This window comes from Stenotrophomonas sp. HMSC10F07 (assembly GCF_001807895.1).
Taxonomy (GTDB): domain Bacteria; phylum Pseudomonadota; class Gammaproteobacteria; order Xanthomonadales; family Xanthomonadaceae; genus Stenotrophomonas; species Stenotrophomonas sepilia.
The window spans coordinates 7,284-61,028 of sequence record NZ_KV791446.1; the positions used below are offsets into that span (position 1 = coordinate 7,284).

Genomic DNA, 53,745 nt, shown 5'->3' on the forward strand with positions numbered 1-53,745 from the left:
CCGTTGCCTCTGCGGGTGCCGGGTGCAACCCGGCCGCACCCCCTTACCCCCGCAACAGCACGAACGGCAGCAACACCAGTGCCGCCGCACCGGCCATCGCCAGCAGCACCAGCACCACATAGGCCGGCCGGCGCCGGAACAGGCTGCCGAATGTCTCCGCCGTCCCCTCGCGCAATGCCTGCTCGCGTTCAGCCCGCACGCGCACGCCGCGCGCCGCCTGGTACTCCGCCATCAACACCTTCGCACGCGGATGATCATCGTCGTCGCGCAGCCACAGGCCACCGTTGGAAATGCCCCACGGACTGGGTTCAGTGCGATACCAGGCGATGCCGTGCTGGTCGAGCAGCGTGCAGACATCGGCATATTCGTCGTCACCGACATTGCGCAGATTGAGCAGGAGTTTTGCCATGGCCCCATGATACCCGGCGCCGATGCGCTACCCTTGCCGCCCTCGCCCCGCGCCCTTCTGGAGACGCCCGATGCGCCGCCTGCTGCTTCCCCTGCTGCTGTCCCTCGCCGCCGCTGGCTGCTCGAACGAACCCTCCGGCCCGCCGCCCGGCGGCACGCTGACCACCTTCGAGCGGATCGATACCGTGCCCGGCACCGGCGCCGAAGCCATCGCCGGCAACAAGGTCACGGTGCACTACACCGGCTGGATCTACGACAACCGTACCGAAACCAAGCACGGCAAGACCTTTGACAGCTCCTTCAAGCACGGCGAGCCGTTCACCTTCGCGCTCGGCGCCGGCCAGGTCATCCGCGGCTGGGATGAGGGCGTGGCCGGCATGAAGGTCGGTGGCAAGCGTACGCTGATGATTCCGCCGGACTACGGTTACGGGGACCGCAAGGTCGGCCCGATTCCGGCGGGCTCGTCGCTGGTGTTCGACGTCGAGCTGCTCGATGTCAAACCGTAATGCCGCCATGCCCCATCGGGTGGTCGTCATTGGCGGCGGCCCGGCGGGCCTGTTCGCCGCCGAACGCCTGCGTGCCGCTGGGCTGGAGGTCGACCTGTACGAGGCCAAGGGGTCGCCTGGCCGCAAGTTCCTGATCGCCGGCAAGGGCGGCCTCAACCTCACCCATTCCGATCCGCGGCCGTTGTTCGACAGCCGCTACCGCGAGCAGGCCGCTGTGGTCGGCAGCTGGCTGGACGGCTTCGACGCACAGGCACTGCGTGACTGGGCCAACGGCCTGGGCGTGGAAACCTATGTGGGCAGCTCCGGCCGCGTGTTCCCGGTCGACCGCAAGGCGGCGCCGCTGCTGCGCGGCTGGGTGCGCCGGTTGAAGGAACAGGGCGTGCGCCTGCACGCCAACCACCGTTGGATAGGGTGGAGCGACGACGGCGCCCTGCGCTTTGCCACCGATGCGGGCGAAGTCGATGTCCGCGCCAATGCCACCGTGCTGGCGATGGGCGGGGGCAGCTGGCCGCAGCTGGGCAGTGATGGCGCCTGGGTCGTGCCACTGCAGGCGCGTGGCGTGGACATCGCGCCGCTGCAGTCAGCCAACTGTGGCTTCGACGTGGACTGGACGCCGTTCTTTGCCCAGCGCAATGCCGGCGCACCATTGAAGCCGGTGATCGCGCACTGGATCGACCTGGCTGGACAACCGCGGTCGCTGCAGGGCGAGTGCGTGGCCAGCGAATATGGCATTGAAGGCAGTCTGGTCTACGCGTTGGCCGCCGACCTGCGCGAGACCATCAACCGCGATGGTCACGCAATGCTGTGGCTGGACCTGGTGCCCGGTCGCGACGAGGCGCGCCTGCTGGCCGACCTGTCACGTCCCCGCAAGGGCCGAAGCTTCGGCGAGCACCTGCGCCGCCAGGCAGGTCTGGATGCGGTGAAGGCCGCACTCGTGTTCGAGATTCTTGGCAGGGAGGCCGGCAACGACCTGGCGGCTGTGGCTGCCACGCTCAAGCGCCTGCCGCTGCGCCTGCTGCGCCCAAGGCCGATGGCCGAGGTGATCAGCACCGCCGGTGGCGTGCGCCTGGATGCGCTGGATGACGGCCTGATGCTGCGGGCCGTTCCCGGCGTGTTCTGCGCCGGTGAAATGCTGGACTGGGAAGCCCCCACCGGCGGCTACCTGCTGACCGCGTGCTACGCCAGTGGCCGGCGTGCCGCCGAGGGCGTGATCGGTTGGTTGGCGGAGCGGTGACGCCTGCGGGGTAGCGTCGAGCCCATGCTCGACGCCACATCACCACGGCCTGCGCATGCTCACCGAGGCCAACGCCACACCGCTGGGATGCGCATAGGCTTCCTCACGCACGCTGACAAAGCCCTGCCGTTGATAGAACGGCACGGCATTGAGCGACGCCGACAGCACCACCTCGCGCTCACGATCGGCCATTGCCAACAGGCGCTGCATCAGCGCCTGGCCGATCCCCTCGCCGCCACGATCGGGATTGACAAACAACGCGTCGACTTCATTGGCATCGACATCAAAGACGCCGAAGCCGAGCAGGCCACCCTGCCCGTCCTCGGCCACCACGCATCCGCCCTGCGACAACAGCCGCGCGTACTGCGACGGTGGCGGCGAGGCCGACCACGGTGCAATGACCTCGGGAGGGTAATGGCTGCTGCAGGTTTCGCGCACACAGCGCGTGCGCAGCGCCCACAGCGTGGCGACATCGTCGATGCTACCGGTCCTGAACTGCATGGCGCCTCCTTGTAGCGCCGAGCCCATGCTCGGCTGCCTTTCTGTAGAGTCAAGCCATGCTTGACTGCTTTTCAATCAGTCATCGCGAGGTCGGAACGAAGAACAGCCGAGCATGGGCTCGGCTCTACAACATCACGCTACCGCGACTTGCTGGCGCGCAGAGCCTGGATCTTCGGCGGCGGCTGGAACGAGTCGCTGCGCGCATCGGCCCAGAATGCATGGAACACCGCATGGTCGGGCACCGTGTGCAGCAGCTCGCCCGGTTCCAGGTAACGGTAAAGCGACGCCAGCGAACGGATTTCCACCGGCGACACGCGACGCAGGATGTGCTCCGGCCCCAGCTCGGCCGGATCGTTCAGGCCCGCCGCGCACAACAGTTCCTTCAAGGCATGCAGCGTGTGCTCGTGATAGCTGTACACACGGGTGGCCTTGTCCGGTGCATCCAGATGCTTCCAGCGCGCGGGGTCCTGGGTCGCGATGCCGGTCGGGCACTTGTCGGTGTGGCAGCTCAACGACTGGATGCAGCCCAGCGCGAACATGAAGCCTCGGCCGGCATTGCACCAGTCGGCACCCAGCGCGACGGTGCGCGCGATGTCGAACGCACTGGTGATCTTGCCAGCGGCACCGATGCGGATGCGCTCGCGCAGGTCCAGGCCGACCAGGGTGTTGTGCACCAGCAGCAGTGCTTCATGCATCGGCACGCCGACATGGTCGACGAATTCAGCCGGTGCCGCGCCGGTGCCTCCCTCGGCGCCATCGACCACGATGAAGTCCGGCAGCAGCCCGGTTTCCTGCATCGCCTTGGCGATGCCGAACCATTCCCAGGGGTGGCCGATGGCCAGCTTGAAACCGACCGGCTTGCCACCGGACAACTCGCGCAGCCGGGCCACGAACTGCAACAGTTCGACCGGCGTCGAGAATGCCGAGTGACGCGACGGCGATACACAGTCCACCCCCATCGGAACACCACGGGTCACCGATATTTCGGCGGTCACCTTTGGTGCCGGCAGCACGCCGCCGTGGCCCGGCTTGGCACCCTGCGACAGCTTGATCTCGATCATCTTGACCTGGTCATGGGTAGCGTTGGCGACGAAGCGCTCTTCGCTGAAACCACCCTTCTCGTCACGGCAGCCGAAGTAGCCCGAGCCGATTTCCCAGACCAGATCGCCGCCCATCTCGCGGTGGTAGGGCGAAATCGAACCTTCGCCGGTGTCGTGGTAGAAGCCGCCGCGCCGCGCACCTTCGTTCAATGCGCGGATCGCGTTGGCCGAGAGCGAACCGAAGCTCATCGCCGAGATGTTGAACACGCTGGCCGAATAAGGCTTGGCGCAGTTCGGCCCAATCAGCACGCGGAAATCATGCTTGGCAATGGAGGTGGGAGCCAGCGAATGGTTGATCCACTCGTAATCCACCGCATAGGTACTGCGCAGGGTACCGAAGGGCACCGTGTCCATTTCGTTCTTTGCGCGCTGGTAGATCAGCGCACGCTGCTGGCGCGAGAACGGCACGTCCTCCAGGTCGCTCTGCACGAAGTACTGGCGGATTTCCGGGCCGATTGATTCCAGGCCATAGCGGAAATGCGCCATCACCGGATAGTTGCGGCGCAGCGTGCTGCGCTTCTGCAGCAGATCCCAGGTCCCCAGCGCCACCATCGCGGCAGTCAGGCCGACGCCCCAGTACCAGGCCGGCCAGATCGTGGCCAACCACAGGCAGATGGGAAACATCAGGATGGCGAGCAGGTAGACGATATACCGGTGCATGGCGTTCCTTGGTTGCAACTGCCTGCGAGTCTACCGCGCCGGCCGTCACCGGCGTTTACAGGCGACCGTCAACCACATTGCGCGGCCAGGCCGATTTCACGTCGTAGACGATGCCGCCCGGTGCCAGCAGCGCCTGGATTGCGGCGTCATCCATGGCTTTGAATCTGGCATGGGCCACTGCCAGGACGACGGCGTCGTAACTCCCCGCCACCGGCTCGGCCAGCCAGTGCACGCCCGCGTCGGCCAATGCCGCCGGGCCGACCCACGGGTCGCTGACCTCCACCTGTGCGCCGGCATCACGCAGGCGCTGCGCCAGTTCCAGCGCGCGGCTGTTGCGCAGGTCCGGGCAATCCTCCTTGAAGGTCACGCCCAGCACCAGGATACGCGACTGCGCAGGTACGCGGCCACGTTCGGCCAGCATTGCCAGCACACGCGACGCCACATGCTCACCGACGCGGTTGTTGACCTGCCGCGCGGTGTGGATCAGGTCCGGGTGGTAGCCCACGCTCTCGGACTTGTGCAGCAGGTAGTACGGGTCCACGCCGATGCAGTGGCCGCCGACCAGGCCCGGCCGGAATGGCAGGAAGTTCCACTTGCTGCCGGCGGCGTCGAGCACATCCTGGGTGTCGATGCCGAGCCGGTCGAAGATCAGCGCCAGCTCATTGACCAGCGCGATGTTGACGTCACGCTGGATGTTCTCCACCACCTTGGCCGCTTCGGCCACACGCATCGACGGCGCCGGGAAGGTGCCGGCGGCGATGATGCGCTGGTACAGGCCATCAATCACCGCAGCCACTTCCGGTGTCGACCCCGAGGTGATCTTGCGGATATCGGCCAGGCGCCGCTGGCGGTCGCCGGGGCTGACCCGCTCCGGGCTGTAACCACAGTAGAAGTCTTCGTTGAAGCGCAGCCCGGAAAGCTGCTCCAGCAACGGCACGCAGACCTCTTCGGTGGTGCCGGGGTACACCGTGGATTCGTAGATCACCAGGTCACCCGCACGCAGGTGGCTGGCGATCAGCCGCGTTGCCGAACGCAGCGGCTCCAGATCGGGCTGCTCATAGGCGTCGATCGGGGTCGGCACGGTAACGATGTAGACATTGCAGGCATCGAGCAATGCCGGATCGCTGCCGTACTGCAACTGCTGTGCACTGGCCAGCTCATCGGCCTCCATTTCCAGCGTATGGTCCTGGCCGTCGCGGAGCTCGGCGATGCGATCAGCATCGATGTCGAAGCCCAGCGTGGGCCAGTGCCGGCCGAAGGCCACCGCCAGCGGCAGGCCCACGTAGCCCAGCCCGATCACCGCGAAGCGCGGCGACGCTGCTGCCGCAAGCGGCGCGCTCAACGCCGCATCCCATGCAACGGCTGAAATCGCATGCATACTGCCATGGGCATGGCCGACCTACTCATTCGCTTTGCCACTCCGGGAAGATCCATGCCAGAAAGGCTACAGCCTAACGGCCCGGGTGCCCGGCCGCCAAGGTGGGGTCAGGAGCCCAGTGCGACCGCGGCCGGCTCCAGTTCACCATCGGCGCCGGTCCAGGCCTGCAGCAGGCGCTCGAAGCCACCGCAGCCAAGCACGAAGCCCGGCCATGAGGCGTCGACGATCTGTACCAGCAGTTCTGCCTCAATGCGCCGGGTCCCCATCGACCAGCGCGGGAATGCCCGCTGCGCCACCGGCGCGCGGCACAGCACCTTCAGTTGTCCATGGCTGCGCGCATTGGCGATGCGCTGGTACACCGAATCGATGCCATCCTCCGGGCCTTCCAGGTACTGCAGGAAACGGCTGCCATCGAACATCAGCACACCCGTGACACCGGCTACTCGGTTGAATGCGGTGGCATCGGCCAGCAGGCGGTCAAGATCGGTTGTCTGCAGGTCGGCGCGGGCCTCGCTGGCATAGGCAATCGCGTGCAGCGACATCGGGTGGCTCCCCCCTGGGAACGATGCTTTGGACTATGACATGAATGGGAGCGACAGTTAAGCACACCGCCGCTCCACTGCAATCCGGTCGGGATTCCGCAGCTGGGCTACAATCGGCGCCGCGCTGCAGGCCCGGATGGCGAAACTGGTAGACGCATCGGACTTAAAATCCGCCGGGGGCAACCCCATGCCGGTTCGATTCCGGCTCCGGGCACCATCGCACTTTTCACGACGAACGTCAGATCGCACGCGAGTAGCGCGGCTGCTCGCAGGCCGCACGCAGGTACGGGTCGAAGCACATCGCCAGCAGTCGCAGCAACGGCCGTCCAGGCTCGCTGGCGCGCACTACACCGTCACGGTACTCGGCCAGACCGTCCTCCTGCAGCCGCTGCACCGAACGCAGGTCTTCGGCGAAGTACTGCTCGAAATCCACGCCATGGCGCTGGCCCAGCACCGCACCGTCCACTTCGCCCTGGCACATCAGCTGCTGGATCAGTTCTGCGCGCAGCTGGTCGTCGGCACTGAGCGCCACGCCGCGCCACACCGGCAACTGCCCCTGGTCCACGGCATCCTCCCATGACGGCAGGTCGCGCGGATTCTGGCTGTAGGTGGCACCGATGTGGCTGATCGCACTCACGCCCAGGCCGAGCAGATCGGTATCGGCGTGGGTGGTATAGCCCATGAAATTGCGATGCAGCTGGCCGGCGCGCTGCGCGCGTGACAGATCTTCTTCCGGCAGTGCGAAGTGATCCATGCCGATGTACTGGTAGCCCGCAGTGGAGAGCCTCTCCACCGCCAGGCCCAGCAGCGCCAGCTTGTCTTCCGGCGAAGGCAAGCGGCGTTCGTCGATCTGCTTCTGTGCGCGGAACAGATGCGGCAGGTGTGCGTAGCCGTACACCGCCAGGCGATCCGGGCGCAATGCCAGCACCCGTTCCAGGGTGCGGCCAAACCCTTCCAGGCTCTGTCCCGGCAGCCCATAGATCAGGTCGACGTTGACCGAACGCATGCCGCTGTCGCGGCAGGCCTGCAGGATGTCCAGCGTCTGCTGCACGCCCTGCACGCGGTTGATCGCTTCCTGTACCTGTGGGTCGAAATCCTGCACGCCCAGGCTGGCGCGGTTGAAGCCCAGCCGCGCCAGCATGGCGACATCGCGGGTATCGATGAAGCGCGGATCGAGTTCGATCGAGAAATCGCGCTGCGGTGAATCGCTGAAATCGAAGCGCCGGCGCAGCCCTTCCACCAGCGTGGTCATCGCCTCGGCCTCGAGGAAATTCGGCGTGCCCCCGCCCAGGTGCAGCTGGATGACCTCACGGCCGTCCTCGAACTGCGGCGCCAGCAGGTCGGCCTCGGCCAGCACGCGCGCGACGTAGCTGTGGCCACGGCCGCGGTCGCGGGTGATCACCCGGTTGCAGCCGCAGTAGAAGCAGGGACTGGAGCAGAACGGTACATGCACGTACAGCGACAGCGCGCGGGCCAGCTGGTTGCTGTCGGCGATTGCCTGGCGCAGTGCCGGCGCATCGAAGCCATCGTGGAAGTGAGGCGCGGTCGGATACGAGGTGTAGCGCGGCCCCGGCCGGTCATGCCGGCGCAGCAGGTCGGGGTCGAAGGTCCAGGCAAGACCGCCGGCGGCGGGTGAGAACGTGTCCATGCCGCCAGCATCGCGCCGGGCGGACGCCACCGCCTTGACCCAGATCAATCGCGGGTGGGGATTTCCAGCACCGGCAGGCCGACCTGCGGCCAGCGCAGCATCTGGTAGCGCTTCCAGAAGGTGTCACCGATGCGCGCGGCCACGTCGTTGGCCAGCGCCTGCATGGGCGGGTTGCCGCACTCGGCGCTGGTGATCCGGAACAGCACCAGCCAGCGGTCGAACAGGTCCTTGTCCAGCTCGATGGCCATGTGCTTGGACATCGGCGAGCCCTTGAAGCGGCGCGTGCCGCGCAGCATTGCCGACCAGAAATCGACCAGCTGCGCCAGATGTTCCGGCCAGTCGTGGACGTGTGCTTCGAACACAGGCCCCAACCGCTCTTCCTCGCGCACGCGTGCATAGAAGTCGTGGACCAGGCGGGTCACTTCCTGCTCAGTGCACAACCCGGGCGAGGAGACGGGCAGGACAGGCGGCGGTATTGCGTTCATCGGGGCACCCAAAGCTTGCCGGCAGTGTGCCGTAGCCGGCCGGCACCGCCGTTGATCCAGATCAATGTCGGCGCAGTCCGCTGCACCTAGTCTGGCATTCCCGCAGGAAGCATGCCCTGCGGATGCTGCGCCAGCCTCGGCGGAGTATACGCGCCGCCCTCATTCCGACCCGGGACAGCATGAACAGACCCTCTCCCAGCCGCCGCCAGCAGCTGATCCAGCACTGGGGCGCCATCCTCTGGCCCAGCTTCATCGCTGCAGGCCTGGCCAGCGTGGTGTTCTTCGCCTTTGTCGACCCGCTGCGTCTGCAGGCGATCAGCTTTCCGGGTACGGCGATCAGCCGCGAACTGGGCTATACGGCAGGATTCTTCATGTTCTGGTCGGTGACCGCACTGTCCAGCGCGGTCACCTGGTACCTGCAGCGACCGATGCCAAGCGACGACGACGACGAGCTGCCGCTGGGATGAGTACGGCCTGCACCGGAATCCCACGCCGCTGGCATTGGCGCGCCGCGCTCAGCATGCTCTTGCTGGCCATGTTCTATGCCCTGCCATGGCTGCGCTGGAATGGGCGGCAGGCCCTGCTGCTGGACATCAACGCACGGCGCTTTGACCTGTTTGGCTGGACATTGTGGCCCGGCGATGTTGGCGTGCTGATAGGGTTGCTGGCGGTGCTGGCGGTGGGCCTCGCGCTGCTCACCCACCTCGCCGGCCGCATCTGGTGCGGCCACGCCTGCCCACAGACGCTATGGCGCCGCGCCTTCGACTGGATTGCGCGCGCCATGGCCCGGGCCTTGCCAGCGCCCGCCGTGCGCCCTGCCACCCAGGTGGCATGGGGGCTGCTGTCGCTGTGGACCGGCATCACGTTCGTCGGTCTGTTCAGCCCGATCGAAGAACTGGTGGTCGCCGCGCCGCATGCCGGCTGGAGCGGCTGGGAAACGTTCTGGGTGCTGTTCTATGCCGCCGCCACCTGGGGCAATGCCGGCTTCCTGCGCGAGCAGGTGTGCCGTTCGCTGTGCCCTTTCGCGCGCCTGCAGCCGCTGCTGACCGATCCGCATACACCCCGCATGTTGTACGACGCGCGCCGCGGCGAACCGCGCGGCATGCGTCCGTCGGGGCTGGGGGGCGTGCTCGGACGCGGCCGTGGCCTGCTCGACCCGACCACCGCACAGGACTACGTGTTCCGCGCTGCACATCCGCTGCTGGCCGGACCGATGCCCACCTTCAGCGCCGACCGCCTGGGCGACTGCACCGATTGCGCTGCCTGTGTCAGCGCCTGCCCGATGCAACTGGATATCCGCCAGGGACCTCAGGCCGATTGCCTGGCCTGCGGCGCCTGCCTGGAGGCCTGCTCGCGGCAGCAGCACCAGGCCGGTTTCGGCCCGGGGCTGGTGCGCTACTGCAGTCCCCAGGCCATGGCCGGGCAACCGCGGCAATGGTGGCGACCGCGGACCCTGGCACTGCTGTCGATGCTGCTGGCGCTGTTGGCCTGCGGCGCCTGGCGCCTGCTTTGAATCAACGGATCAACGCGGCCCGTTGGCGTGCGGCGGCACCAGCTGCGCACGTCGCACGATGCCCAGCTGCTCGATGATCAGCGCCATTTCATTGGTGACTTCGGTACGCTCGGTCCCCTGCGGGACCAGGCGGTCCAGCACCTGCTGGTAGGTATCCCAGAACGCCGGACCGCATCCGTGTTTGTGATAACTGGCTTCCAGTTCGCGGCGTACCCGTTCAGCCAAGCCATGCATGCCGTATTCCATACGACCTCCGTTGGACTTGTTCTGCATCGTTGACGGTCTACCGACTCACTTGCGAGCTACTGAAAGACTCCCGGGCTTCACGTCCGGTTGATCCCAATTAGTCATAGATTTCACGACAGGTCAATTACATACCGCGACTTTCGTGATCGAAATTATTAATCGTTCACGAAACCACATACGGGGAGACGGGGTGCCCGGATGGGTCGGACCCGACACACTGCCCCGATTCCCCCGGTTCCGCCCTGGTAGGCGCCATTGATGGGCCAGCCCCGTTTCATCGAAGTTTCCAATATTGCTAAGCATACTTAGCAAATGCCGCTTAGGGTGCTATATGCGACAAAAGGCGGCGCAGTTGAGGCTTACTCGCCCTGCGTATCCTCAGTCGCGGGGAACAGGTTGGGATAGCGCTGATGCAGGATGTATTGGCGTAGCGCAGGAATCGGGAAGTTCTTGGGCCATTGCGACACAGCAGATCGGCTTATGCCAAAAAAGCGCGCCAGTTCGGCATCGGTCCGGAAACCCAGCCGGGCGCGTACCTGCCCCTTGCTCCAGAATTCGGTCACGGTCGGTCCTTCTGTTAACCAGACTTATTCTTGGAACAAGGGAACTTTGCGATCCACGCGTTAAGCTGGCTTGCATAGATGAATACTCTCGGCCAACGACTCGCCATTGCCATGAAGAAAGCCGGGCACCCTCGCCCGGCCGATCTGGCCCGCGCCGCCGATTCGACGACGGCAACCATCAGCAACTGGCTCAACGACCATGTCAGCCCCGCCCATGTGAAGGCCGAACAGCTGTTCCGCATCGCCGATGCGGCCAAACTGGACGCGCGTGAACTGCTGTACGGTGTGAGCGGGCTTGGCGTCGGTGAGCGGGGCAATACCTATATCCCCAGCCAGGCCCACCTGGATGTCTGGCAGGACGCCTATGAACTGGTCAGCCACCTGGTGGAGGAGAAAGGGCTGGAGATCGACCACCGCCGCCACGCGGCCCTGGACCTGCTGGCCTTCGAACTGCTGATGGACGGCTTCAGCCGCAGCAAGGTCATCCGGGTGCTGACGACCTCGATGACGTGAATGCACTACCACTGGTAGCATGGTCGCGGATGGGGATGGGGCTCCCCCGATAACCGCCTGAAAGGGCTGATGGCTCCTGCCAGGACGAACCGGCGTTCGTCGATGGCGGGCCGTGCCTGTCGTCGGCGTTCGCCATCGAATCAGCGAACCCGCAACCGAGGCATGTGATGCACGCATTGAACAATTATCTGCTGGTCTTCGTCGGCGGCGGGCTCGGCGCCTGCCTTCGCCATGCCTGCAACCTGATCGGTACGCGGGTAGCGGTCGGCAGCCCGTGGCCGTGGTCGACCTTCCTGATCAACATCAGCGGTGCACTGCTGATGGGCGCGCTGGTCGAAGCCTTCGCCCTGCGCAATGGCGCGTCGCCGCAGCTGCGCCTTCTGCTGGCCACCGGCGTCCTCGGCGGCTACACCACGTTCTCCACCTACGCGCTTGAAATCGGTCTGCTGCTGCAGCGCGGCCAGCATGGCCTGGCAGCGTTGTACGCCGGCGGTTCGGTGGCACTGGGCCTGGTTGGCCTGTTCGGTGGCATGAAACTGGCCCGGCTGGTGCTGGGCTGAGGCTCAGCCCGCGCCGGCGCGGGCCTGTCCGCGCCACTCCCGCGGCGACTGCCCGGTATGTGCCTTGAATGCGCGCGACAGCGCGGCTTCGCTACCATAGCCAACGTCATCAGCGATCCGCTTCAACGGGCGCCCCTGACGCAGTGCCTGCTGCGCCAGGCCCACCCGCCAGCCCTGCAGGTACTGGCCCGGGGTGGTGCCCATCGCCTCACGGAAACTGGCAGCAAATACGCTGCGTGACATGCCGGCCACCTCGGCCAGGTCTTCCAGGGTCCAGGACTGTGCGGGCGCTTCATGCATCGCCACCAGCGCCAGCCGCAGCCGCGGATGCCCCAGCCCGGCAAACAGGCCACCACGCATCTCCCCCCCTTCCATCAGCTGCCGCAGCACCTGGATCATCACCACCTCGAACAGCCGGTTGACCATCGCCGCACGCCCGCAGCGCTGCTCGAAGGCTTCTTCGAACAGCAGCTCCAGCGCTGCGTTGCCGCCGTACAGATCGGCCAGCGGCAGGCAGATGAAATCGGGCAACGCCGCGCTGATCGGGTTGAGCCGCCCGCCCTCGAAATGCAGATTGGCGCAGGCCATGTCGGCGCCGTGCTGCGGATCGGTGCTGAACCGATGCGGCATCGGCCGTGGGTACAGCAGCAGGCTCGGCACCTCGACCTGGACGGTCTGCTGGCCATGGCTGACCTGAAGCGGGCCACGTCGCACCAGGTGCAGCTGCCCGGCGTCATCCTCGCCCGCCAGCGAGTTGATGCCGCACAGCGCGCCGGCATGGAACACCGAGGCAGTGACCGCAAAGCGGTCAAGCAGAATGGCGAGCCGGTCGACCATAACGGGACCTTGGGTAAAGTAGAAGGAGATCAAGGCGACACATCGTATCGGAATCCTCCCGTAGCGGACGTGATCGACTCGGGGAGCGGGCGCCCCCAGCCCGCCCTTCCTGCGGCAGTGCAGCGCGCGCAGGCTGCTGGCGGCGTCTAAGCTGACGCGATTCCCGGATGGAATGCCCGTGATGTGTCGATGGCTACGATGTGCCCTCAACGTCACCCTCGCCCTGCTATTCCCCACGACACAGGTGATGGCCGCACCCGCTGCATCACCGCGCACGTTCAGCGGCGAACTGCAGGGCGCCCCGTGGCGGCTGGATGTGCCGGCTGACTGGAACGGTGACCTGGTGATGCTGGCGCATGGCTACGAGCCGGTAGGCATGCCACGTGCTACGCCAATGGCTGCCAATGACGGCACCGCGCCACTGCTGGCTGCAGGCTACGCCGTTGCGCAGAGCGCCTATGCCAGCCAGGGCTGGGCGGTGGCCGATGCGATTACCGACATGGAACGCCTGCGCCGGCATGCAGCGGGTGAACTCCGGCATGTGCGCCACACCTGGCTACTGGGATTCTCGATGGGCGGAGCCGTGACCCTCGCCAGCCTCGAGCGGTTCCCGCAACACTACGCCGGTGGTGTGTCGCTATGCGGCGCCAATCTCAGTGGCGAACAGATCGCGAGTGATCTGCTGACCACGCTGGTCGCTTTCGATTACTTCTTTGCCAAGGCCGAAGGCCTGCCGGCTGCGGGACTGGTCTCACGCGAAGCGGCTGCGCTGCCACAGGGCGAACTGTACCAAGGCATCTCCAATGCGCTGCAACGCAGCCCGTCGCATGCCGCGTTGCTGGCACAGCGGCTGCAGGTGTCCGCTGATGCACTGGCCGGCACGATCAGCCTGCATGCACTGGTCCTGCACGAACTGGCCACGCGCAGTGGCGGCATGCCGGTGGGCAACAGAGGTGTGGCTTACAGCGGCTTCGGTGACGACATGGCGTTCAATGCCGGCGTACAACGTGTCGATGCCGTGCCTGCCGCGCAGGCCGCTGTCCGCAGGGAGCTGGCATTGAGCGGTGCGTTGAGGCGACCGCTGGTGATCCAGTTCAACAACAACGACCCGACGATCGTGCCGCGCATGCAGACAGTGTATCCGCAGACGGCCGCACGGGCCGGCGCCCGTCCGCTGCCACAGGTGCTGCCACGCGTTGGCGAAGGCCATTGTGGCTTCTCCGGCGCGCAGATCATTGAGGCGTTGAAGGCCGCGCAGCGTTGAGCAATCGCGGCCCGCGCGCAGCTCAGCCGCCCAGCGTGCCCATCGTGAAGGTGTAGCCCGAGCTCATCAGGAATTCGCGCATGCGCATTTCCGCGCGCCGTGGTGAGGCCAGGTTGGCCGGCGCGTACAGGGCATACACCAGGCCCGACCCTTCAATATGCTCGCGGCGCACCCCGCAGCGGGCGGTTTCCGAGGCGATGACCCATCCGTCCTTCAGCCGATCCGGGCCAATGGATTGCCCGTTCTTCAAGCGGAAGGTCAACCAGCGCACATCTGCCGTGACTTTGCTCATTTCCGTTTCGCTCCGTGGCTGGAACGACGCGTGATGTCCTTGCTCGCCATTGCGGCTCCCTGAGACGTGGAACTCGACCATAGCGCCTTTCCATGTCGTGGCCCGCTGAGACTGGTGACCGGGGCGTGGCGGACTGCTGCAGGTGAAGCAGCGCGGCGTCGGAAATGGCGGCGGCAGGGAGCATCCTGCCGGCGCAGTTCACAGGCAGGGAACCCGACTCACGTAGCGCGGTCGCTGCCCTGGTTCAAGGCGTGCAGCGCATCGGCCAGCGCCTGGATTTCGGCACGCAGGGCCAGCCGCTGCAACCACCGCCCGGGGATTCCGCGCGCACCATGGAATGCGCCCGCCAGCTGCCCCGCGATGGCGGCCGTGGTGTCGGCGTCCTCGCCAAGATTGGCCGCCTCGAGCACGACGGCTTCAAAGGTGTCGTGGCGATCAAAGCACCAGAGTGCAGCTTCCAGGCTGTCGGCAACATAGCCATTGCCACGCATCTGCTCACGCGTGGCACCGCGGTAGCCGCCCGCCGCGATCTGCCGCAGCCGCGCGCTCTCGACAGGGACATTGCTGAGATCCAGCACCGCGTCACGGGTGCCACCTGCCAACGCCCGCTCCAGCGCGACCGCCAGCAAGCGGCACGCCTCCAGGCACTCCTGTGCAGCGTGCGTCGTTCGCGAACTCAGCTCGGCCATTGCCTGCAGGTCGGGAGTCCCGGCGTAGCGCAATGCCACCGGCGCCAAACGCATGATCGAGCCATTGCCAGCGCTGCGTGGGTCGTTACTACCCGCCAGCGGTTGGCCGTCCTGCAGGAACCGGTCGATGGCAGCCCGCGTTGCCATGCCGATATCGAAGCACTCGCCGGTCGCACTCCAGTACCCATGCCGGTACCAGTTGGCGTAGCGGTTCATCTGATCGTGCACATCGAAGGTGTCACAACGCACCAGGCTCTCGGCCAGGCACATCGCCATGGAGGTATCGTCGGTCCATTGCCCCGGCTGCAGCTGGAACGGCCCACCACCCACCATGTCGGTGATCGGGGTGAAGCTGCCACGAGGCTTGAACTCCAGCGTGGTACCGACGGCATCGCCGCACGCGAGGCCGAGCAAGGCGCCGCGGAAGTGATCAATCTGGTTCATCACACGAGTGTAGCGCCACCGCATCTGACATGACTGACTGCCGGGCGGTGATCGCGCGAGCGGGAATTGATCGCAGCCAAACAAAAAAGCCCTGACCGGAGTCAGGGCTTTTCAATTGGAGGCCTCAAGCGGAATCGAACCGCTGTAAACGGATTTGCAATCCGGTGCATAGCCACTCTGCCATGAGGCCAACGTACTGCGCGCCAGGAACCTAGCCCTGACAAGACAAAACCCCAAGATGGGGCCTGTCGGAACATGGAGCGGGAAACGAGACTCGAACTCGCGACCTCAACCTTGGCAAGGTTGCGCTCTACCAACTGAGCTATTCCCGCGTAAGCCGACATGCTACCGGAAATCCGGAAAACACACCAGCGATTTCACTTTTCTGACTGCGCGCAAAGCCTTGTGGCCCAACGCGCCCCGCCTTGCCGTGGCGGGAGAAAAACAAGGCCCCTACCGGGGCCCTGTAGAATCTGGAGCGGGAAACGAGACTCGAACTCGCGACCTCAACCTTGGCAAGGTTGCGCTCTACCAACTGAGCTATTCCCGCAGATTCCATTCGACCTGCGTCGAAGGAGCGCTATTGTGTCCAAATTCCTTCACGCCGTCAACAGTCTTCACGTCATGCGGTCACTGGCGTCCGCACTGGGTTACGCTGCCCCGCCCAAGCACGGACACCGCCGATGCCGAGACGCTACGTCCGCCTGTTCTGGTTGCTGGTCGCGCTGACCTGGTTGGCGCTGATCGCCGCACTTGTCAATGCTGGCTTCACTCCGGACTACTGGCTGCTGCACCGACTGGAAGGCGCCCAGCTGCCCTATCCGACCAGCACCGTCATCGTGTTCGCGTTGCTGGGCACGGTTGAGCTGGTGGTGGCCGCGTTGATCGTGCGGCCTTGGAAACTGAAACGCCTGTGGCTGCGTCTGCTGATCGCCTTTGCCTTGCTGCTGGTGTGGTCGGTACCGTGGATGCTGTCGGCGATGCACCAGCCGCCGGTACAAGGCATGCACCTGCTGTGGTTGCTGCTGCTGGACGTGGGATTGCTGCTGGCGCTGTGCGTGGTGTCGGCGGTGAGCGCGTGGCGGGCGCTCTGGCGGCGCGGGTCACCACAGACTCCCCCGCCGCAGCGCTAGAGGCTTACTTCCGGAACTCCACCCGCACGTGCTGGCCGAAGCGCGCCTTGGCTTGCCCGTCGAACTCCAACACGCACTCCACCACCTTGGCCATGCCACGTCCTGCATCTTCAGGCAGGCGTGCCTGCGCAAACACCGGACTGATGCGCACCACGCGTGCGGGCGGCAGCGTGCCCATGTTCTCCGCACCATCACTGTCCGGCACAACGGTAGCCTTCATGCCCACCTGCACGGCATCGGCGTAGGCGGCGCTCAGTTCGGCACGCACCTGCAGCGGGCGCGCCGGCAACAACGAGATCGCCGGCTTGCCCGCCTGCACGAAGGCACCGACGCCCGGCACCTGGCCGACCACGGTGCCGGCTTCCGGCGCGCTCAACGACATCTGCTGCAGTTTCAGCTTCGCGTGCTCCAGCTTGTGCTGCGCCATGTCGACCTGCGCACCGGCCACCTCGACATCGGCACGCACACCGGCCAGCTGCTGTTTGGCCGCATCGGCCTGCTGGTTCGAGGACACACCTTCGCTGGCGCCCGTGGACAGGCGGGTGGCGTTGCGTTCCAGTTCGCGCAGCTGCGCCTGGCTGCCCTTCAGGCGGTCATTGGCCAAGGCCAGATCGGCGGTGGCCATTGCCACTTCCTGCTGCAACAGGGCGCCATCCAGCGACAGCAGCAACTGCCCCTTCTTCACCGTGGCACCTTCCTTCACCGGCGCTGCAGTGATCGAGCCATCCACCGGCGGTGCCAGTGCGATCAGGCCACCTTCGACGTCAATGATGCCCCGCGCCACGGCGACCTTGCCGGCGGCGGCAGTACCCTCCCTGCCTGAGGGGGCCGATGCAGCGGTGGGCGCTTCCCTGGAACAGGCGCCGAGCAGCAGTGCCGCGGACAGGGCCAGGCTGAGGGGAAGCAGATGCGACGTCTTGGTCATGGGGCGGACTCTACGGTTTCGTTCTGGCGGCGGTCATCACGGACCATGCCGTCTTCCATCGCGATCACCCGATCGGCATGCCGGATCAGGCGCGGATCGTGGCTCACGCACAGCACGGTGGCGCCATGCGCACGTGCGTAGCGATGCAGGATGTCGATCACGCGCTGGCCGTTCTCGGCATCCAGCGCGCTGGTGGGTTCGTCTGCGAAGATCAGGGTCGGCGACTTGGCAAACGCGCGGGCAACCGCCACGCGCTGTTTCTCGCCACCGGACAGCTGCGCCGGGCGCATGTGGCTTCGATGGCCGAGGCCGACTTCTTCCAGCGCCTTGCGGGCCAGCGGCTCGCTTTCGCGATTGCGCATGCCGCGGTAGCCCAGTGGCAGCTGCACCTGCTCCAGCGCGGTCAGTGCCGGGAACAGGTTGAAGCCCTGGAACACGAAGCCGACATGGTGCAGGCGGAAACGCTCCACTTCACTGCGGGTCATGTGGCCCACGTCCTGGCCCAGCGCGTGCACGCGACCGCCATCGGGCGCGGACAGGCCGGACAGCAGCGACAGCAGCGTGCTCTTGCCGCAGCCGGACGGGCCGGATACCAGGGTCAGCTCGCCGGGATAGATGTCCAGCGACAGGCCACGCAGCACCGGCACCTGCACATCACCGGACATGAAGCCTTTCTCCAATGCGTCGGCCTGCAGGGTCGGGGCGACGGCGCGTGCGGAAGTCATCGGCCGGTCCTCAACGCAGCAGCAACGATGGATCGGAGCGGACGACACTGCGCACCGCCATGATGCTGGAGAGCATGGCCATCACCGCCACCAGCGCCACGCAGCCGAGGATCACCATCGGCGTCAGCTGCACCGGTACGCGCTGGGTCTGCGCGATCAGCAGCACCAGGGTGCTGAACGCCGCCGCCAGCAGCATGCCCACGCCACCGATCAGCAATGCCTGCTCGAACACCACCCGTGCCAGCGCATAGCGGCCTGCACCGAGTGCATTGAGCGTGGCGTACTCGCGTACCGAGCCGGCCACCACCGAGGCGAACGACTGATTGGTGATCACCGCACCGACGAAGCAGACGATGACGGCCATGAACAACACGGCGATACCTGCGCCGGTATCGAACAGCCAATACTGCTGCGAACGGCTGGCGAACGCCGGCGCGGTCCAGAACTCGACCGGTGTGGCCTGGCCCATCGACGCGGCCAGGCGGTCACGCACGCGGTCGGCCAGTTGCGGCGAGCGCAGGCCCGCCACGAAATAGGTGCTTCCCTCGTGTGGGTCGGTGCCGGCGATGGCGCGCGCGGTGTCCAGCGAGGCCAGTACATTGACACCGCCAAGGCCCCGCAGGCCCGGTTGTGCAGCGACCACGCGCACCGCCTTGCCATTGATCCAGGCACGGTTGTTCTGCAGGTCCACGCCCAGCGTATCCAGATCGGCGCTGTCGACGATCACCGCACCCGGCTCGCGCAGCTGCGCGCGCAGGTTGGCAGGGAGGATGCGCGCGAACATCATCGCATCGTCCCGGGTGGAGATACCGGACAGGTACACCGACACATTGCCGGTGCCCTGCGCGACGGATCGCCATTCGCCATCGACCCACTCGTAGGGCTCGACGCGGGTGACATCCGGGTCCATGCGCAGATGGCTTTCCACATCCGCGCTGATTGCATGGCCGTAATTGACACTCTGGGTGCCGGGGAAACCAGCCCAGATATCAGCCGAGGACGCTTTCACATAGATCGCAGCGGTACCGAAGATGCCCAGCACCAGTGCGGCCTGCACGATCAACAGCACACCGGCGAAACACATCGCCAGCACCACCGGCAGGAACCGGCGCCACTCATAGGCCAGGGTCTTGCGGGCGAGTGCGATCATTGCGGTTCGCCCTTACCCTCGGCAGGTAGCGGGGCACCGCCGAGGGCGCGGTACAGCGATGCAAAGGCCAGCACGCGCGCACCCTGCGCAGCGATCAGATCAGCCTGCGAGGCGAGTGCGGCGCGTTGCGTGTCGAGTCCATCGAACTCGCTGGACAGACCCAGCTGCACCTGCCGCGCCTGGCGCTTGACCTGCTGGCCGGCGGCGTCGTTGGCCGCGCGCAACGACTGGATGCTGCTGTCCTGCCGCGCCAGGCTGCCCAGCGCGCCTTCGACTTCGCTCACGCCTTCCAGCACCGCCTTGCGGTATCCCAGCAGGGCGGCATCCAGCTGCTTTTCATTGGCATGGAAGCGCGCGCGACGCTGGCCCCAGTCCCATAGCGGAATATCGATGTACGGGCCGATCGACGGGCTCGAATCGGAATTGGAGCGGGCGTTCTGGGTGAGGTTGTACGCGTACAGGATGGAACCGCCAAGGCTGACCCGTGGATACATCGCTGCGCGCGCCGAACCCTTGCTGGCCGCTGCCTGCATCACCTCTGATTCGGCCAGCAGGATCTGCGGGCGGTGGCGCAGCAGATCCGCAGGGACCTGCTGCAGCGAGAATGCACCGAGCTTCGGCGGCGCGCGGTACGCGCGCCAGGCGAGATCCGGCCCGTCACGCCCCAGCAGCAGCGCCAGCGCGCGGGCCGCGTTGTCCGCATTTTCGCGGGCCTGCGCCGTCGCTGCCCGGGTCGCCGCCTGGCGCGCGCGCAGGCGTTCCAGCTCGCCCGGCTCATCCAGGCGCAGGCGCAGGCGAACCCGTGCCAGTTGTTCGCCTCGATCATCCACGGCCTGCTGTCTGACCAGCAGATCCTGCTGGGCCTGCGCTACGGTCAGGTCCAGATAGCTGCGCACCACGTCGGCAATCACCGCCACTTGTGCGGCATTGCGCAACGCCTCGGCATTGCCGGCCGAGGCCTGCGCGCTGAGATGGGCACTCTCGGCGGCGCCGAACAGGCCCAGGTCCCAGATCGCTTCGATGCCTGCATGGAAATAGGTGTCGACCGCGGCGGCGTCCTGTACCTGCTTGGCGCTGGCCGAGATCTCCGGCAGGAAGCGCGAATCCGAGGTGCCGGCGACGATCCGCACTGCCTGCAGGCGCAACGTGGCCTGCTGCAGATCAAGGTTGCCGGCGATGGCTTGATCGACCAGGCCGTCCAGCGCCGGGTCGGCCAGCACCTTCCACCACTGCCTGGCATCCACCGCCACGCCCTGGCCCTGCGGCACCTGGGTCCAGGTGCTGGGGGTGCGATCAGGCAGGTCCGGAGCCGGCACCGACATGCAACCTGCCAGCGCCAGGCTGGTCAGCAGTGCGCCCGGGCGCAGCAATGCCTGCAGGGAGAGTCCGCGCCCGGTCCTGGGCACTGCCACTGGAGTGATACGCCTGACCACCAGCCCGCCAACGTGTAGAAGGAGCATGAAGGCTACCGTGCGATTGTGGAGCGAACATGGAGAATTGGTCCGAAAACGGTCACAACACGCGTGCGGTTCAGGCAACGATGGTGTTGGCCTTTCGCCAGCCTTTCAGTGCATGCGACGCGCGGAACGCTGGTGCAACATCCAGGCCATTGCGTCTTGTTGACGCGCTCTCCGCTTCCCTCGTCTGCGGTCGTCCCCACGACCGATGCGTCCCGCCATTCCGATTGCGACACTGACCTCGGATTCGTCACGCCGGGCGAGTGATATCACGCCCGCTATGAAGATGCCGTGGCGCGACTGTAGCGGCCCCTGCCGCCAACATCATGACAAATGAAAAACGCCCCCTTTCGGGAGCGTTCTTCATGAATCTGGAGCGGGAAACGAGACTCGAACTCGCGACCTCAACCTTGGCAAGGTTGCGCTCTACCAACTGAGCTATTCCCGCAGATTTCGTTCGACCTGCGTCGAAGGAGCGCTATTGTGTCGATATTGCTGCACGGCGTCAACAGGAATTTTCGGCCGCATTGTGGGGCGGCGTTCAGGCCCTTGGACTTGGCCCTCGGGTCCGCAGGCCACGCCGGACTTCCCGCAACAGAGCTACGTTCTCGTTGATGCGCCCCTGGATCATGATCAAGGTGTCTTGAGCAATAACGTTTGAGTACATGCTGTTGGCGATTTCCGTGAACTGGCTGGCCACGTCGCAAATGCGGCCAATCGCCAGACTGGCGTCCCCGTGCTGCACTTCTGCCTCTTCGGCAAGGCGAAGCAGGTCAGCACGGGAAATCTCCAGTGCCTCCCCCATGACGTCCATCTGGTGATATCCGTTGGGTCCTTCGCAGAAGGTCACGTCGTAGGCCGGAGCCAAGCGCCATTGCCCATCCGGCGACATGATGTAGGCAAAGTTCTTCGGATGATCGTCCCGGTTGTTGAACGCAACGTTGAAGACCGCACGTTCGAAGGCCACGGCCATTTGCCGCACGTCATTGGTGCACAACCGGGTCGCGCGCAGGAAGTTGACATAGTCCAACGACCCCGCCGTCTGGTAGTTGGCGCCCGTGAATGCAGCAAGACTCTGCATCGGCACACGCAACCCATCGTGGCGATCAAAGCGCTTGCTGGCGAACGCGGCCAGCCCGTTGGGCAGGCTGAAGTACTGCGTGTCCGGGGTCTCGATGCCACACCTGCGCAGGCACTCGGCGTAGACCATTTCGATGGCGCACACCTCGGCATGCTCTTCTCTGGCCGGGAACTTGATCAACCAGGCTTCGAAGCCGGGCGTGACAGCCGTGGTGAACGCGCCCGATCGCGGATCGCGATAGACCAGGGCCTTGGGCCTTGCACCTTGGGGCGAACCACCCACCAGCAGCAAGGTCTGCAGGAATTCACCTCCCTCTCCGTGGAGCACCTCCTGCACTTCCGCGGAAAGCTGCTCAAGCGGTATATGGACCTGCGGCGCCTCACCTTCGGGCGCCACGGGCTCAAACGTCATGGCCCCCATCGCGTTGCCACCGATATAGGCCAGCCGCTGGAGCGGGCCAATGCGCGCTGGGTTGATTCCGCGGCGCCTGAACATGCGGTCCATCAGCAGCATGCCCCAGCCGTCTGGCAACGCGTCATACACAGGTCCGGGCAGTTGCAGTTGATGGTCCGGAAAATCCCGCCGCAACGGAGGGCCGGCCAGCGGCAGCTTGTACGAAGACAGTTCCAGCCCCCTTCGCCGGGCCTCGTTGCTGTACTCGAACGCGATCAGCGGGCGGCCGGTCAGGGCGAGGCTGGAGATCAGCGTTCCCCAGTGCCATCGCTCTCCCCACCCTTCGTAGAAGACCTTCACCTGTTCAGGCATTACGGGGCTTCCTCTTCGTCCGGAGGCGGTTCGCAGCCTCTTCGTAGCGCCGAATGTCTTCGATGCTGTCCAGCTTTGGCTGGAACAGGCCTTCGAGCTCGTTGATCCGACCAAGGACCATCGCCACGCGGACCACCGCCTCGAAGCCGACATTGCGCCCGGCCTCCAGGTTGGACACGGTGTTGGTACCAATGCCGGCACGCCCGGCCAGATCCGACTGTGTCATGCCCAACGCCATGCGTTCTGTACGCAAGCGCCCACAGAGTCGCTTGACGACCTCGCTGGGCTTGCTGAAGCTTAAATCCAACATAGCGTGCATGAATCCCTATTTATGCCGTTTAGCACCCAAAATTATAGAATTAAACCCAACTCCATTCAATTGATTTAACTCCCGTATTTTGTGTTTTATTTGCGCATTCAGCTATATAAATACAGAATTCTGGAATTACATTGGTAAAGCGCGCGTCACGTGCGCAGGCCACGGCGGTGGAAGTAGACCTGCTCGGCAATGCGCCGCGTGGCCGCCGTGTGCAGCAGTGCATTGAACGGCCAATCGGCCTGCAGATGATCCATCGCCCAGCGCAGCAGGCGCTTTCCATGGAACGCCGGAGCCACCTGCCGCGCCACCCGTTCCGCTTCCGGCCCTTGCCCACGTAGATGGCGGGCCATCGCCTCGCCGACCGCCCAGCCGTGCCGCCACGAGGAGTGAATGCCCCCGGCGGACAGCGGCGAGACGATGCCCGCCGCGTCGCCGGTCAGGATCACGCGTTGGCAGGTGATCGGCCCATCCGGTCGGCCGCAGGGCACCAGGCCAGCACGGGTGGCCGAGGGACGCGCAAATGGCGGGATGCCGACCACATCGCGCACATGCTCAAGGAAACCATCAATATCCGGCGGCCGCGCCTGTCGCGGATCATGACGCAGGGCCAGCCCGACCTGCAGGCCGGTCGGATTCTGGGCGACCCAGCCGATGTAACCCGGCGCGTAGCGCTTGCTGACGAAGCAATGCAGCGCGTCGCCCTGCGCGACCTGCAAGCACGCCGTAGAGGTTGTCACGCACTTGGCCGAGCCCGGTGCGCTGTGCCACGCGTGAGCGTGCGCCATCAGCGCCAACCAGATAGGCACATCGCCCTGCCCCATCCACCAGCCAGCCATCACCGCTGCGATGGGCATCGGTGAAAGACTGCTGCAGGCGCAGGTCGACACCGTTCGCGCGCAGCTCGCTGGCCAGCCAGCGCATCAGGTTCGGCGTATCGGTGGTGAGGAAGTAATAGCCCGGCGCGGCCAGCAACACGCTGCGCAGGTTCGGCGCATACAGGCGCACGTTTGCGACGCGTTGCACGAGATGTTCGGGCATGCGCCCCAGCCAGGTCTGCTCCATCGCCTCTTTCACCACGATGCCGGTGGTGTGCAGGCGCTCGCCGGGGGCAGCCTTGCGTTCCAGCACGCAGACGCGCAGGCCGTACTGGGCAGCAGCCAGTGCGCAGGCGGCACCGGCAAAACTGGCGCCGACGATGACCACATCATGGTCGTAGGCGGAAGGAGTTTGGGGCATGGCTGCATCGTTCTGGAGGAACACAGATGCAGCTTCCAACTGGCGCGTGGCGAGGCCAAGGAGTGGCGGTGAAGTGGGGATGAAGCAGGCGCCAGTCAAACGAAAAACGCCCCCTGTCGGGAGCGTTCTTCTTGAATCTGGAGCGGGAAACGAGACATGCACTAAGCGCATAAGTCGTTGTTTCCCGAACACTTTCTTCGCCGAGGTGGCCAGCGAAGACCTCAATTGTAGCCTTGTTTTTCGTCCCCGGCAACAAGTTCGTCCAAAGAAATCCACCAACGTCCAAGGACCACACACAGCGCGCCAGCCGCACGCCCCCGGCATAACACGCACATGGACTCGACCTCGCTATCTATTCCCCATTCTCTGCTCCAGGGTCTCCGCCGCGATGCAGACTAGGCAGGGTTGCGATGTCTTCGCGGTCCGGGTGCCCTCGCGGAAAGGCACGCCGCACATTGAGGCGCCCGCCCATGTGCAGGCCAACTTGAAAGAGCGCATATCTTTTCATAGCGCTAGGCACGCAATTCTTTATTGGTATTTCAGGATGCTGGCATAAGTATGACAGGCGCGAGTTCGCTGCGTCTGGCTGGACGTTGGGATTCCAATAATATCCCCCTTCGCGCCTCTGAGACCGCTGGCATATCAGGGCATACCTAGATGGTTTTGCGGAAGCCGCAACTTCTGACGACCCTAATAGCGTGAGCGCACTGTCCGGCCCGCGGCCAGATGCTTCACCTTTAGTTGATGAACTCTTACATACGAGCGCACGCTGCCTGCCGGTAGCGCCGTAATCAAGCCCCATGACGAAGCGGCCTTGGGGTTCGCTTTCTTCTCAGACAACTCGCTGACCGTCGGGTTGGCGGCAAAGGAGTCGGCCATGTAGTTCTTCTCCTAGAAGGAGACGGAGCATGAACGAGAACAAGGTTGATGCACCCACATCGAAGGTGTTCTATCGCTCGATCGAGGCGTCCATCCGCTGGGCCGGGCTGCTCCGGTACGAGCACGCTATCCTAGCTTCCATTTCATCCCCTCGAAACCTACCTCTTTCGCTGAACTGCCCGCGCTGGGGCGAACTGCGGCTGTGCACCGAACGCATCTATGACGGCATCCTCAATGGGGAACTGCCCTTCGGGCGGGACGGCATCACAACGCGCGACGCCGAACTGATCGACTCTCCCGACCTCACCGTCCGCCATGTTGATCTGAAACGCTGGATGCGTCAGCAGTACCCCGAACAGCGACCGGGCTTTCTCTTCTCCCGCAGCGAGCGCATCACCCATCCCTTCATTTCGCTGGAGACCGGGCAAGCCATGCTGGTTGAACAGCTCGCCCTGAAATCCGCCTTAGAACAGTCCAAGCGCCAACTCCGCGAGTTGCAGGACAGGCATGACGCACTGCTCAAGCAGTCCACGGTGCTTTCCGCCTCCGCGCAGTGCCCGATCAGCAATCGGGCCGAGGCCACCTACTTGAACATCATCGGGAGCATGCTGGAACTGATGCTCGGCCAGTCGCCCTCGGGCGCGCCGTACTCCAGCTTCAAGACGCAGGAGGCCGTAGTCAGCGCACTGGTCGCCCATCACCGCGGCGTCATGGGAATCGCCGAGCGGACATTGAACGGCAAGTTCGCCACAGCCAGGCGCCGGCTGCATAGCGCCACCTTCTGAGATGTTCCAGCTTGTATGTGCAGTCGCGGAGATTGCATTTGCAATGTCTTTCCGCAGCCAGGTCTATTGAATAGAGGTCACGCCCACAAACGCCACTGAGCGTTTAGGAGTGACCGACATGTCGCAAACACCTGTACTGCCACCGAACGAGCGCCGCATCCTGCGCCTGGAAGAAGTCGAAGCGAAATCAGGCTTCAAGCGCGCCCACCTCTACAACCTGATGCGCGCCGGCAAGTTCCCCAAGGCGCTGCGTCTGGGCGTGCGCGCCGTCGGCTGGGACTCCATCGAGATCGATGAGTGGATCGCAGAGCGCGTCCACAACCGGGCCTGACCCGTTCTCCCGCGGACTATCCATCCTCACACGGAGAACGCCATGCAGGTCGTATCCATCATTTCAACCAAAGGTGGCGTCGGCAAGACCACCACGGCCGCAAACCTGGGCGGGTTCGTCGCCGACGCGGGGTTGCGCGTGCTGCTGCTCGATCTCGACGTGCAGCCTACCTTGTCCTCGTACTACGAGCTGGCCCACCGCGCGCCTGGCGGCATCTATGAATTGCTGGCATTCAACGAGCTTGACCTCGGTCAGCTCGTGTCTCACACGATCATCACCGGCCTGGACCTGGCGCTCTCCAACGATCACCGGGGCGAGCTAAACACCTTGTTGCTGCATGCTCCGGACGGACGCCTGCGCTTGCGGCACCTGCTGCCGGCACTGGCTCCCCTCTACGACTTGGTGCTGATCGACACCCAGGGCGCGCGTTCGGTGACGCTGGAAATGGCGGTGCTCGCCTCCGATCTCGCGCTGTCGCCGGTGACCCCGGAAATCCTCGCCGCCCGAGAGCTGCGGCGCGGCACCATACAGTTGCTGGAGGACATCGCGCCGTACCGGCACCTGGGCATCGAGCCACCGCCGCTGCATCTGCTCATCAACCGGGTCCACCCGGTGTCGGCGAACGCCCGGCTGATCCAACAGGCCCTGCGCAACCTGTTCCAGGACCACACCGGCATCCGCGTGCTAGCCACCGACGTGCCGGCCATCGAAGCCTATCCGCGCGCCGCGACGCGCGGCCTGCCAGTGCATCGGGTCGAATACCGCCAGCCACCGGGCAGAGTCGCACCCGCCGCGCTCGATACCATGCGCGGCCTCGCCGGCGAGCTGTTCCCGCAGTGGCAACACCGATTTGCCGCGGTGTCCGGCCGTTCGTCAGTCCCTCTTGATACCGGGAGGCCCCATGGCGAACGCACATGAACTGGCCCGAGGGCACAAACGGCTGCGCGCCCTGATCGAGTTCGCCGTCGGCGAAGGCTGGCACGTCAAGCGCACACTTGGCGGGCACTTGAAATTCACCAAGGCCGGCTGCGCTGCGATCTACACCGGTTCGACCGCCAGCGACCACCGTGCGGCCCTCAATGCCCGGGCGCAGATCCGCCGCGCCGAGCGCGAGGTCCGGACCCCGGCGCAGGGAGGCCGCCATGGCTGAGATGACCTCCCAGCAGATGGCTGGCAAGCTACTCGCGGCCGGGTTCGAGCGCAGCGGCCCGTCCACCTCGGCCTTGAGCGACCCGATCGCCGACACGCCCATGGTCGTGACCCTGGACCAGTTGCGCCCCTACGACCACGATCCCAGAAAGAAGCGCAACCCGGCTTACGAGGACATCAAGGCGTCCATCCGCGAGCGCGGCCTGGACGCGGGGCCGGCCATCACCCGGCGCCCGGGCGAGGACCACTACATCATCCGCAACGGCGGCAACACACGCCTGGCGATACTGCGCGAACTGTGGTCGGAGACCAAGGACGAGCGGTTCTTCCGCATATCGTGCCTGTTCCGGCCCTGGCCCAGCCGCGGCGAAGTCGTGATGCTGACCGGCCACCTGGCCGAGAACGAACTGCGCGGGGGGCTCACGTTCATCGAGCGCGCCCTCGGCGTCGAGAAGGCGCGCGAGTTCTACGAGCAGGAAAGCGGCGCCGCCCTGAGCCAGTCCGAACTGGCCCGCCGCCTGGCCGCCGATGGCTTCCCGGTCCAGCAGTCGCACATCAGCCGCATGAACGACGCGGTGCGCTACCTCCTGCCGGCGATCCCCGCCGTGCTCTATGGCGGCCTCGGCCGCCACCAGGTCGAACGACTGTCGGTCATGCGCAAGGCCTGCATGCTCGCGTGGGAGCGCTACGCCAAGGGCCGCACGCTGGTGCAGGACTTCGACGAGTTCTTTCAGGGGGTGCTGTCACAGTTCGACACGCAGGCCGACGAGTTCGCCCCCCAGCGCGTGCAGGACGAGCTGATCGGCCAGATGTCCGAATTGCTCGGCATCGACTACGACGTGCTGGCGCTCGACCTCACCGAATCCGAAAGCCGCCATCGCGCCCTGGTCAGCGATCCCACCCCGCCATCGGCGCCGCCTGCGCTGCCTGAGCCGGGCGCCATGGCACGTGCGCCCGCCGCGCCGGCCCCATCGGCCCCGACGCCGGCCGCCACACCTGGGTCGCGCGAGCGCGAGAGCGGCTCGGGGACGGACGCCTCACCCACAGGAAGCTCCGTGACGGCTCCTGGTGATCTGCTGCAGGGGCACATCGTTTCGCCCGCACCGACGACGGAGCGGCTGCAATCCATTCAGCGGATGGTCGCCGACGAGCTGGGCGATGCGCTACCCGATTTCTCGGCCAATGTCTTGCAGTCCATTCCCGTCCAGGCAGGCGGTCTCTACCCGATTTCCGACGTCTGGCACATCGACGCGGGCCTGGACACGCCCGACCGCCTGCGCATCCACATCGCACAGTTCGCACGCGAGATCGCGGGCGAGGCAGGCCTTGATCAGTGCATCGAGGAACGCGCGGACGGTGTTGGCTTCGCATGCCATGCCAGCGCGCAGCCGCCATCACCGCAGGGTCGCGCCGTGCTGGCATTGCTGGCGAGCCTGGCAGGCCAGAGCTTCACCGATGCCGATCTGGACGGCGAGCAGCTTGCCGCCGAGCTGCCGGCGCTGCTGCACGGCCAGGGCGATGCGAACCGGCGATTGAGCGACACCGCGCTGGTCAAGCTGTTCCGATTGCTGCGCCTGGCCCGGCGCCTGCTGGACCTGGAGTCCGGTGCCGCAGGCCCTGGGGCATGAAGGAAGGAGACCAGCATGTCCGCCCCACACCCGCTCAATCAAGCCGTGATCGCCCAGGCGCTCTACGACCTGCGCAACGGCCAACTGCGCCGCTGCAAGGCGATGGGCTTCAGCGAGGCCGAGCTGGATGCGCTCAAGCATCCCGCCATGGTGAGCGTGCTTGCCAACGCCAATGTCTCGTGGTGTTCCGTGTCCGTGAACCGTGAGGTGCTCCGGCGTCTGCTCTCGCAGGCGCAGGACGTGGAGAAGGAGATTGCGACCGTCGATCGCATGTTGCGCCTGGGGGCCAGCACGGAGATGGTCAGCCGCTTCTATGGCCTGACCCATCAAGAAGTCGCTTTGCGCCGTGAGGTGCTGGGCCTGCCCAAGCGCAAGGGGCGTCACCCTGTCTTGGACGAGAAGCAGGACGTCGAACTGTGGCGGCGCTGGAAAGCCATCACCAGCAGCAGGAATGTGGACTTGGAGGACGAGACCTCGATTCTCGACGCAGCCATGGACCTCGCCGAAGGCATGGATTTGCCGCTGTCGGTGGTCTGGGCCGCGATCAAGTCGTGGGTCGATCAGGGACTGGGTTGAGCCATGGCCGCGGACGACAACACCGCACCACGCCATGGCTGCGTCGCACTCGCTGACCTGTTCGACGCAGCGCTGAAAGACCTTGCGCCCAAGCCCAGCCCGCCCACGCCCCCTTCCGCGCGCAGGCCTATACCTGCGCCGTCACCTGCGACACCGGCCGCGTCCGGCGATGCGTTCCTCTTCAGCGGCAACCGACATGAGACCGTGCCGCGACGGCTGTTCCTCGACCGCCGCCTGACGCCGCTGGAGCGCAACGCCTGGCAGGTCTTCCGGCTGATGCTCAACGACGATGGCGTGACGGCGTTCCCGACGTATGAACAGCTTCGGCCCTGGCTGGCGTCGATGCCCTGCGCCGGGCAAGCCTCGCACGAAACCGTGGCGCGAGCCCTGACGCTTCTGCGCCTCACCCGATGGTTGAGCCTGGTGCGGCGCCGCCGCGACCCCAAGACCGGCCGCATCCTCGGCAACCTCTATGTCCTGCACGACGAGCCGCTGACGCCCTTTGAAGCGATGCAGCTCGACGCCGATTACCTGGCGCTGGTCAGCCAGTCCCTCGGGCACTCGGCCAAGGCCGTCCAGATGGTCGGCCTGAACACGCTCAAGGAAATCGCGGAAGACCCGCTGCTATCCGGCCGCACGCTGCCGTCACGGCTGCAGGTCCTGGCCGAACGCCTCGCCAGCCAGGGCATCACGGCGACCGAAAGTTATCCACAAGAGGAGGCCACTCACGATTCCGAAGAAGGGCCGACGAGCCTTCTTCGGAATCGTGATGACCCTGCTTCGGAATTCGAAGCAGGGCCAAAACCCGCGCCAGACGCCTCTCTTCTGAATCCGAAGCAGGCCCCTACAGTACGTAGTAGTCGTATTAATGAAGTACGTACTACCGCGCAGGCGCAGGCGCGCGCGCTGGGCGACCTGCAATGGCCCAAACGGTTCGCGGAACTGAAGGCAGAGCAGCAGACAGGTGCGCGGGTGGCATTGCAGCAAGTCGATGCCGCGCTGAGGCAAGACGTGCTGGACGAATGGGCTACACGATGCGGCAGCCATGGCATCCGCAATCCTGCGGGGTATCTGTTCGGCATCATCCAGCGGGCCATCCATGGCGAGTTCAACGCTCGGGCCAAGAAAGACGCGCCAGCGGCACACGCTCCGCCGAATGAGGGGCCACCACCAGCACCGCCATCATCCCAGCCGCAGGGCAAGCCGGTGCCGCCAGAAGTCGCTAAGCAGCACATCGAGCGACTGCGCAACCTGCTCGCCAGCAAGTGAGCGGGCCTGCAAGACGGTGAAGTGGATGCCAGTGGCTTCCAGTAGAACTATCCCCAGGGGATAGTTCTACTGACGGCTACACGTCGAACCGCTGCACGCCAGGCCCCGATCGCCTGCGGCGGATCGGCCTTGTCCGGGCTGAGCCGGGCGCGCAGCGTTCCTTTGTGCTCCATGGGGCTATCCCCTGGGGATAGCTCACGCCGCATTCACCCGCCGCGCCCTGAACCGGGGACTAGCGGGTTTCGGTTTGTTGACTGACTGCCTTCCGCCACCTGCCGAAGCTGTCCGCTCTTTTCCTACAACGAGCGGACACCATGGCAACCACCAACGAACCCCTGCAACTGAATCTCGGCTCCTTGCGCAGTGCGATGTCGTTGACGCTGCACACGCACCACGCCTCGCGCATCTGGCGTGGCCGCGCAGCCGCCGAGGGTCGACCGGGCATCGTCGGCCTGAACGGCTACATCGCCCAGATGAACAAGATGCGGCGCGGCTCGGAGCAGGACGACCCGTACAGCGACTTCTGGATGCTCCGCATCGAGGACAAGCTCGACCAGACCAAGGCCACGCTGCAATCGCTGCGCGAACAGGTGGACCAAGCCCTGGCGAGCGTGCCGTCGGCACTCACCCTGGGCGAGAACCTCAACGTCCAGCCGGTCAAGCTGCCGCTGTTCGTCAATGCGCAGCTCGGCTTTGCCGCCGTGTACCTGCTGGCCGACTACGACGACATCGCCCGCAAGCTGATCCTCGCGCACCACACGGCGTTGATCGATCGTTCGACGCTCGAACGCTGGCTCAACGAAGGCGCCCATGCGCTGCGCAGTCTTTTCAGCCTGGCCCAGCAGTACCGTTACTCGGGCTGCACCCGCGACGACTTCGCCGCGAAGAATGCCGCAGCGCGGGCGGCGCTGGACAAGTTCGGCGAGTTGCCGCAGGACGTGCTGGAAGGCACGCGCCGCTCGAAGTTCGCGCCGCCCATCGTGCGTCGTGGCCTGCAGCAGCACGGTGACGCTCCCGCCGCAACAGCATCCGCCAGTGACGAAGCCGCCGCCACCGAGGCACCCGGAGCGACGGCCGGCGAGGACGAGCAGGCATGAGCGACCCGAACCGCGACACCCGCTACTTCCGCCCCCTGCAACAGACCGCTTTCATGCGACTGGAACACGCAGGCTCTCAAAAAGGCCTTTTAAAGCCTTTTAAAGGTAAAGGGGACTTGGAGGCCTGGGCCAGCCAGTGCTTCGCCACGCGCGACGAGTTGATTGGCTTGGCGCAGCGACAGGTGCTGCCACAGGCCGTTGGGCATCCCTTCCACCTGCTCCCCATCGAACTGGCCCCGCAGACCACTGGCGCAGGCACGGCGTTTCTTCGCTGGCGCAAGCACGACCGGTCGGCCATGGGCGTCGGCTTGTGGCAAGAGCTGATGGCGAGCACCAGCACGCCGGTCAACCTGCTGGCCGACCTGCACGCGATCGAGCTTCAGCGCATCACGCTGAACATGCAGATCAGCCTGTTGCACACCTTGGGCAGGCAGGCGCAGGAATGCGCCAGCAAGGCCGCCGCGGCGGAAGACGCCTACCTGCGCCGGCTCAAGTCCACCCCACCCGCGCTGCGCGATCGGTGATCGCGCCGGGCAACCCAGCACGCGCTCGCCGCCGACCAGATGCGGGTATTTCTACCACCACGGAGATTGCAACATGAGTACGCATTTTTCTGGCGAGGGCAACATCGGTTCGCCCCCCGAATACCGGGAGTTCCCCAACGGCAACGACGAACCGCGGCGCTTGCTGCGGCTGAACGTGTATTTCGACAACCCCGTCCCCACCAAGGGCGGCGACTTCGAGGATCGCGGCGGCTTCTGGGCGCCGGTGGAAATCTGGCACCGCGACGCCGCGCACTGGAAGGACCTGTACCAGAAAGGCATGCGTGTGCTGGTCGTCGGCCGCATGGAGCGCGACCCCTGGACGGACAACGAGGATCAGCCGCGCGAGACCTGGCAGATCAACGCGCGCAGCGTCGGCATCCTGCCGTTCCGCATCGAGTCCGTGACCCTCAGCCCTAGGCAGCAGGAGACCGCGCAGAACACGCAGCCGAATTCCCAGGCCGCCCAGGAACCGACCGCGCCGAAGGAGCCGAAGCGCAGGAAGTGATGCAGCATGGGGCGGCGGCAGTCGTCCGTCGTCCCACGCCCTCGCGAGCTATCCCCAGGGGATAGCTCCATCAACGTCCACCGGCGTCCGCGCGCTCCAAAAAATCGCGGCTCCCGGTCCGCACCCCCCCGGCCGCACGCCACTTCCGTCCCGGCCATTCCATCCCGTGAAAGTGGTCGCCACCGCAGGCGGCTTGTTTGCTGCTGCCCGTGGTGATGCTCGGCATCCTCGATTCCAGCAACTCAATGAACCACGGAATTCGGATGGACGGACATGCGGCTGTTCTTGTGCGAGAAGCCATCGCAAGGCAAAGACATTGGTCGAATCCTCGGCGCGACGCAGCGCGGCGAAGGCTGTCTCAGCGGCTCCGGCGTCACCGTTACCTGGTGCATTGGCCATCTCGTAGAAGCGGCAGCTCCCGAGGTTTATGACGCGGCGCTCAAGCGCTGGTCGCTGGCGCAGTTGCCCATCATTCCCCAACAGTGGCGGGTCGAGGTCAAACCGAAGACCGCCACGCAATTCAAGGTCGTCAAAGCACTTCTGGCGAAGGCGACTCATCTGGTCATCGCCACCGATGCCGACCGCGAGGGCGAGCTGATCGCCCGCGAGATCATCGACCTGTGCGGCTACCGCGGCCCCATCGAACGGCTGTGGTTGTCGGCACTCAACGATGCGTCGATCCGCACCGCGCTCGGCAAGTTGCGGCCGTCTTCGGACACGCTGCCGATGTACTACTCGGCACTGGCGCGCTCACGCGCCGACTGGCTGGTGGGCATGAACCTCAGCCGGTTGTTCACCGTGCTGGGCCGGCAGGCAGGCTACGACGGCGTGCTATCCGTCGGGCGCGTACAGACGCCGACCTTGAAGCTGGTCGTGGACCGCGACCGCGAAATCGCGGCCTTCAAGTCGGTGCCGTTCTGGGCCATCGACGTGTCGCTGTCCGCAGGTGGGCAGGCTTTCAGCGCGCAGTGGGTTCCACCCGATGGCTGCACCGACGACGCCGGCCGCTGCCTGCAGCAGCCCATCGCCCAGCAGGCAGCGCAACAGATCCGCGCTGCGGGCAGCGCCCAGGTGGTATCGGTCGAAACCGAGCGCGTGCGCGAAGGCCCACCGTTGCTGTTCGACTTGGGCACCTTGCAGGAGGTTTGTTCCAAGCAGCTTGGGCTGGATGTTCAAGAGACCCTGGAGATCGCCCAGGCCCTGTACGAGACGCACAAGGCCACTACGTACCCGCGCTCGGATTCCGGCTACCTGCCCGAAAGCATGTTCGCCGAGGTGCCGACTGTTCTGGCCAGCCTGCTCAAGACCGACCCGTCACTGCGCCCGATCATGGGCCAGCTCGACCGCTCGCAGCGCTCTCGCGCTTGGAACGATGGCAAGGTCACGGCGCACCACGGCATCATCCCGACGCTCGAACCCGCGAACCTCTCTGCGATGAGGGAGAAGGAGCTGGCCGTTTACCGGCTCATCCGGGCTCACTACCTTGCGCAGTTCCTCCCTCACCACGAGTTCGACCGCACGGTCGCCAAGCTGTCCTGCGGCCAGCAGAACCTGGTGGCCACCGGAAAGCAGGTGGTCGCCCAGGGTTGGCGCCTGGTGCTGGCCGAGCCGCAAGCGGACGAAGACGGGGAAACCACCGCGCGCAGCCAGGTACTACCCGCGCTGCGCGAGGGCCTGGCGTGCCTAGTGGCCGAGGCGGATGTCAAGGCGCTCAAGACGCTGCCTCCGAAGCCCTACACCCAGGGCGAACTGGTCAAGTCGATGAAAGGCGTGGCGCGCTTCGTGACCGACCCGCGCCTGAAACAGAAATTGAAGGACACGACGGGCATCGGCACCGAAGCAACGCGCACCAACATCATCACCGGCCTGCTGACGCGGAGCTATCTCGTGAAGAAAGGACGCTCCATTCGCGCATCGGATGCAGCGTTCACCTTGATCGACGCAGTGCCCGCAGCGATTGCCGACCCCGGAACCACCGCCGTGTGGGAACAGGCGCTCGACATGATCGAGGCCGGACAACTCACCCTGGACGTGTTCATCGGCAAGCAGGCCACATGGATTTCGCAACTGATCGCGCAGTACGGCAGCACCTCGCTGTCCGTCAAGGTTCCCCAGGGGCCTGCTTGCCCGCAGTGCGGCGCACCGACGCGCCAGCGCACCGGCAAGACCGGCCCCTTCTGGTCGTGCAGTCGCTACCCCGACTGCAAAGGCACGCTGCCGATCGAGAGCGGCGCGTCCAAACGCGGTGCCTCGCGCCCGCGCAGTAGCGGCCGCAAGGGCTCCTGACCGACTCCGCCCCCCCCGAGAGCCGTGCCCGCCATCGGCGGCGTGGCCCATGTCCCGCACGCCCTGCGGGACGCCCAGCGCGCAACGCCTTCTCCTGTCCGTGTGCGCGTCCCGCCCGGCCGTCCCCGGCCGCGGGACCTGAAGGTAGCTTCTCCGCGAACCGTGTCCGGGGTTTCCCGGCGCGTTCTGCTGATCTGCATTTTTCCGCCTCCGCGAAGGGTCCCCCGATGGCTTGCCAGCCTGCGAACCACCCGGAGACCCTTCGCGGTCAGCGGTATTCGATGCCGTGCCCAACGGCGAAAAACTGGGCTCCTTTTGTGCGCGGATGTGCGCCAGAAGATGCCGGCGCCAACCACGACATGCGCCGGGTGCGATTGCTGACAGCAGACGGTTCTAGCGACGACCGGGCCTGCCAATCAGCCCACGGGTGGTTCTGTCCTCCCGAGCCGAAGGCCACCCGGCCTTCGGCGCCTTTCTCCTGCCCATCAACGTCCCGGCCCGACCACATGGTCCAGGGCCACACGAACAGGAGACCCGACATGAACCCGCAACCTCGCACCCCACGCGGTGCACCCCAGGCCGCGCCACTGCTGTACGGCAGCGTGTGCAGCGGCATCGAGGCCGTGAGCCTCGCCTGGCAACCCCTAGGCCTCGAAGCCGCGTGGTTCGCCGAAATCGAGCCGTTCCCGAGCGCCGTCCTCGCCCTCCGCTATCCCCTCGTGCCCAACCTGGGAGACATGACCGCGATCGCGCGCCAGGTGCGCGCCGGCACCGTGCCTGCGCCCGACATCCTGGTCGGCGGCACGCCGTGCCAGTCGTTCAGTGTTGCCGGTGCACGGCGCGGGCTGGATGACCCGCGCGGTGCCTTGACCCTCGCATATGTGGAGCTTGCCAATGCCATCGACCAAACCCGCCACCAAGACCGCCGCCCGGCGGCCACGCTCGTCTGGGAAAACGTCCCGGGCGTCCTCAACGACCGCAGTAATGCCTTCGGGCATTTCCTGGGGGCACTGGCCGGAGAAAGCCGCGCGCTCCACCCGCCAGGGGATCGGTGGGCGCACGCTGGTTGTGTGTCTGGACCCCACCGCCGCATCGCCTGGCGCGTGCTCGACGCTCAATATTTCGGTGTCGCCCAACGCCGCAAGCGCGTGTTTCTTGTGGCAAGTGGTGGAGATGACCTCGATCCCGCAGAAGTACTTTTTGAGCGCGACGGCCTGCGCGGGGATTCTTCGCCGGGCTGCTCGCCGTGGCAAGACGCTTCCCGCACTGCTGGACATGGCACTGCAGCAGCAGGCGGCTACGGCGGACTGAAGCAGCCCTATGGCAGGGTCACCATGACGTTCGGGTTCGGCGGTGGCAACACCGCAGGTCCTATCGACGTGGCCGCCTGCCTGACCGCCGCGCCCAGCCCGAAGAATGACTTTGAGGTCGAGACCTTCCTCGCGCAGTCCGTCGCGGGCAACATCACCCACACGCTCAGCACCGCCAATGGAGGCAAGGGCAGGAGCGAAGACGGCACCGGCAAGGGTGTTCCGATCATCGCCTTCACTGCCCAGGGCTGCGGCGGGGATGCGATGGAGAACCAAGCACCGACACTGCGCGCTGGTGGACACCGCAACAGCCACGCGAATGCGGGTGTGGTGCCAGCCGTCGCTTTCGCGCAAAACTCCCGTGGCGAACTGCGGCTCGAATCTGGTCACGGCCAGCTTGCTGGAACGCTTTCCACGGGCGGCGGCAAGCCGGGCCAGGGCCGGCCCATGGTGCTGAGCGCGGCGTTGCGTGGCCGCGCCGAAGGACTGGCCTTGGAACTGGGCGGCAACGTAGCGGCCGCACTACGCACCAGCGGCGGCGGCGCGGACAAGCCCCATGTGCTGACCCCCGACTTCGAGGCGCATTTCCGCTACGACTGGAACGAACCTCGTTCCGGCGAATCGCCGCACTGGCACGTGCGGCGGCTGATGCCCGTTGAGTGCGAGCGGCTGCAAGGAATGCCCGACGACTACACGCTGATCCCGTACCGTGGCAAGTCCGCCGCGGATGCTCCGCGCTACAAAGCAATCGGCAACTCCATGGCTGTCCCGTGCATGGCATGGCTGGGCCAGCGCCTGGTGCAGTACCTGCACAAGACGGGCTCGACCGCTTCGGATTGATCAGCGACGCAGCCTGCGGGCCGCGCCATTCTCCCTCCTGCATTGCCGATGTATCGGCAGCAGCCCGCAGCCAGGGTGTCAAGGCTGCCGCGGGTTCCACCCGTGCCACCCACCAGTTCGCCTCGGCATCTCACCGGCGAACGCTGCCCACCGGGGCATCGATGCTTTTTTTCTCCAACCCACGGGATGGCCGCCACGTCCCGTCAGGGGTATGTCGCCACCCGGTCGATTTCAGGACTTCCCATGGATAACATCACCGAGCAAGACCGCATCACGCTGAAGAACCTCAAGGTGGCCGACTTCGCCAGCGAGGAAACGATGTGCTTCAGCGCCACCGTCGTGTTCGACGGCACTCCCATCGCCGAGGCCCGCAACGACGGCCACGGCGGCTCGACGTTCCTCCTCGCGCTCAAGGGCAAGGCTGCGCTTCTGACGCAGGCCGAAGCCTTCGCCAAGGGTTTGCCGCCTGCGCCGATCGACCTCGGCCAGGAGGGCGAAGACCCTCACTACATCGACATGACGCTCGACTTCCTGGTCGATGAACTGGCCGACGCCATGCACGCGGAACGCAAGGTGCGAGCCGCGTTCAACCGCGACATCGGCAACAAGGTGCTGTTCATCAAGGGCGGCAAACTGCTGTTCATCAAGGGCATCAAGCTCAAGGCCATCGCCGACCGCAAAGCGTACTTCGCTTCGCTGCGCGCCAGGCAGGCCCAGCCCATCGTCATCCTCGCCGAGCTTGCGCCCGAGCAGGCATTCGACCTGTGGAAGCAGCATGTGCTGGGCGACAAGGCCGACTGACCCAGCACCATCGCACCCTCCTGACAGCCCTGCACTCGTGCGGGGCTTTTTCTTTTCCCCGTGCCCATCAATCGGGGCTAGGCCGGATGCCGTTTTCCAACTGACGCGACGCGGCCTGCGCACGAAGCTGCCCGCATGTTCGCTGATTCGTCAGCACATGCCAGCAGCCAGGGTTCCAGGCTGCCGCGGGTCTCTCCCGCGTTGCCCACCAGTCCGCATCGCATCCATTCCGCGGACGCGCGTCCTCGTGACGCTGATGCTTTTTATCAACCGCGTGCGGGAGCTGCCATCCCGTGAGGGACGAGGTCCCGCTTTTCCAAGGAGCCCGTCCATGTGCCAGCAAGCCTCTTTCGGCCAACTGGCCCTGACCTACTGCGGCAAGTTCCTGCCGCTCGAAGTCCTGCAAAGCGCCGCCGGTCACTACATCGGCACGCGCGATACCGAAGGCCCCGTTTCGCGGGAATCCCGCGAGTACTTCCGCAGCTATGCCGCGGCTAAACGTGCCCTCGAAAGAGGCGGCTGGTCCCAGCTCGCCATTCCCTGATCCAACTGGAGGAATCACGTCATGAACCAGCTTCTACCGCGGGAAGTCGTCGATCAGATCATGCGGGAAGAACAGCATTTCGCGGCCGCGCCCCAAGCCTTTTTCGAGGCATGGAAGCGCGGTGTCGAGATCGCTGGCCCCGAATGGTTCGGCGACGGCACCCGCGAAGGTCTGAACCAGGCCAAGAGCAAGTGGGATCTGCGTCCCAACATGCTGCAGCTCAACGATGCCCTCGGCGTCCTGAGCAGCGGGGAACGCATGTTCCTGTCCGCCATGGTCAGCTTCTACAACGCGCGCGAGGGCGGTGCCATGCTCAAGCGCTGCCACTTCAACGGACTGTCGGACTTCGACGGTCTCGACCTGCAACGCCGTAAGGTCCTCGCCGACCTGCTCGTGAACTACAACGGCTGGTGAGCCGGTCTCCGGCACACCACCACGTCTTCGTTCACTCCCCACGAGGGACACGCGCCCACGAGGCCGTGCCCCTTTTTATTCTCCCGTAGTCCAGCGCAGTGCTGACAACGCCATGGTCGGCGCTGCCTGACGCTTTTTCCATTTTTCAACCCACCGGGTCCAATTCCCGGTGGCGGGGATTGGCTCCATTATTCAATCTGGAGAGATCCCATGTCCCAGAATCCTAATCCCTTCCTTCGCGGCTACTGGAATCTGAAAATCGTCCGCACGCTGTGCATCAGCTACGACGATGGAAGCCCGCACGTCTGGCGAACCATCCACGCGAGCCAGGATCACCTCTCCGACGAGAAGCTGGTCTCTTCGTCCTGCATCGTCACCAACGATTTCGCGGTGGTCAGCAATGGCCCCGAACCCGTGGGTGCCGAGGTGCTGGCCGAATGCGACGCCGGCGAAGGCGTCAGCGGCGAAGGTGTGATCGGCGCCGTGGTCTATGCCGTCCATGGCGACGACTTTGACGGTCGCCCGGTCCACATCGGTGACACCTATTCGGCCGAGGCTGCGCGGGAAGTGGTGCAGCGCCTGAGTTTCGAGACCGGCTATTACAGCCGGTGCTGGGAGATCAGCCGTGAGCACATCACGGTCGATACCTGGCACTACCTCGCCGACCTGGCGGACATCGCCACGCCGGAGGCCATGCTGTTCATCGCCTTCCGTGTGCCGTACAGCCCGGCGATCGGCGTCAAGCTGATCTCCACGCCCTGGACGGACCAGAACCTGGAGCACGCCGAGGGCATCACCGCCGAGCAGCTTCGGCAGGAGCACCGGAACAAGGGCATGCCGGACGACCTGGCAAACATCCTTGAACTGGCCGGCCAGGCCGATGTGCGCATCCTCATCCTCGACGCCGACGCACCCGCGTTGCTGGGCCTGCCGCTGGCCGAGCCCTAGCAGCCGCGCGACACGCCGTCCTTCCTCTTTGTCCCCCCATGCCAGCCCGTCTCCCCCAAGAGCCGGGCTGGTCCATTTCATAGGAGCAACCTCATGTTCCCCGACCTCATTTCGCGCGCACCGGACTTCGAGCACCAGCTCGGAGCCTGCATCAACGCCATGAGCCAGGACGACGCCATCGGCCAGATCCTGGTATTCGAGCGCACGCACGGGACGCTGCACATGCGCTACATCGCCGGCGCCGACCTGGTGGGCACCGACATTGATGACTACGAAATGGTCGTCTTCGACGGTGGCAACACCAGCGGCGACACCTGGAAACATATCTTCTTCCCGCGTCAGCGCGAGCACCACTTCGTGTACGAAGCCTGACCCGACCAGCCCCTTTCGAGGGGCTTCTTCTTGCCCGCAGCGCAGGAAACCGGGTGCGACGCGGTGCCGCTTCATGCGGGCGGGTAGCCCGGCCCAGGGCCATCCTGCCCCCATGTTCGTCGGCGTTGCCGACACATGCCCAGGCAGCCGAGACCTTCGAGGCTGCAAGCACGGGAAGCCGTGCTGGTCGTTTCTTCCTACGGACGCACCGCGTCCACCCACCCACAAGGGACCTCTCCCTTGCGGGCGGGGAATCCCTTGTTCTTCCTCAAGGAGATTCCCATGGACCGTTCCCTCATCAAATCCATGATGCCTTCGCTTGTCGCAGGCCATGTGCCCCGCAACGTGCGGTCGTTCAAGTACCGCGTGTTCGATGATCAGCCGCAGTCCTCGACGCTGGGCTTCGCCATCGACCCCCAGCCCTTCGACGGCAAGGTGGTCGCGGCGAACGATGACGCCATCGTCGTCAAGCTCAAGCCCAGCGAGTTCGCGGTGCTCGATCCCCACCTGGTGACCACCGTTCCCAGTGAAGGCGCCAAGGTGCATGTCCAACCGTATGCCCGCCGCCGCTTCGACGGCCTGCGCGCGGACACCCCGGAAGTAGTCACCGAGAAGACCGCGGACGGTGTTCCCTACACCATCACCAGGCACATCCTCGGCTCCGCGCCTGCCAAGCTGCCCATCCCCGAACCGCAGTGCATGGAACTGGGACAGCTCATCCAGCAGTTGGAGGAAATGCCGGCTCCCGACGGGTTCCGGCGCATCACCCACATGCTGGTCGATGCGGGCGCCCGCGACTTCACCTGGGTCGATCCGAAGCCGTCCAAGATCATCGAGACGCCGCCGGCGATCAGCTTCACGGTTTCGACCGCGAAGTTCGAGGGCCAGGTGACGATCCTCTACGACCGCGGCGGCGATACCTACGTGGTGGAGCTGCGCCGCGACGGCGAGATGGTAGATCGGCACGACGAGGTGTATTTCGACATGCTCGGTGAAGTGTTGGATCGGCTCATCGACGACGGGCGCTGGCGCCTGATCGACGTGAGCGTCATCGACGCCAAGGCAACCAAGCGACGCTACGGCTGATCGCAGCCTACCGGCGACTTGCCCCCATAGGCCTTCCATCCATTCGGGTGGAGGGCCTTTTTCTTCAGGAGATCAACCATGTCACTGCGATTCAAAGGTTCCGACCTGCGCCCCGTGCTGGCCGAAGCCATTGCCAACCAATGCCGCGTCGTCCTCGCTAAGGACCAGGGCGTGTACTTCCTCGCCGAGCAGGGAGAACGCCGTCCCGATGGCCGCGTGAAGCTGCTGGCCTATGCCGTCGGCTGCAACCCGGATACCGACCCGTTTGACGACTGGTGGGAACTGGCGCGCGCCGAGCTGGGTGGCGACGACTTCGGCGAGTTCTTCGACCCGAACGACCGCGTTTTCACCCGTATTCTGCAAAGCTCGGATGATCTGGAGCTGTCCGCCACCTCGACGCACCTGTCACTGACAGCGGTGGAATCGGCATAGCTAAAAAATCTCTGTATACCCCTCGAAGCCCCCAGTTTGGGGGCTTTCTTCTTGGCAGAACTTGGCGACCCGGACAAAGAGAAAGACCCGGATGCCGATTGATTGCTGCCGCGTGCGCGAGGCATGGACATGCTGCCCCCATGCCTGCTGACGTTGTCAGCGACATGCCAGGCAACCATCGGTCTTCGAGGTTGCCGCGCAGCTCCCACTGCGTGACCGAGCCAGCTCGCACCGCATCCATCCGCGAGCGGCCACCAGTCCTGGTGGCGGATGCTTTCGCCTTATCAACCCACCGCGGGGTTACGCACCTTTCCCCGCATGCGTGGGGCTGGTGTGTCTCCGCTTCATCCCAATGGAGATTCACCATGAACACCACGTCCAACGAGAAATCGTATTTCGACCTCCACACCTCGGGCATCGGCTACATCCAGCGTGTCCGCGAGGTTCCCGTCCGGGGCGGTCGCCGCGCGCAACCCTTCTTGGCATGCACCATCGCCGCGCTGGTCGGTTCCGCCAAGGACCCCAGCTACCGCTACTTCGACGTCAAGGTCTCGGGTGCCGAGGCCAAGAAGCTGGTCGAGCGCTACATCGGCGTTGACGATCCCAAGCAGCGGCCGCTGGTTCGCTTCCGCCTCGGCGACCTCTGGGGCGATGCGTACATCCGCGACAAGGGTGAACACAAGGGCCAGGCCGCCGCGTCTCTGAAGGCGCGACTGTTGAAGGCCGAGCCGCTTGACCGGGCCGAACTGGCTTCGATCAAGCAGCACGAGTTGATCACCCGCGGCATCGGCTACCTCAGCCGTCCGAAGGACGTCTCCCCCAAGGATGGCGATCCGTTCCTGTCGTGCTGCGTCGCGGCGCTGGCCGGACCTGTCGGTGAACCGGAATATCGGTACTTCGACACCATCGTCGCCACCCCTGAAGCCGAGCACCTGGTTCGCCGGTGCGTGCAGGCCATCGAAGGGGACCGCAAGGTGCTGATCGCCTTCCGTCTGAACGACATGAAGATCGATTCGTACATCCGCACCAAGGGCGAGCGCGCCGGGGAACCGGGAGCGAGCCTGGAATCGACGCTGGTCCACATCGGTCTCATCAAGATCGACGGCACCCAGGTTTATCCGACGAGCCAGGCGCAAGCCGAGGCGCCGCAAGCCGAGGACGCACCCGCGCCCGAAGCCGAGGTTGCCGCCGACACCGCTGCCGACCAGCCTGTCGAGCCCGCCGAGCGCGAGCCCGCAGGTGAAGTCGAGGAGCAGGAGCCGGCATTGGCTGCTTCGTTCTGATCCGGCATGGCCCCTCACGGGGCCTTGCCTTTTTCCTATTCCCCAAGGAGAACCATCATGGCAGTCACATCGGCGCCCGAGCAATCGGGTTCGCCCATCACCGTCCCAGGCCAACTCACGCTGCGCACGATCCGCGGAAGAAACGGCCCTTTCAACGTCGGCCGACTTGTCACCCCCGTCGGCAAGTTCGCGGTGAAGGATGCGGAGCTGGAGCAGTACCCCGAAGGCAAGTACGACGGGGAGTTCGTCATCCGCTACATCTTCCCGAAGTCCTATCCCGTCGGCGACGGCATGCGGTTCGAGATCCGTGCCAACCTGGACGGGATGACGCTCAACGGCATCGACAAACTGAGTCGGGACGAGGCACGCAGCTTCACCACCCAAGAAGTCGATCCGCTCGATGAAGAACTGGGCGCGCAGCCTGCGGCAACGCCGGCCAAGTCCGCCAAGGCATCCATACCCGCCAAGCCCGCATCCGTGCAGGCGTCCGCGGACCCGCTGATCGATACCACGCCTTTTGGTGTGGATGCCCCGCCGCCCGCTGCGGCTGCTGCCCCCGGCAGCACCGAAGATGGCGACTCCGCGCTGTTCGGGCTGCTCTGGCCGCTGGGAGAGTCCGTGAAACTGGATTCCACCATCGACCGCCGCACCCTGCGCGCGCAGATCGCCCGCCTGGGTGAACTGGGCTACGCGCTGGACTTCAAGACGCAGGAGTGGAGCCGCCAGGCCGAACTGCAACCTGCGTGATCGCAGACGCCGCATCCGCGGTGTTCTTCATCCACCCGCCGGGGTTCCTTCCCCATGCGGGGGAGGCTCCGGCTTTCTTCTGGAGGTCTCCATCATGTCCACCATCGCTTGCGATGCACCTCATTCCACGCTGGACGAACCCGCGTGGCGCGCTGTCTGCAAGACGGCCGCCTTGCACGCCCAGCGTGGTTGCGGCCTGTCCTGGGATCACTGGGTCACACTTTTCAGTTCGGAGATCGACGCGCAAGCCAGTCGGTTGCCGGAAACCCAGCGGGCTCAGGCCCTGGAAATCGCGACCCAGGAATGGGACTACGCAACACCTGCCGAACGGCAGGAAACGCAGGAGTGGAACGCTGCAAACGGCTACTGCTCCCATGGCATCGAACTGGGCTACTGCCCAGCCGGTTGCGGTTCCTAGTCCGCACCGGACTCCATCGCCGCACGCGCGGCATCCATCACCCGCTGGGGGCTCTCCCCACGGGGAGGTCTCCGGCTCGATTCTTCAGGAGGCCTTTCATGGGCTGGTATTTCTCCCCCCAATCGCGGTCTGAACTGATCGCGGAACTGATCGCACCGCAGGAGACCGAGCGCGCCAGCGTCAAGGTCATCGCCCACGCGCTGCGCGGCAACGTCCTGTGGTCCGTCGCGGAAGTGACGGCCAAGGTCGAAGGCGTGCATCGTCATCTGGCACCGGGTCAATCCCTGCGCTATATCCGTTGCGATCTGATCGAACGCAGCGGCGACCAGTGGGGCTACAAGCCGCTGGACGAGTCCATGCACCCGTACTACTACTCGTGCCCGCTGTCCTATCTGGACCTCGCACCGGAGCAGTCCGCCGACTGGCGTGCAGGCGTTCGCGCCTACCACGTGCGGCGGCGCACACCCACGGCACCTGCGGCACCCACCGCAGTGCTGATGGCCTGAGCCAGGAGGAACCGACATGGACCCGATCCTGGCTGCGCTCCCGCCCGCGCTGTTGAAGGTCGTGGAAGGGAGTTTGTCCAACGACGAAGTTTCTTCCGACGAGGAAATGCTGGAGTACTTCATCAGCAACGGCCTCACCGAGGAACAGGCGCGGCAGGCACTGACCTACCGCGACCAGTACCTCAACAACATCTACCTGGAGGGCTTCACGCCAATCACTTCAGTAGATGAGGCGCTTCACTTCAACCCGCACACCCGGCAGTTCGAGCCGGACTGAGCGGCTTTCTTCCACCCCCTGGGGCAGTACTTGCCCCAGCGGGCGGTGCTGTTCCCGTTCATCCGAGGACACCACCATGCCCGCAAACACTTCTTCCACCACGCTGTATCGCATCGACGAATGCTCCGACGTGATGGCCGACGCTTGCGTCGGCGATGACCAGGGCAATCTGATCTTCCTGTCGATCTGGGCGCGCGACACCGCCATCCAGCAGTTCCTCGCTCGTCTGACCCTCGGGCGCGACGAACAGGGCCTGGACCAGTTCCACGTCATCACCGACCAGGGCGGCAGCGTCCCGGTGTTCGTCAGCAACGTCGATCGCCTGGAAAAGCGCATGACCCGCGCCTACCGGCGAACGCTGTTCGGTTCGCTGTCCAACGTGTGGCTGTTCGACCGCCGCTGCGTCAAGCCCGACAAGGCCAACGCCAGCGCACTGGCATTGCTGCCCAAGGGCAGCGCCGACCGGCTTGACCGCCTGTGGATGCTGGTACGGGACACCTGCCCACTGCCGCTGCTCGACCACTGGCGCGAAACCGTGCTGGAGCTGTTACAGATCCGCGAGATGCTGGTCCGCCTTCCGTTCGCCCTCGGGCCGCTGGAAGGCCATCGGCTCGCCACCGACGTGCCGGCGCTGACCCTGGCGCTGTGCTCCCTGATCCGCAGTGACGTGCTCACCGCCTATCCCTATCCGGCCAAGATTCGGACGCCGGAAGCGGTAGCAGCTTGACCCACCCGCGAGAGCACGCCAAGGCGTGCTTTCGCACTCCATCCCCGCCAACCAGGAGACTTCCATGGCCCTCATGTTCCCGCGGCTCGCCCGCAATTTCGCCAAGAACGGGTATTACCCGACCGATGAACCCACGCTCGAAAGGGCCCTCAACGCACTGATGCCCAGCGATGGCCCGATGTGCATCCTCGATCCCTGCGCCGGCGAAGGCGTGGCGATCGCCGAAGCTGTTCATGCCCTCGGGCGCGAGCAGGCCAAGGCGTTCGCCGTCGAGTTCGACGCGGAACGGGCACGCCATGCCCGCGGCATGGTCGATCACTGCCTGCATGCGGACCTGATGGACACGATGATCTCCAAGCAGTCGTTCGGGCTGCTCTGGCTCAACCCGCCGTATGGCGATCTGTCCAAGGACGTCAACGGCAACATCGGCTATCAGGGCCAGGGCCGTCCCCGCTTCGAGAAACTGTTCTACCAGCGCAGCCTGTCGCTGTTGCAATACGGCGGCGTGCTGGTCTTTATCGTCCCCGGCTACGTGCTCGACGCGGAACTGGTCGGCTGGCTGACACGCCACTACACGGACCTGCGGATCTACCGAGCGGTGGAGACGCAGTTCAAGCAGGTGGTGATCTTCGGCCGCAGGGTGCGTCAGCGCGAGCTGGCACCCGATGGTCTCAAGGCCGTGCGCAATCTGCTGTTGCAGGTCGGGCTTGGTGAAGTCGAAGCCGAGGAGCTGCCGAGCGAATGGCCGTTCCTGCCGTACATCGTCCCCGCCAGTCCGGCCGAGCCGGAGCACTTCTTCCGCGTGACGATGGAGCCGGAGCAGTTCGCCGATGAAGTCGGCCGGCTGCAAGGCCTCTGGCCGTCGCAGGACACGCACTTGGGGGCCGCGCAGCAGTCGCTGCGTCCACCGGCACGTGCCTTGTCCCACTGGCATCTCGCCCTGGCCCTGGCCGCGGGCGCGATCTCGGGGGTTGTGCGCTCCAAGACGGGGCGCGTGCTCGTCGTCAAAGGTGACACCCACAAGGACAAGACGCTCCAGCGGGAATTCACCGAACGCGAAGACGGCTCCATCGCCGAGACCCGCATCCTCACCGACAAGTTCGTGCCCGTCATCCGCGCGTGGGACATGACGCCCGGCTCCGCTACACGGGGCGAGGTCCTGACCATCCGTTAATCCACCGGACGCGCTGCCGTCCTGCTGTACCACCTCGAAGGAGAAACACCCATGTTCTCAAGCCTGTTCAAGCGGCCCGCGCCGCAGAAGCAACCGTTGTTCGCACCAGGTACGTTGCAGTTGAGCGAGAAGGTGCATTGGCTGGCCAGCAAAGGCCTGATCGACCCCTTGGCTCTTGTCCAGCGCCATGTGCGCGGTGACTGGGGCGAGACCGATGAGGCCACCCGTCAAGCCAACGATGTCGCAATCCGCGGGGACGATCCGATGATCTCCCACTTCAGGATCACGCCCGAACTGGTGTTGATCGTCGAAACCCGCGAGGACCACCAGACCACGGTGGTCCAGCTTCCCGAAGAGCGGGACATGATCTGACAGCACCATCGTCGTGTTCATCCACCTGCCGGAGCCACTTCACTCCGCCAGGGGTGTCGTGGCTCAATGACTCATCAAGCAGGAGCCCATGGCATCACATCGCATTGAAACCTACTGCCACAGGCTGGCGTTTCCAATCGGTGCGCTCATCTTCAGCAGGGGCATCGATCGCCTGGTTCGCACGGGGCGCCTCGACCCGATCCCGTACTTCAGGCGCCACACCCGTGGCGACTGGGGCGACGTCAACATCCAGCAATGGCAGGCCAACAGCACTGCACTGCAATCCGGTGCATCGCTGGAATCCCGCTACGTGATCCATCCGGGGCTGGCCATCCGCATCGTCACCGATGCGGAGCGCAGCGCCACCGTCGTCGTGCTGCCGTCCGAAGACTGATCACGATTCACCAGCAGGCCGCCACGGCCGGCAACTTCGACCACCTCGGCCAAGCGCCGATTTCCTTCCCACTGCGGGGCATGCCATTGCCCCGCTGGGGGTGGTGCATGCCCCATTTTTCATTGGAGCATCACCATGTCCCTCGATCTCGAAACCACTGCCGCTGAAGCCGCGCCCGTACAGGGCGAACTGCTCGATGCGGAATCTTCCCCTCTGACCCTGAGCCTTCAGGATTTCGTCGGCGAGTTCGGCGACGAACTGCTTGACGCCCTCAATAGCGCAAATCCGCCGGTCTATAACGGCCAGCCGCAGGCGCACCGGCAACTCGTCGTCGCCAGCCTCAAGCGCAAGCTGTTCCCGGCCCAGGCCGAAGTCGTCCACGCCGCCGCCGAGCTGCTGATCGATCGTGGCGAACGCGCCGCGATCGTCAATGGCGAAATGGGCTGCGGCAAGACGACCGTCGGCATCGCCACGGCCGCTGTGCTCAACGCCGAAGGCTACCGCCGCACCCTGGTTCTTTCGCCGCCGCACCTTGTTTACAAGTGGCGGCGCGAGATCCAGGAGACCGTGGCAGGCGCCAAGGTATGGGTGCTCAACGGGCCGGACACGCTCATCAAGCTCATCAAGCTGCGCGAGCAGTTGAATGTCCAGCCCACGGGCCAGGAGTTCTTCGTCTTGGGCCGGGTCAGGATGCGGATGGGGTTCCACTGGAAGCCCGTCTTCACCCAGCGGCGCACCCGTCACGGCGACGTGGCGGCGTGCCCGGACTGCGGCACGGTCATCACCGACCTCGACGGCGAGCCGGTCAATCCGGGCGCGCTCCAAGCCGAGGAATACCGCAGGAAGTGCAGCCATTGCGCCGCGCCCCTGTGGACGCTGATCCGCCCGCGCAGCCTGTCCGGCAGTGACCAGTCCTCGGCCGTGCTCAAAGCCCTGAAGCGCATCCCGACCATCGGGGAAGTTACCGCGCAGAAGCTGATGCAGAAGTTCGGCGACGGGTTCCTGGCGTCGATGCTGGGCGACAACATCCACGAGTTCATCAACTTGATGGATGCGAACGGCGAGCTGGTGTTTTCCGACCGTCAGGCCACGCGCATGGAGCGTGCGATGGCCAACATGGAGTTCGGCTTTGGCGAGGGCGGCTACCAGCCGTCCGAGTTCATCAAGCGCTACCTGCCGCAAGGCACGTTCGACCTGTGCATCGCGGACGAGGCACACGAGTACAAGAACGGTGGCAGTGCCCAGGGTCAGGCTATGGGCGTGCTGGCGGCGAAGGCTCGCAAGACCTTGCTGCTGACAGGCACGCTGATGGGCGGCTACGGGGACGACCTGTTCTACCTGCTGTTCCGAGCCCTGCCTGGGCGGATGATCGAAGACGGCTACCGGCCGACCACGAGCGGCAGCATGACCTCGGCGGCCATGGCGTTCATGAAGGACCACGGGGTCCTCAAGGACATCTACTCCGAAAGCACCGGCACGGCGCACAAGACGGCCAGGGGCACCAAGGTATCGGTGCGCACGGTCAAGGCTCCCGGCTTCGGGCCGAAGGGGGTCTTGCGGTGCATCCTGCCGTTCACGATCTTCCTCAAGCTCAAGGACATCGGCGGCAACGTCCTGCCGCCGTATGACGAGGAGTTCCGTGAAGTCGCAATGGACACGGCGCAAGCCGCGGCCTACCGCGACCTGGCGGGTCGGCTGACCGCGGAGCTGAAACAGGCTCTGGCGCGACGCGATACGACGCTGCTGGGTGTGGTGCTCAACGTGCTGCTGGCCTGGCCGGACTGCTGCTTCCGGTCGGAAACCGTGGTGCATCCGCGCACGCGCAACACCTTGGCGTTCGTCCCGGCTCAGTTCAACGAGTTCGAGGTGACGCCGAAAGAGCGCGAGCTGATCGACATCTGCAAAGAGGAAAAGGCGCAGGGCCGCAAGGTCCTGGCCTACACGGTCTATACCGGCACGCGCGACACCACGTGGCGCTTGAAGGTATTGCTGGAGCAAGAAGGTTTTCGGGTGGCGGTGCTGCGCGCAAGCGTGGACGCCAGCCGCCGCGAGGACTGGATCGCCGAGCAACTGGACCGTGGCGTCGACGTGCTCATCACCAACCCTGAGCTGGTCAAGACGGGCTTGGACCTGTTGGACTTCCCGACGATCGTTTTCATGCAGTCGGGCTACAACGTGTACTCGCTCCAGCAGGCGGCACGCCGCTCCTGGCGCATCGGACAGAAACAGCCGGTGCGCGTGATCTACCTCGGCTACGCCGGTTCCTCGCAGATGACCTGCCTGGAGCTGATGGCCAAGAAGATCATGGTCTCGCAGTCCACCTCGGGCGACGTGCCCGAATCGGGCCTGGATGTGCTCAACCAGGACGGTGATTCCGTCGAGGTCGCGCTGGCCCGGCAACTGGTCGCCGCCTGATCCCCACGCCAACGCCGGCCTCGCGCCGCCGGCTTTCCGTTGGTCCCACCTTGCAGCCACGCACACGGTCTCCGTGGACGTGGCTGCGCATTTTTCATTCCAAGGAGATTTCCATGAACACCCATACCCAATCCACGCCCGAAAACGTGAAAGCCCGCCTGACGCTCGACGTGACCTGTTTGCTCGACGGCGAGGCCGCGTCGGAAATATTGGCACGGCTGCAACGCATGTGGGTCCGCGCCATCGGCGAGAGGTTGCTAATCGATGAGACCGCCGCGAAGGTGGATGCTTGGTCGATCGAGGTGACCGAGTTGCCCTCGGCGACTAACAGCGATGCGCTCGAAGCCAAGATCGCCGCCTTCATGCAGCAGCGCATCGAGGACGGCAACCTCGGTGCAGAGGACATTCCCTTGCGCCTGGCGCGCTATGGGCTGATGGCCCCCGAGGATTTCATCGACGAAATGCGCGAGCGCATGGGCATGGCCGACGAAGTGCCCTCGGGTCAAGCCATCATCCCCTCGACCGAACCTGCCGACGGCGGTGAGATCGAGATGCAAGTCGCGGTTGCCTGCATCGATGCCTCTGGCAGTCCCGACATGCCGGTCTTCAAGGTCAGGGTCACCCAGGAGGAATACGACCTGGATATCCACTACGACAAGGCCAGGGACTTGGCCGAGGATGCCCGCTACGAAGGGCCGTTCATCTGCTTCGACGCTGCCGAATACGGCCCCATCCTGTCGGCCGCCCGCGAACTGGGGCTTGTTCCGCAGGTCGTCGTGGTCGATATAACCGAAGGCCAGATCCACTCCATCCGCTGCGACAGCGGCGAGATCAAGGTCATCTGCTACGACACCAGCGACACTGGAGAGTATTCGGCGGCGGTGGCGAACCGGCCGCTCGGCGAGAACGGGCAGTTCGTGCGCTGCTGGTCGCACACCCAACTGGCACAGTCGATCCCGGCCTGAAGCTGGCTCGGGATTGGTCGGGCGAAGCCCGATGCGTTTTCACTGGCCCCTTCGGGGGCCTTTTTCTTTGGAGCGGGGCTACCGGGAAATCGGGCGCTGCCTGGTTCGCATTGTTTGCTGCCGCTCGTGGCCCGAGCGGCGATGGTGAGGGCTCGATGTTTCAGGACGACGCGCCATGTGCCCATCTCCACCTTGGTTTCACCATCCCGAACGCCGCCTGCTGGCGGGTTTTCTCGGCCTACTTTGGTCGGTGCTGGCTGGCGGCTGCGCGACGACGAGCGCGCCGGTCGCGCCCGACACCATCGAGGAAGTCTCAGCCGCGCCCGCACCCGATGCGCCCGAGTACATCCCCGTCGTGCGGTACGGCCGCTACACCCTCGTGGAACTGGCACCGACAGCAGAGCAGCGCGACCTGCTGTTGCAGACCATCGACGTGTCGATGCCCGAGGATGCCCGCGCCACTGTCGGCGACGGGCTACGGCATGTGCTCAAGCGCAGCGGTTACGGCTTGTGCCAGACGGCGCACGCGGTGATCGAGCTGTACGCACTGCCGCTGCCGGCGGCGCACCTGCACCTCGGCCCCATGACCCTGCGCGATGCGCTGCTCACCCTGGCTGGTCCGGCCTGGGAACTGCACGCGGATGACCGCGCGCGGCAAATCTGCTTCGAGCGGCCCGGCGACAGCATGACCGCCGACAACGTACCCGCGCCGCCCGCCACCGAGGCGGTGCAGACGTTCCCGCTGGCACCCGCGGCATCGGGAGGTCAGCCATGAACGACCCGCAGCCCGCCCATCGTTCAACGGCCGTCGTGGTGGTGCAGAGCCTGATGTGGCTCTGGCTGATCGGCCTCAGTGTCCTCGTTGCCCTCGGCTACCAGGCGATGAACGACCAGGCCGACCAGGAGCGCCTCGATTCCCGCCTGCAACGCCTCGAAGCGCAGTCGACAGGCTTGGCCAAGACCGTCGAGGCCATCCAGCAGCGTCCGGCCGTCGCCACGGCGGCAGACCTCAAAGACACCCGCCAAATCCTGGAAGCACGCGCGGCCCAGGTCGAGAAATCGCTGAGCGTCTATGCCGCCACCGACGATCTGCAGGCGCTGCGCGCCGAAGTCGAGCAGATCAAGGCACGCCAGACCGCCGCGCGTGCCGCCGCACCCGTCCGGCCGCGCGCACCGAGCAAGTCAGCCGCCATGCCCGAACCACCGCCGCTCCCGTTCCGCATCGTCGGTGCCGAACTGCGTGCCGGCGAGCGCAGCGTGTCCGTCGCGCCGAGCAATGGCGACTTCACGCCCGACCAGCTTCAGGTGCTGCTACCCGGCGATGCGGTCGGCCCGTGGCGCTTGCAGGCCGTCGAGGGCAACACCGTGGTGTTCCAGGCCGGCGACCAGACCCGCCGCGTGGCGATTCCCTGACCGGAGCAGATCGCATGAAGCCGTCGATCATCCTTTCCGCGCTCCTGCTGGCGTCCGCCCAGTGGCCCGCTTGGGCACAGCAGCCGCCTGCGGCTCCCGCCCGCAATGCACAGAGCCAGGAGCGGCCGCTGGTCGCTCGCGTTCTGGACGACCGGGTGGCGAGCGACTGGGGCCTGCAACCGCAGGAGTGGGCGCGCTACCGCGAGCTGATGGACGGGCCGCTGGGCATCTACTCGCCCAACCTGGACCCGCTTTCGGCCCTGGGCATCGAGGCCCGCACCGACGAGGAACGGCACCGCTACGCAGAACTGCAGGTGCAGGTCGAAGCGCGCCGCGTGGAGAAGCTGCTTGCCTATCAGCGCGCCTACGACGAAGCCTGGCAGCGACTGAATCCCGGCATGCAGCGTGTGAACCTGCCGGACGACAAGCCGGTCGCCGGCGCCACGCGCGGCTCCGGCCGCACGGCGGTGTTCGTCAAGGACGGCTGCGATGCCTGCGGCCAACTCGTGCAGCGCCTGCAATCGGCGGGCGCTCACTTCGACCTGTACATGGTCGGCAGCCGCCAGGACGACGCGCGCATCCGCGACTGGGCCAAGCGCGCGAACGTCGATCCGGCGCGCGTGCGTAGCGGCAGCATCACGCTCAACCATGACGGCGGCCGCTGGCTGTCGCTGGGCCTGCCCGGCGAGTTGCCCGCGGTCGTGCGCGAGGTGAACGGCCAATGGCAACGCCAGCCCTAGCGGCGCCGTTGCGCGCACTGGTGCTCGCTGTTGGCCTGTGCGCCTCCGCCGCCCACGCCCAAGAGGTTCCGCCGCCGGCCTACCAGCTCGCCGCGCAGCGCGCGGGCGTCCCTTCGACGGTGCTCTACGCGGTGGCATTGCAGGAGAGCGGCATCCGCCGCCACGGACGCATCGTCCCGTGGCCGTGGACCCTGAACGTCGCCGGCCAATCACACCGCTACGCCACTCGCGCCGACGCCTGCACTGGCTTGCAGCAGGCAATGCGCTCCACGCCGCACACGCGCATCGACGCGGGCCTTGGCCAGATCAACCTCGGCTACCACCAGCAGCGTTACGCCAGCGC

At 65.5% G+C, this 53,745-nt stretch carries 61 protein-coding genes, 5 tRNA genes, 1 pseudogene and 1 riboswitch (1 of these 68 cut by a window edge); of the genes and pseudogenes, 43 read left to right on the top strand and 24 right to left on the bottom strand.

Going from position 1 to position 53,745, the window contains the following annotated elements; genetic code table 11:
• Positions 1-43 precede the first annotated feature (43 nt).
• The gene (locus HMPREF3114_RS17840; protein WP_053500359.1) at positions 44-409 is read right to left on the bottom strand and encodes a DUF6164 family protein; all 366 of its coding nucleotides are present in this window, start codon (positions 407-409) and stop codon (positions 44-46) included.
• 70 nt (positions 410-479) lie between these two features.
• On the opposite strand from HMPREF3114_RS17840, the gene HMPREF3114_RS17845 reads away from it, so the two are divergent.
• Positions 480-914 (top strand): FKBP-type peptidyl-prolyl cis-trans isomerase, encoded by a 435-nt coding sequence (locus tag HMPREF3114_RS17845; RefSeq protein ID WP_053500361.1) that lies wholly within the window; start codon positions 480-482, stop codon positions 912-914.
• Entirely contained in the window at positions 901-2,148 is a 1,248-nt protein-coding gene (locus HMPREF3114_RS17850; RefSeq protein ID WP_053500363.1) for a TIGR03862 family flavoprotein, read from the top strand. The genes HMPREF3114_RS17845 and HMPREF3114_RS17850 overlap by 14 nt, the downstream gene beginning before the upstream one ends.
• Positions 2,149-2,187: 39 nt before the next feature.
• Here HMPREF3114_RS17850 and HMPREF3114_RS17855 read toward each other — a convergent pair whose 3' ends face one another.
• From HMPREF3114_RS17855 to HMPREF3114_RS17870, 4 genes are all read right to left on the bottom strand, one after another.
• The gene (locus HMPREF3114_RS17855; protein WP_053500365.1) at positions 2,188-2,649 is read right to left on the bottom strand and encodes a GNAT family N-acetyltransferase; all 462 of its coding nucleotides are present in this window, start codon (positions 2,647-2,649) and stop codon (positions 2,188-2,190) included.
• Between the two features lie 137 nt (positions 2,650-2,786).
• Entirely contained in the window at positions 2,787-4,409 is a 1,623-nt protein-coding gene (locus HMPREF3114_RS17860; RefSeq protein WP_053500367.1) for an FMN-binding glutamate synthase family protein, read from the bottom strand.
• 55 nt (positions 4,410-4,464) lie between these two features.
• Positions 4,465-5,751: a nucleotide sugar dehydrogenase gene (locus HMPREF3114_RS17865; protein ID WP_053500381.1), complete on the bottom strand. Its 1,287-nt coding sequence runs from the start codon at positions 5,749-5,751 to the stop codon at positions 4,465-4,467.
• 143 nt (positions 5,752-5,894) lie between these two features.
• Positions 5,895-6,329 (bottom strand): BLUF domain-containing protein, encoded by a 435-nt coding sequence (locus HMPREF3114_RS17870; protein WP_005416006.1) that lies wholly within the window; start codon positions 6,327-6,329, stop codon positions 5,895-5,897.
• A gap of 130 nt (positions 6,330-6,459) precedes the next feature.
• Between HMPREF3114_RS17870 and HMPREF3114_RS17875 the strand changes: the two genes are divergently transcribed.
• A tRNA-Leu gene (locus HMPREF3114_RS17875) sits at positions 6,460-6,546 on the top strand.
• A 21-nt stretch (positions 6,547-6,567) separates the two neighbouring features.
• Here the strand turns inward: HMPREF3114_RS17875 and hemN are convergent.
• Positions 6,568-7,977, bottom strand: a complete 1,410-nt coding sequence (gene hemN / locus HMPREF3114_RS17880; RefSeq protein ID WP_053500383.1) for an oxygen-independent coproporphyrinogen III oxidase — start codon at positions 7,975-7,977, stop codon at positions 6,568-6,570.
• 44 nt (positions 7,978-8,021) lie between these two features.
• Positions 8,022-8,462: a group III truncated hemoglobin gene (locus tag HMPREF3114_RS17885; protein WP_053500369.1), complete on the bottom strand. Its 441-nt coding sequence runs from the start codon at positions 8,460-8,462 to the stop codon at positions 8,022-8,024.
• 179 nt (positions 8,463-8,641) lie between these two features.
• Here HMPREF3114_RS17885 and HMPREF3114_RS17890 point away from each other — a divergent pair, with 179 nt between their 5' ends.
• Positions 8,642-8,929, top strand: coding sequence for a hypothetical protein (locus HMPREF3114_RS17890; RefSeq protein WP_014036651.1), 288 nt, complete (start codon positions 8,642-8,644; stop codon positions 8,927-8,929).
• A complete protein-coding gene (locus HMPREF3114_RS17895) occupies positions 8,926-9,975 on the top strand; it encodes a 4Fe-4S dicluster domain-containing protein (protein ID WP_053500371.1) in 1,050 nt (349 codons plus the stop codon). Before HMPREF3114_RS17890 ends, HMPREF3114_RS17895 begins: the two co-directional genes overlap by 4 nt.
• A 9-nt stretch (positions 9,976-9,984) precedes the next feature.
• Here HMPREF3114_RS17895 and HMPREF3114_RS17900 read toward each other — a convergent pair whose 3' ends face one another.
• On the bottom strand, positions 9,985-10,221 hold the full coding sequence (locus tag HMPREF3114_RS17900; RefSeq protein ID WP_005416001.1) for a hypothetical protein: 237 nt from the start codon (positions 10,219-10,221) through the stop codon (positions 9,985-9,987).
• A gap of 359 nt (positions 10,222-10,580) precedes the next feature.
• Complete coding sequence (locus HMPREF3114_RS17905) at positions 10,581-10,784, bottom strand: helix-turn-helix domain-containing protein (protein ID WP_005416000.1); 204 nt, start codon at positions 10,782-10,784, stop codon at positions 10,581-10,583.
• Positions 10,785-10,895: 111 nt separating this feature from the next.
• On the opposite strand from HMPREF3114_RS17905, the gene HMPREF3114_RS17910 reads away from it, so the two are divergent.
• Positions 10,896-11,297 carry a helix-turn-helix domain-containing protein gene (locus HMPREF3114_RS17910; protein WP_005415999.1) on the top strand — a complete coding sequence of 134 codons (402 nt, stop codon included), beginning with the start codon at positions 10,896-10,898 and terminating at the stop codon, positions 11,295-11,297.
• A 22-nt stretch (positions 11,298-11,319) separates the two neighbouring features.
• A riboswitch (Fluoride riboswitch) is annotated at positions 11,320-11,383 on the top strand.
• A gap of 81 nt (positions 11,384-11,464) precedes the next feature.
• Positions 11,465-11,857, top strand: a complete 393-nt coding sequence (crcB, locus tag HMPREF3114_RS17915; protein ID WP_053500374.1) for a fluoride efflux transporter CrcB — start codon at positions 11,465-11,467, stop codon at positions 11,855-11,857.
• A gap of 3 nt (positions 11,858-11,860) precedes the next feature.
• On the opposite strand, the gene HMPREF3114_RS17920 is transcribed toward crcB, so the two are convergent.
• Positions 11,861-12,694, bottom strand: a complete 834-nt coding sequence (locus HMPREF3114_RS17920) for an AraC family transcriptional regulator (RefSeq protein ID WP_053500376.1) — start codon at positions 12,692-12,694, stop codon at positions 11,861-11,863.
• Between the two features lie 181 nt (positions 12,695-12,875).
• On the opposite strand from HMPREF3114_RS17920, the gene HMPREF3114_RS17925 reads away from it, so the two are divergent.
• On the top strand, positions 12,876-13,958 hold the full coding sequence (locus HMPREF3114_RS17925; RefSeq protein WP_053500377.1) for an alpha/beta hydrolase family protein: 1,083 nt from the start codon (positions 12,876-12,878) through the stop codon (positions 13,956-13,958).
• Between the two features lie 22 nt (positions 13,959-13,980).
• On the opposite strand, the gene HMPREF3114_RS17930 is transcribed toward HMPREF3114_RS17925, so the two are convergent.
• The 5 genes from HMPREF3114_RS17930 to HMPREF3114_RS17950 form a co-directional block, all read right to left on the bottom strand.
• Positions 13,981-14,250 (bottom strand): hypothetical protein, encoded by a 270-nt coding sequence (locus HMPREF3114_RS17930; protein ID WP_005415995.1) that lies wholly within the window; start codon positions 14,248-14,250, stop codon positions 13,981-13,983.
• 218 nt (positions 14,251-14,468) lie between these two features.
• Entirely contained in the window at positions 14,469-15,383 is a 915-nt protein-coding gene (locus HMPREF3114_RS17935; RefSeq protein ID WP_053500379.1) for an ADP-ribosylglycohydrolase family protein, read from the bottom strand.
• Between the two features lie 116 nt (positions 15,384-15,499).
• Positions 15,500-15,573 (bottom strand) — tRNA-Cys (locus HMPREF3114_RS17940).
• A 66-nt stretch (positions 15,574-15,639) separates the two neighbouring features.
• Positions 15,640-15,715 (bottom strand) — tRNA-Gly (locus HMPREF3114_RS17945).
• Positions 15,716-15,857: 142 nt separating this feature from the next.
• Positions 15,858-15,933, bottom strand: a tRNA-Gly gene (locus HMPREF3114_RS17950).
• Between the two features lie 133 nt (positions 15,934-16,066).
• Between HMPREF3114_RS17950 and HMPREF3114_RS17955 the strand changes: the two genes are divergently transcribed.
• The gene (locus HMPREF3114_RS17955) at positions 16,067-16,516 is read left to right on the top strand and encodes a hypothetical protein (protein WP_053501190.1); all 450 of its coding nucleotides are present in this window, start codon (positions 16,067-16,069) and stop codon (positions 16,514-16,516) included.
• A gap of 4 nt (positions 16,517-16,520) precedes the next feature.
• On the opposite strand, the gene HMPREF3114_RS17960 is transcribed toward HMPREF3114_RS17955, so the two are convergent.
• The 9 genes and pseudogenes from HMPREF3114_RS17960 to HMPREF3114_RS21105 form a co-directional block, all read right to left on the bottom strand.
• Entirely contained in the window at positions 16,521-17,441 is a 921-nt protein-coding gene (locus tag HMPREF3114_RS17960; RefSeq protein ID WP_053501192.1) for an HlyD family secretion protein, read from the bottom strand.
• On the bottom strand, positions 17,438-18,166 hold the full coding sequence (locus tag HMPREF3114_RS17965) for an ABC transporter ATP-binding protein (protein ID WP_053501194.1): 729 nt from the start codon (positions 18,164-18,166) through the stop codon (positions 17,438-17,440). Before HMPREF3114_RS17965 ends, HMPREF3114_RS17960 begins: the two co-directional genes overlap by 4 nt.
• A gap of 10 nt (positions 18,167-18,176) precedes the next feature.
• The gene (locus HMPREF3114_RS17970) at positions 18,177-19,316 is read right to left on the bottom strand and encodes an ABC transporter permease (RefSeq protein WP_053501196.1); all 1,140 of its coding nucleotides are present in this window, start codon (positions 19,314-19,316) and stop codon (positions 18,177-18,179) included.
• Complete coding sequence (locus HMPREF3114_RS17975; protein ID WP_053501198.1) at positions 19,313-20,776, bottom strand: efflux transporter outer membrane subunit; 1,464 nt, start codon at positions 20,774-20,776, stop codon at positions 19,313-19,315. The genes HMPREF3114_RS17970 and HMPREF3114_RS17975 overlap by 4 nt, the downstream gene beginning before the upstream one ends.
• 369 nt (positions 20,777-21,145) lie before the next feature.
• A tRNA-Gly gene (locus HMPREF3114_RS17980) sits at positions 21,146-21,221 on the bottom strand.
• Positions 21,222-21,314: 93 nt separating this feature from the next.
• On the bottom strand, positions 21,315-22,619 hold the full coding sequence (locus HMPREF3114_RS17985; protein WP_070490195.1) for a type II toxin-antitoxin system HipA family toxin: 1,305 nt from the start codon (positions 22,617-22,619) through the stop codon (positions 21,315-21,317).
• The gene (locus HMPREF3114_RS17990; protein ID WP_229766071.1) at positions 22,612-22,938 is read right to left on the bottom strand and encodes a helix-turn-helix domain-containing protein; all 327 of its coding nucleotides are present in this window, start codon (positions 22,936-22,938) and stop codon (positions 22,612-22,614) included. Before HMPREF3114_RS17990 ends, HMPREF3114_RS17985 begins: the two co-directional genes overlap by 8 nt.
• Before the next feature lie 146 nt (positions 22,939-23,084).
• Positions 23,085-24,174 (bottom strand): annotated as a pseudogene (locus tag HMPREF3114_RS21600) (NAD(P)/FAD-dependent oxidoreductase).
• Positions 24,175-24,864: 690 nt separating this feature from the next.
• Complete coding sequence (locus HMPREF3114_RS21105; RefSeq protein WP_141750845.1) at positions 24,865-25,053, bottom strand: hypothetical protein; 189 nt, start codon at positions 25,051-25,053, stop codon at positions 24,865-24,867.
• 29 nt (positions 25,054-25,082) lie between these two features.
• Between HMPREF3114_RS21105 and HMPREF3114_RS18000 the strand changes: the two genes are divergently transcribed.
• The 34 genes from HMPREF3114_RS18000 to HMPREF3114_RS18170 all read left to right on the top strand — a co-directional run.
• The gene (locus HMPREF3114_RS18000; protein WP_070490198.1) at positions 25,083-25,838 is read left to right on the top strand and encodes a hypothetical protein; all 756 of its coding nucleotides are present in this window, start codon (positions 25,083-25,085) and stop codon (positions 25,836-25,838) included.
• 118 nt (positions 25,839-25,956) lie between these two features.
• Positions 25,957-26,169: an AlpA family transcriptional regulator gene (locus HMPREF3114_RS18005; RefSeq protein WP_070490362.1), complete on the top strand. Its 213-nt coding sequence runs from the start codon at positions 25,957-25,959 to the stop codon at positions 26,167-26,169.
• 42 nt (positions 26,170-26,211) lie between these two features.
• Positions 26,212-27,087 (top strand): ParA family protein, encoded by an 876-nt coding sequence (locus tag HMPREF3114_RS18010; protein WP_070490200.1) that lies wholly within the window; start codon positions 26,212-26,214, stop codon positions 27,085-27,087.
• On the top strand, positions 27,071-27,319 hold the full coding sequence (locus HMPREF3114_RS18015) for a hypothetical protein (protein ID WP_070490202.1): 249 nt from the start codon (positions 27,071-27,073) through the stop codon (positions 27,317-27,319). The genes HMPREF3114_RS18010 and HMPREF3114_RS18015 overlap by 17 nt, the downstream gene beginning before the upstream one ends.
• Positions 27,312-28,946, top strand: coding sequence for a ParB family protein (locus tag HMPREF3114_RS18020; RefSeq protein ID WP_070490204.1), 1,635 nt, complete (start codon positions 27,312-27,314; stop codon positions 28,944-28,946). Before HMPREF3114_RS18015 ends, HMPREF3114_RS18020 begins: the two co-directional genes overlap by 8 nt.
• Positions 28,947-28,961: 15 nt before the next feature.
• Complete coding sequence (locus HMPREF3114_RS18025; RefSeq protein ID WP_021205172.1) at positions 28,962-29,522, top strand: DUF2857 domain-containing protein; 561 nt, start codon at positions 28,962-28,964, stop codon at positions 29,520-29,522.
• Between the two features lie 3 nt (positions 29,523-29,525).
• The gene (locus HMPREF3114_RS18030; RefSeq protein ID WP_070490206.1) at positions 29,526-30,791 is read left to right on the top strand and encodes an STY4528 family pathogenicity island replication protein; all 1,266 of its coding nucleotides are present in this window, start codon (positions 29,526-29,528) and stop codon (positions 30,789-30,791) included.
• Between the two features lie 314 nt (positions 30,792-31,105).
• On the top strand, positions 31,106-31,888 hold the full coding sequence (locus tag HMPREF3114_RS18035) for a PFL_4669 family integrating conjugative element protein (protein WP_070490208.1): 783 nt from the start codon (positions 31,106-31,108) through the stop codon (positions 31,886-31,888).
• On the top strand, positions 31,885-32,412 hold the full coding sequence (locus HMPREF3114_RS18040; RefSeq protein WP_070490210.1) for a DUF3158 family protein: 528 nt from the start codon (positions 31,885-31,887) through the stop codon (positions 32,410-32,412). The genes HMPREF3114_RS18035 and HMPREF3114_RS18040 overlap by 4 nt, the downstream gene beginning before the upstream one ends.
• Before the next feature lie 73 nt (positions 32,413-32,485).
• Positions 32,486-32,938, top strand: a complete 453-nt coding sequence (locus tag HMPREF3114_RS18045; RefSeq protein ID WP_070490213.1) for a single-stranded DNA-binding protein — start codon at positions 32,486-32,488, stop codon at positions 32,936-32,938.
• A gap of 273 nt (positions 32,939-33,211) precedes the next feature.
• Positions 33,212-35,224, top strand: coding sequence for a DNA topoisomerase III (locus HMPREF3114_RS18050; RefSeq protein ID WP_070490215.1), 2,013 nt, complete (start codon positions 33,212-33,214; stop codon positions 35,222-35,224).
• Between the two features lie 539 nt (positions 35,225-35,763).
• The gene (locus HMPREF3114_RS18055) at positions 35,764-37,374 is read left to right on the top strand and encodes a DNA cytosine methyltransferase (protein ID WP_070490217.1); all 1,611 of its coding nucleotides are present in this window, start codon (positions 35,764-35,766) and stop codon (positions 37,372-37,374) included.
• A gap of 243 nt (positions 37,375-37,617) precedes the next feature.
• A complete protein-coding gene (locus HMPREF3114_RS18060) occupies positions 37,618-38,175 on the top strand; it encodes a hypothetical protein (RefSeq protein WP_070490218.1) in 558 nt (185 codons plus the stop codon).
• A 331-nt stretch (positions 38,176-38,506) separates the two neighbouring features.
• Positions 38,507-38,719 carry a hypothetical protein gene (locus HMPREF3114_RS18065; protein ID WP_070490220.1) on the top strand — a complete coding sequence of 71 codons (213 nt, stop codon included), beginning with the start codon at positions 38,507-38,509 and terminating at the stop codon, positions 38,717-38,719.
• A gap of 21 nt (positions 38,720-38,740) precedes the next feature.
• Entirely contained in the window at positions 38,741-39,133 is a 393-nt protein-coding gene (locus HMPREF3114_RS18070; RefSeq protein WP_039016629.1) for a hypothetical protein, read from the top strand.
• 210 nt (positions 39,134-39,343) lie between these two features.
• Positions 39,344-40,081 (top strand): DUF5983 family protein, encoded by a 738-nt coding sequence (locus HMPREF3114_RS18075; RefSeq protein ID WP_070490222.1) that lies wholly within the window; start codon positions 39,344-39,346, stop codon positions 40,079-40,081.
• Between the two features lie 93 nt (positions 40,082-40,174).
• A complete protein-coding gene (locus HMPREF3114_RS18080; protein ID WP_070490224.1) occupies positions 40,175-40,453 on the top strand; it encodes a uridylate kinase in 279 nt (92 codons plus the stop codon).
• A 282-nt stretch (positions 40,454-40,735) separates the two neighbouring features.
• Positions 40,736-41,539 carry a GTPase gene (locus HMPREF3114_RS18085; RefSeq protein WP_070490226.1) on the top strand — a complete coding sequence of 268 codons (804 nt, stop codon included), beginning with the start codon at positions 40,736-40,738 and terminating at the stop codon, positions 41,537-41,539.
• Between the two features lie 78 nt (positions 41,540-41,617).
• Complete coding sequence (locus tag HMPREF3114_RS18090) at positions 41,618-41,971, top strand: DUF3085 domain-containing protein (RefSeq protein ID WP_070490228.1); 354 nt, start codon at positions 41,618-41,620, stop codon at positions 41,969-41,971.
• A gap of 365 nt (positions 41,972-42,336) precedes the next feature.
• Positions 42,337-43,254, top strand: coding sequence for a DUF3577 domain-containing protein (locus HMPREF3114_RS18095; protein ID WP_070490230.1), 918 nt, complete (start codon positions 42,337-42,339; stop codon positions 43,252-43,254).
• 57 nt (positions 43,255-43,311) lie between these two features.
• Entirely contained in the window at positions 43,312-44,001 is a 690-nt protein-coding gene (locus HMPREF3114_RS18100) for a DUF3275 family protein (protein WP_070490232.1), read from the top strand.
• Between the two features lie 94 nt (positions 44,002-44,095).
• The gene (locus tag HMPREF3114_RS18105) at positions 44,096-44,419 is read left to right on the top strand and encodes a conserved plasmid protein (protein ID WP_070490234.1); all 324 of its coding nucleotides are present in this window, start codon (positions 44,096-44,098) and stop codon (positions 44,417-44,419) included.
• A gap of 98 nt (positions 44,420-44,517) precedes the next feature.
• Complete coding sequence (locus HMPREF3114_RS18110) at positions 44,518-44,925, top strand: hypothetical protein (protein WP_070490236.1); 408 nt, start codon at positions 44,518-44,520, stop codon at positions 44,923-44,925.
• A 16-nt stretch (positions 44,926-44,941) separates the two neighbouring features.
• Positions 44,942-45,202: a hypothetical protein gene (locus HMPREF3114_RS18115; protein ID WP_070490238.1), complete on the top strand. Its 261-nt coding sequence runs from the start codon at positions 44,942-44,944 to the stop codon at positions 45,200-45,202.
• Positions 45,203-45,278: 76 nt separating this feature from the next.
• Positions 45,279-45,929, top strand: coding sequence for a hypothetical protein (locus HMPREF3114_RS18120; RefSeq protein ID WP_070490240.1), 651 nt, complete (start codon positions 45,279-45,281; stop codon positions 45,927-45,929).
• 40 nt (positions 45,930-45,969) lie between these two features.
• Complete coding sequence (locus tag HMPREF3114_RS18125; RefSeq protein ID WP_256337658.1) at positions 45,970-47,103, top strand: DUF6094 domain-containing protein; 1,134 nt, start codon at positions 45,970-45,972, stop codon at positions 47,101-47,103.
• Between the two features lie 51 nt (positions 47,104-47,154).
• Positions 47,155-47,475, top strand: coding sequence for a methyltransferase (locus HMPREF3114_RS18130; protein WP_070490244.1), 321 nt, complete (start codon positions 47,155-47,157; stop codon positions 47,473-47,475).
• An 88-nt stretch (positions 47,476-47,563) separates the two neighbouring features.
• Positions 47,564-47,869: a hypothetical protein gene (locus HMPREF3114_RS18135; protein WP_070490246.1), complete on the top strand. Its 306-nt coding sequence runs from the start codon at positions 47,564-47,566 to the stop codon at positions 47,867-47,869.
• Between the two features lie 135 nt (positions 47,870-48,004).
• Positions 48,005-50,284, top strand: a complete 2,280-nt coding sequence (locus HMPREF3114_RS18140) for a helicase-related protein (RefSeq protein WP_070490247.1) — start codon at positions 48,005-48,007, stop codon at positions 50,282-50,284.
• A 113-nt stretch (positions 50,285-50,397) separates the two neighbouring features.
• Positions 50,398-51,249, top strand: a complete 852-nt coding sequence (locus tag HMPREF3114_RS21545; RefSeq protein WP_256337654.1) for a hypothetical protein — start codon at positions 50,398-50,400, stop codon at positions 51,247-51,249.
• Positions 51,250-51,424: 175 nt separating this feature from the next.
• Positions 51,425-52,024, top strand: a complete 600-nt coding sequence (locus HMPREF3114_RS18155; RefSeq protein WP_070490249.1) for a PFGI-1 class ICE element type IV pilus protein PilL2 — start codon at positions 51,425-51,427, stop codon at positions 52,022-52,024.
• A complete protein-coding gene (locus tag HMPREF3114_RS18160) occupies positions 52,021-52,662 on the top strand; it encodes a hypothetical protein (RefSeq protein ID WP_070490251.1) in 642 nt (213 codons plus the stop codon). Before HMPREF3114_RS18155 ends, HMPREF3114_RS18160 begins: the two co-directional genes overlap by 4 nt.
• A 14-nt stretch (positions 52,663-52,676) precedes the next feature.
• Positions 52,677-53,402 carry a TIGR03759 family integrating conjugative element protein gene (locus HMPREF3114_RS18165; RefSeq protein WP_070490253.1) on the top strand — a complete coding sequence of 242 codons (726 nt, stop codon included), beginning with the start codon at positions 52,677-52,679 and terminating at the stop codon, positions 53,400-53,402.
• Positions 53,384-53,745, top strand: partial view of a transglycosylase SLT domain-containing protein gene (locus tag HMPREF3114_RS18170; protein ID WP_070490256.1) — the 5' portion only. 229 nt of this gene lie beyond the right edge of the window; 362 of the gene's 591 nt are visible here — the first part of the coding sequence; its start codon is at positions 53,384-53,386; its stop codon lies beyond the right edge, outside the window. The genes HMPREF3114_RS18165 and HMPREF3114_RS18170 overlap by 19 nt, the downstream gene beginning before the upstream one ends.

Excerpts from the sequence above, each read along its gene's own strand:
- HMPREF3114_RS17840 (WP_053500359.1), bottom strand. The coding sequence starts at position 409 with ATGGCAAAACTCCTGCTCAATCTGCGCAATGTCGGTGACGACGAATAT.
- HMPREF3114_RS17845 (WP_053500361.1), top strand. The coding sequence starts at position 480 with ATGCGCCGCCTGCTGCTTCCCCTGCTGCTGTCCCTCGCCGCCGCTGGC.
- HMPREF3114_RS17850 (WP_053500363.1), top strand. The coding sequence starts at position 901 with ATGTCAAACCGTAATGCCGCCATGCCCCATCGGGTGGTCGTCATTGGC.
- HMPREF3114_RS17855 (WP_053500365.1), bottom strand. The coding sequence starts at position 2,649 with ATGCAGTTCAGGACCGGTAGCATCGACGATGTCGCCACGCTGTGGGCG.
- HMPREF3114_RS17860 (WP_053500367.1), bottom strand. The coding sequence starts at position 4,409 with ATGCACCGGTATATCGTCTACCTGCTCGCCATCCTGATGTTTCCCATC.
- HMPREF3114_RS17870 (WP_005416006.1), bottom strand. The coding sequence starts at position 6,329 with ATGTCGCTGCACGCGATTGCCTATGCCAGCGAGGCCCGCGCCGACCTG.
- hemN (WP_053500383.1), bottom strand. The coding sequence starts at position 7,977 with ATGGACACGTTCTCACCCGCCGCCGGCGGTCTTGCCTGGACCTTCGAC.
- HMPREF3114_RS17885 (WP_053500369.1), bottom strand. The coding sequence starts at position 8,462 with ATGAACGCAATACCGCCGCCTGTCCTGCCCGTCTCCTCGCCCGGGTTG.
- HMPREF3114_RS17890 (WP_014036651.1), top strand. The coding sequence starts at position 8,642 with ATGAACAGACCCTCTCCCAGCCGCCGCCAGCAGCTGATCCAGCACTGG.
- HMPREF3114_RS17895 (WP_053500371.1), top strand. The coding sequence starts at position 8,926 with ATGAGTACGGCCTGCACCGGAATCCCACGCCGCTGGCATTGGCGCGCC.
- HMPREF3114_RS17900 (WP_005416001.1), bottom strand. The coding sequence starts at position 10,221 with ATGGAATACGGCATGCATGGCTTGGCTGAACGGGTACGCCGCGAACTG.
- HMPREF3114_RS17910 (WP_005415999.1), top strand. The coding sequence starts at position 10,896 with ATGAAGAAAGCCGGGCACCCTCGCCCGGCCGATCTGGCCCGCGCCGCC.
- crcB (WP_053500374.1), top strand. The coding sequence starts at position 11,465 with ATGCACGCATTGAACAATTATCTGCTGGTCTTCGTCGGCGGCGGGCTC.
- HMPREF3114_RS17920 (WP_053500376.1), bottom strand. The coding sequence starts at position 12,694 with ATGGTCGACCGGCTCGCCATTCTGCTTGACCGCTTTGCGGTCACTGCC.
- HMPREF3114_RS17925 (WP_053500377.1), top strand. The coding sequence starts at position 12,876 with ATGTGTCGATGGCTACGATGTGCCCTCAACGTCACCCTCGCCCTGCTA.
- HMPREF3114_RS17930 (WP_005415995.1), bottom strand. The coding sequence starts at position 14,250 with ATGAGCAAAGTCACGGCAGATGTGCGCTGGTTGACCTTCCGCTTGAAG.
- HMPREF3114_RS17935 (WP_053500379.1), bottom strand. The coding sequence starts at position 15,383 with ATGAACCAGATTGATCACTTCCGCGGCGCCTTGCTCGGCCTCGCGTGC.
- HMPREF3114_RS17955 (WP_053501190.1), top strand. The coding sequence starts at position 16,067 with ATGCCGAGACGCTACGTCCGCCTGTTCTGGTTGCTGGTCGCGCTGACC.
- HMPREF3114_RS17960 (WP_053501192.1), bottom strand. The coding sequence starts at position 17,441 with ATGACCAAGACGTCGCATCTGCTTCCCCTCAGCCTGGCCCTGTCCGCG.
- HMPREF3114_RS17965 (WP_053501194.1), bottom strand. The coding sequence starts at position 18,166 with ATGACTTCCGCACGCGCCGTCGCCCCGACCCTGCAGGCCGACGCATTG.
- HMPREF3114_RS17970 (WP_053501196.1), bottom strand. The coding sequence starts at position 19,316 with ATGATCGCACTCGCCCGCAAGACCCTGGCCTATGAGTGGCGCCGGTTC.
- HMPREF3114_RS17975 (WP_053501198.1), bottom strand. The coding sequence starts at position 20,776 with ATGCTCCTTCTACACGTTGGCGGGCTGGTGGTCAGGCGTATCACTCCA.
- HMPREF3114_RS17985 (WP_070490195.1), bottom strand. The coding sequence starts at position 22,619 with ATGCCTGAACAGGTGAAGGTCTTCTACGAAGGGTGGGGAGAGCGATGG.
- HMPREF3114_RS17990 (WP_229766071.1), bottom strand. The coding sequence starts at position 22,938 with ATGCACGCTATGTTGGATTTAAGCTTCAGCAAGCCCAGCGAGGTCGTC.
- HMPREF3114_RS21105 (WP_141750845.1), bottom strand. The coding sequence starts at position 25,053 with ATGGCCGACTCCTTTGCCGCCAACCCGACGGTCAGCGAGTTGTCTGAG.
- HMPREF3114_RS18000 (WP_070490198.1), top strand. The coding sequence starts at position 25,083 with ATGAACGAGAACAAGGTTGATGCACCCACATCGAAGGTGTTCTATCGC.
- HMPREF3114_RS18005 (WP_070490362.1), top strand. The coding sequence starts at position 25,957 with ATGTCGCAAACACCTGTACTGCCACCGAACGAGCGCCGCATCCTGCGC.
- HMPREF3114_RS18010 (WP_070490200.1), top strand. The coding sequence starts at position 26,212 with ATGCAGGTCGTATCCATCATTTCAACCAAAGGTGGCGTCGGCAAGACC.
- HMPREF3114_RS18015 (WP_070490202.1), top strand. The coding sequence starts at position 27,071 with ATGGCGAACGCACATGAACTGGCCCGAGGGCACAAACGGCTGCGCGCC.
- HMPREF3114_RS18020 (WP_070490204.1), top strand. The coding sequence starts at position 27,312 with ATGGCTGAGATGACCTCCCAGCAGATGGCTGGCAAGCTACTCGCGGCC.
- HMPREF3114_RS18025 (WP_021205172.1), top strand. The coding sequence starts at position 28,962 with ATGTCCGCCCCACACCCGCTCAATCAAGCCGTGATCGCCCAGGCGCTC.
- HMPREF3114_RS18030 (WP_070490206.1), top strand. The coding sequence starts at position 29,526 with ATGGCCGCGGACGACAACACCGCACCACGCCATGGCTGCGTCGCACTC.
- HMPREF3114_RS18035 (WP_070490208.1), top strand. The coding sequence starts at position 31,106 with ATGGCAACCACCAACGAACCCCTGCAACTGAATCTCGGCTCCTTGCGC.
- HMPREF3114_RS18040 (WP_070490210.1), top strand. The coding sequence starts at position 31,885 with ATGAGCGACCCGAACCGCGACACCCGCTACTTCCGCCCCCTGCAACAG.
- HMPREF3114_RS18045 (WP_070490213.1), top strand. The coding sequence starts at position 32,486 with ATGAGTACGCATTTTTCTGGCGAGGGCAACATCGGTTCGCCCCCCGAA.
- HMPREF3114_RS18050 (WP_070490215.1), top strand. The coding sequence starts at position 33,212 with ATGCGGCTGTTCTTGTGCGAGAAGCCATCGCAAGGCAAAGACATTGGT.
- HMPREF3114_RS18055 (WP_070490217.1), top strand. The coding sequence starts at position 35,764 with ATGAACCCGCAACCTCGCACCCCACGCGGTGCACCCCAGGCCGCGCCA.
- HMPREF3114_RS18060 (WP_070490218.1), top strand. The coding sequence starts at position 37,618 with ATGGATAACATCACCGAGCAAGACCGCATCACGCTGAAGAACCTCAAG.
- HMPREF3114_RS18065 (WP_070490220.1), top strand. The coding sequence starts at position 38,507 with ATGTGCCAGCAAGCCTCTTTCGGCCAACTGGCCCTGACCTACTGCGGC.
- HMPREF3114_RS18070 (WP_039016629.1), top strand. The coding sequence starts at position 38,741 with ATGAACCAGCTTCTACCGCGGGAAGTCGTCGATCAGATCATGCGGGAA.
- HMPREF3114_RS18075 (WP_070490222.1), top strand. The coding sequence starts at position 39,344 with ATGTCCCAGAATCCTAATCCCTTCCTTCGCGGCTACTGGAATCTGAAA.
- HMPREF3114_RS18080 (WP_070490224.1), top strand. The coding sequence starts at position 40,175 with ATGTTCCCCGACCTCATTTCGCGCGCACCGGACTTCGAGCACCAGCTC.
- HMPREF3114_RS18085 (WP_070490226.1), top strand. The coding sequence starts at position 40,736 with ATGGACCGTTCCCTCATCAAATCCATGATGCCTTCGCTTGTCGCAGGC.
- HMPREF3114_RS18090 (WP_070490228.1), top strand. The coding sequence starts at position 41,618 with ATGTCACTGCGATTCAAAGGTTCCGACCTGCGCCCCGTGCTGGCCGAA.
- HMPREF3114_RS18095 (WP_070490230.1), top strand. The coding sequence starts at position 42,337 with ATGAACACCACGTCCAACGAGAAATCGTATTTCGACCTCCACACCTCG.
- HMPREF3114_RS18100 (WP_070490232.1), top strand. The coding sequence starts at position 43,312 with ATGGCAGTCACATCGGCGCCCGAGCAATCGGGTTCGCCCATCACCGTC.
- HMPREF3114_RS18105 (WP_070490234.1), top strand. The coding sequence starts at position 44,096 with ATGTCCACCATCGCTTGCGATGCACCTCATTCCACGCTGGACGAACCC.
- HMPREF3114_RS18110 (WP_070490236.1), top strand. The coding sequence starts at position 44,518 with ATGGGCTGGTATTTCTCCCCCCAATCGCGGTCTGAACTGATCGCGGAA.
- HMPREF3114_RS18115 (WP_070490238.1), top strand. The coding sequence starts at position 44,942 with ATGGACCCGATCCTGGCTGCGCTCCCGCCCGCGCTGTTGAAGGTCGTG.
- HMPREF3114_RS18120 (WP_070490240.1), top strand. The coding sequence starts at position 45,279 with ATGCCCGCAAACACTTCTTCCACCACGCTGTATCGCATCGACGAATGC.
- HMPREF3114_RS18130 (WP_070490244.1), top strand. The coding sequence starts at position 47,155 with ATGTTCTCAAGCCTGTTCAAGCGGCCCGCGCCGCAGAAGCAACCGTTG.
- HMPREF3114_RS18135 (WP_070490246.1), top strand. The coding sequence starts at position 47,564 with ATGGCATCACATCGCATTGAAACCTACTGCCACAGGCTGGCGTTTCCA.
- HMPREF3114_RS18140 (WP_070490247.1), top strand. The coding sequence starts at position 48,005 with ATGTCCCTCGATCTCGAAACCACTGCCGCTGAAGCCGCGCCCGTACAG.
- HMPREF3114_RS21545 (WP_256337654.1), top strand. The coding sequence starts at position 50,398 with ATGAACACCCATACCCAATCCACGCCCGAAAACGTGAAAGCCCGCCTG.
- HMPREF3114_RS18155 (WP_070490249.1), top strand. The coding sequence starts at position 51,425 with ATGTGCCCATCTCCACCTTGGTTTCACCATCCCGAACGCCGCCTGCTG.
- HMPREF3114_RS18160 (WP_070490251.1), top strand. The coding sequence starts at position 52,021 with ATGAACGACCCGCAGCCCGCCCATCGTTCAACGGCCGTCGTGGTGGTG.
- HMPREF3114_RS18165 (WP_070490253.1), top strand. The coding sequence starts at position 52,677 with ATGAAGCCGTCGATCATCCTTTCCGCGCTCCTGCTGGCGTCCGCCCAG.